The 49,919-nt window shown below is 59.7% G+C and carries 42 protein-coding genes and 2 pseudogenes; 14 read left to right on the top strand and 30 right to left on the bottom strand.

Translation table 11 applies throughout. The features are described from left to right. The 3 genes from ABD837_RS15355 to ABD837_RS15345 form a co-directional block, all read right to left on the bottom strand. Positions 1–623, bottom strand: a 623-nt coding sequence (locus ABD837_RS15355) for a hypothetical protein (RefSeq protein ID WP_345056212.1), incomplete at its 3' end; no start/stop codon positions are given. A gap of 85 nt (positions 624–708) precedes the next feature. Next, entirely contained in the window at positions 709–1,557 is an 849-nt protein-coding gene (locus ABD837_RS15350; protein ID WP_345056210.1) for a murein L,D-transpeptidase catalytic domain family protein, read from the bottom strand. Between the two features lie 172 nt (positions 1,558–1,729). Next, positions 1,730–2,416 carry a murein L,D-transpeptidase catalytic domain family protein gene (locus ABD837_RS15345; RefSeq protein ID WP_345056208.1) on the bottom strand — a complete coding sequence of 229 codons (687 nt, stop codon included), beginning with the start codon at positions 2,414–2,416 and terminating at the stop codon, positions 1,730–1,732. Positions 2,417–2,966: 550 nt separating this feature from the next. On the opposite strand from ABD837_RS15345, the pseudogene ABD837_RS25010 reads away from it, so the two are divergent. Both ABD837_RS25010 and ABD837_RS25005 read left to right on the top strand, forming a co-directional pair. Then, positions 2,967–4,091: pseudogene (locus ABD837_RS25010) on the top strand (alpha-amylase family glycosyl hydrolase); the annotation flags it as partial. Between the two features lie 6 nt (positions 4,092–4,097). Continuing rightward, positions 4,098–5,354 (top strand): T9SS type A sorting domain-containing protein, encoded by a 1,257-nt coding sequence (locus ABD837_RS25005; RefSeq protein ID WP_425554349.1) that lies wholly within the window; start codon positions 4,098–4,100, stop codon positions 5,352–5,354. Between the two features lie 143 nt (positions 5,355–5,497). On the opposite strand, the gene ABD837_RS15335 is transcribed toward ABD837_RS25005, so the two are convergent. The 6 genes from ABD837_RS15335 to ABD837_RS15310 all read right to left on the bottom strand — a co-directional run bounded on the left by ABD837_RS15335 (position 5,498) and on the right by ABD837_RS15310 (position 13,151). Then, on the bottom strand, positions 5,498–7,801 hold the full coding sequence (locus ABD837_RS15335) for a TonB-dependent receptor (RefSeq protein WP_345056204.1): 2,304 nt from the start codon (positions 7,799–7,801) through the stop codon (positions 5,498–5,500). 104 nt (positions 7,802–7,905) lie between these two features. After that, positions 7,906–8,145 carry a hypothetical protein gene (locus tag ABD837_RS15330; RefSeq protein ID WP_345056202.1) on the bottom strand — a complete coding sequence of 80 codons (240 nt, stop codon included), beginning with the start codon at positions 8,143–8,145 and terminating at the stop codon, positions 7,906–7,908. Between the two features lie 148 nt (positions 8,146–8,293). Continuing rightward, entirely contained in the window at positions 8,294–8,683 is a 390-nt protein-coding gene (locus ABD837_RS15325) for a hypothetical protein (protein ID WP_345056200.1), read from the bottom strand. A 77-nt stretch (positions 8,684–8,760) separates the two neighbouring features. Then, positions 8,761–9,453 (bottom strand): HupE/UreJ family protein, encoded by a 693-nt coding sequence (locus tag ABD837_RS15320; RefSeq protein WP_345056198.1) that lies wholly within the window; start codon positions 9,451–9,453, stop codon positions 8,761–8,763. 39 nt (positions 9,454–9,492) lie between these two features. Further along, positions 9,493–10,821, bottom strand: coding sequence for a tetratricopeptide repeat protein (locus ABD837_RS15315; RefSeq protein WP_345056196.1), 1,329 nt, complete (start codon positions 10,819–10,821; stop codon positions 9,493–9,495). 110 nt (positions 10,822–10,931) lie between these two features. Further along, on the bottom strand, positions 10,932–13,151 hold the full coding sequence (locus tag ABD837_RS15310) for a DUF4331 family protein (RefSeq protein ID WP_345056194.1): 2,220 nt from the start codon (positions 13,149–13,151) through the stop codon (positions 10,932–10,934). Positions 13,152–13,473: 322 nt separating this feature from the next. Between ABD837_RS15310 and hscA the strand changes: the two genes are divergently transcribed. Continuing rightward, positions 13,474–15,345: a Fe-S protein assembly chaperone HscA gene (gene hscA, locus ABD837_RS15305; protein WP_345056192.1), complete on the top strand. Its 1,872-nt coding sequence runs from the start codon at positions 13,474–13,476 to the stop codon at positions 15,343–15,345. 57 nt (positions 15,346–15,402) lie between these two features. On the opposite strand, the gene ABD837_RS15300 is transcribed toward hscA, so the two are convergent. The 13 genes from ABD837_RS15300 to ABD837_RS15240 form a co-directional block, all read right to left on the bottom strand. Continuing rightward, positions 15,403–15,918, bottom strand: a complete 516-nt coding sequence (locus tag ABD837_RS15300) for a hypothetical protein (RefSeq protein WP_345056190.1) — start codon at positions 15,916–15,918, stop codon at positions 15,403–15,405. Between the two features lie 98 nt (positions 15,919–16,016). Continuing rightward, positions 16,017–20,411, bottom strand: coding sequence for a CARDB domain-containing protein (locus ABD837_RS15295; RefSeq protein WP_345056188.1), 4,395 nt, complete (start codon positions 20,409–20,411; stop codon positions 16,017–16,019). 112 nt (positions 20,412–20,523) lie between these two features. After that, positions 20,524–20,838, bottom strand: a complete 315-nt coding sequence (locus tag ABD837_RS15290) for an FtsB family cell division protein (RefSeq protein ID WP_345056186.1) — start codon at positions 20,836–20,838, stop codon at positions 20,524–20,526. Between the two features lie 77 nt (positions 20,839–20,915). Further along, positions 20,916–22,187, bottom strand: coding sequence for a phosphopyruvate hydratase (gene eno, locus ABD837_RS15285; RefSeq protein WP_345056184.1), 1,272 nt, complete (start codon positions 22,185–22,187; stop codon positions 20,916–20,918). Positions 22,188–22,313: 126 nt separating this feature from the next. Continuing rightward, the gene (gene lgt, locus ABD837_RS15280; RefSeq protein ID WP_345056182.1) at positions 22,314–23,309 is read right to left on the bottom strand and encodes a prolipoprotein diacylglyceryl transferase; all 996 of its coding nucleotides are present in this window, start codon (positions 23,307–23,309) and stop codon (positions 22,314–22,316) included. A 97-nt stretch (positions 23,310–23,406) separates the two neighbouring features. Further along, entirely contained in the window at positions 23,407–23,685 is a 279-nt protein-coding gene (locus ABD837_RS15275; protein WP_345056180.1) for a hypothetical protein, read from the bottom strand. Next, positions 23,678–24,316, bottom strand: coding sequence for an RNA polymerase sigma factor (locus tag ABD837_RS15270; protein ID WP_345056178.1), 639 nt, complete (start codon positions 24,314–24,316; stop codon positions 23,678–23,680). The genes ABD837_RS15275 and ABD837_RS15270 overlap by 8 nt, the downstream gene beginning before the upstream one ends. Positions 24,317–24,511: 195 nt before the next feature. Then, the gene (locus ABD837_RS15265) at positions 24,512–25,564 is read right to left on the bottom strand and encodes a S41 family peptidase (protein ID WP_345056176.1); all 1,053 of its coding nucleotides are present in this window, start codon (positions 25,562–25,564) and stop codon (positions 24,512–24,514) included. Positions 25,565–25,596: 32 nt separating this feature from the next. Continuing rightward, positions 25,597–27,519, bottom strand: a complete 1,923-nt coding sequence (gene nadE, locus ABD837_RS15260; RefSeq protein ID WP_345056174.1) for an NAD(+) synthase — start codon at positions 27,517–27,519, stop codon at positions 25,597–25,599. Between the two features lie 73 nt (positions 27,520–27,592). Further along, the gene (locus tag ABD837_RS15255) at positions 27,593–28,831 is read right to left on the bottom strand and encodes a M1 family aminopeptidase (protein WP_345056172.1); all 1,239 of its coding nucleotides are present in this window, start codon (positions 28,829–28,831) and stop codon (positions 27,593–27,595) included. Positions 28,832–28,904: 73 nt separating this feature from the next. Beyond that, positions 28,905–29,630, bottom strand: coding sequence for a ribonuclease III (gene rnc / locus ABD837_RS15250; RefSeq protein WP_345056170.1), 726 nt, complete (start codon positions 29,628–29,630; stop codon positions 28,905–28,907). Positions 29,631–29,796: 166 nt separating this feature from the next. After that, on the bottom strand, positions 29,797–31,047 hold the full coding sequence (fabF, locus tag ABD837_RS15245; RefSeq protein WP_345056168.1) for a beta-ketoacyl-ACP synthase II: 1,251 nt from the start codon (positions 31,045–31,047) through the stop codon (positions 29,797–29,799). A gap of 163 nt (positions 31,048–31,210) precedes the next feature. After that, a complete protein-coding gene (locus ABD837_RS15240) occupies positions 31,211–31,447 on the bottom strand; it encodes an acyl carrier protein (protein WP_019948606.1) in 237 nt (78 codons plus the stop codon). A 168-nt stretch (positions 31,448–31,615) separates the two neighbouring features. Here ABD837_RS15240 and ABD837_RS15235 point away from each other — a divergent pair, with 168 nt between their 5' ends. Next, the gene (locus tag ABD837_RS15235) at positions 31,616–32,044 is read left to right on the top strand and encodes an IPExxxVDY family protein (RefSeq protein WP_345056143.1); all 429 of its coding nucleotides are present in this window, start codon (positions 31,616–31,618) and stop codon (positions 32,042–32,044) included. A gap of 252 nt (positions 32,045–32,296) precedes the next feature. Beyond that, positions 32,297–33,736, top strand: a complete 1,440-nt coding sequence (pyk, locus tag ABD837_RS15230; protein WP_345056142.1) for a pyruvate kinase — start codon at positions 32,297–32,299, stop codon at positions 33,734–33,736. Between the two features lie 80 nt (positions 33,737–33,816). On the opposite strand, the pseudogene ABD837_RS15225 reads toward pyk, so the two are convergent. The 4 genes and pseudogenes from ABD837_RS15225 to rpsT all read right to left on the bottom strand — a co-directional run. Then, a pseudogene (locus ABD837_RS15225) lies at positions 33,817–34,512 on the bottom strand (S8 family serine peptidase); the annotation flags it as partial. Between the two features lie 234 nt (positions 34,513–34,746). Beyond that, on the bottom strand, positions 34,747–35,385 hold the full coding sequence (locus ABD837_RS15220) for a hypothetical protein (RefSeq protein WP_345056140.1): 639 nt from the start codon (positions 35,383–35,385) through the stop codon (positions 34,747–34,749). A 156-nt stretch (positions 35,386–35,541) separates the two neighbouring features. Next, entirely contained in the window at positions 35,542–37,086 is a 1,545-nt protein-coding gene (locus ABD837_RS15215; RefSeq protein WP_345056138.1) for a T9SS type A sorting domain-containing protein, read from the bottom strand. A 208-nt stretch (positions 37,087–37,294) separates the two neighbouring features. Continuing rightward, the gene (rpsT, locus tag ABD837_RS15210) at positions 37,295–37,546 is read right to left on the bottom strand and encodes a 30S ribosomal protein S20 (protein ID WP_168674786.1); all 252 of its coding nucleotides are present in this window, start codon (positions 37,544–37,546) and stop codon (positions 37,295–37,297) included. A 277-nt stretch (positions 37,547–37,823) separates the two neighbouring features. Between rpsT and ABD837_RS15205 the strand changes: the two genes are divergently transcribed. Continuing rightward, complete coding sequence (locus tag ABD837_RS15205; RefSeq protein WP_345056132.1) at positions 37,824–38,804, top strand: YheT family hydrolase; 981 nt, start codon at positions 37,824–37,826, stop codon at positions 38,802–38,804. 129 nt (positions 38,805–38,933) lie between these two features. On the opposite strand, the gene rsmG is transcribed toward ABD837_RS15205, so the two are convergent. After that, positions 38,934–39,551 carry a 16S rRNA (guanine(527)-N(7))-methyltransferase RsmG gene (gene rsmG / locus ABD837_RS15200; protein WP_345056130.1) on the bottom strand — a complete coding sequence of 206 codons (618 nt, stop codon included), beginning with the start codon at positions 39,549–39,551 and terminating at the stop codon, positions 38,934–38,936. Positions 39,552–40,097: 546 nt separating this feature from the next. On the opposite strand from rsmG, the gene ABD837_RS15195 reads away from it, so the two are divergent. Both ABD837_RS15195 and ABD837_RS15190 read left to right on the top strand, forming a co-directional pair. Beyond that, positions 40,098–40,469 (top strand): DUF2975 domain-containing protein, encoded by a 372-nt coding sequence (locus ABD837_RS15195; RefSeq protein WP_345056128.1) that lies wholly within the window; start codon positions 40,098–40,100, stop codon positions 40,467–40,469. Beyond that, entirely contained in the window at positions 40,469–40,702 is a 234-nt protein-coding gene (locus ABD837_RS15190; RefSeq protein ID WP_345056126.1) for a helix-turn-helix domain-containing protein, read from the top strand. The genes ABD837_RS15195 and ABD837_RS15190 overlap by 1 nt, the downstream gene beginning before the upstream one ends. Positions 40,703–40,755: 53 nt before the next feature. Here ABD837_RS15190 and ABD837_RS15185 read toward each other — a convergent pair whose 3' ends face one another. After that, on the bottom strand, positions 40,756–41,382 hold the full coding sequence (locus ABD837_RS15185) for an RNA polymerase sigma factor (RefSeq protein ID WP_345056124.1): 627 nt from the start codon (positions 41,380–41,382) through the stop codon (positions 40,756–40,758). Then, on the bottom strand, positions 41,373–42,521 hold the full coding sequence (locus ABD837_RS15180; protein ID WP_345056122.1) for a glycosyltransferase: 1,149 nt from the start codon (positions 42,519–42,521) through the stop codon (positions 41,373–41,375). Before ABD837_RS15180 ends, ABD837_RS15185 begins: the two co-directional genes overlap by 10 nt. 206 nt (positions 42,522–42,727) lie before the next feature. On the opposite strand from ABD837_RS15180, the gene tgt reads away from it, so the two are divergent. From tgt to ABD837_RS15165, 3 genes are all read left to right on the top strand, one after another. Next, positions 42,728–43,858, top strand: a complete 1,131-nt coding sequence (gene tgt / locus ABD837_RS15175; RefSeq protein ID WP_345056120.1) for a tRNA guanosine(34) transglycosylase Tgt — start codon at positions 42,728–42,730, stop codon at positions 43,856–43,858. 94 nt (positions 43,859–43,952) lie between these two features. Continuing rightward, positions 43,953–45,032 (top strand): LptF/LptG family permease, encoded by a 1,080-nt coding sequence (locus ABD837_RS15170; protein WP_345056118.1) that lies wholly within the window; start codon positions 43,953–43,955, stop codon positions 45,030–45,032. 150 nt (positions 45,033–45,182) lie between these two features. Continuing rightward, complete coding sequence (locus ABD837_RS15165) at positions 45,183–46,130, top strand: DMT family transporter (protein WP_345056116.1); 948 nt, start codon at positions 45,183–45,185, stop codon at positions 46,128–46,130. On the opposite strand, the gene ispE is transcribed toward ABD837_RS15165, so the two are convergent. After that, positions 46,127–46,948 carry a 4-(cytidine 5'-diphospho)-2-C-methyl-D-erythritol kinase gene (gene ispE / locus ABD837_RS15160; RefSeq protein ID WP_345056113.1) on the bottom strand — a complete coding sequence of 274 codons (822 nt, stop codon included), beginning with the start codon at positions 46,946–46,948 and terminating at the stop codon, positions 46,127–46,129. The two genes, ABD837_RS15165 and ispE, sit on opposite strands and share 4 nt — an antisense overlap. 162 nt (positions 46,949–47,110) lie before the next feature. On the opposite strand from ispE, the gene ABD837_RS15155 reads away from it, so the two are divergent. From ABD837_RS15155 to ABD837_RS15145, 3 genes are all read left to right on the top strand, one after another. Continuing rightward, on the top strand, positions 47,111–47,752 hold the full coding sequence (locus ABD837_RS15155) for a sugar transferase (RefSeq protein WP_345056111.1): 642 nt from the start codon (positions 47,111–47,113) through the stop codon (positions 47,750–47,752). 8 nt (positions 47,753–47,760) lie between these two features. Next, complete coding sequence (locus ABD837_RS15150) at positions 47,761–48,447, top strand: NeuD/PglB/VioB family sugar acetyltransferase (RefSeq protein ID WP_345056109.1); 687 nt, start codon at positions 47,761–47,763, stop codon at positions 48,445–48,447. A gap of 65 nt (positions 48,448–48,512) precedes the next feature. Beyond that, positions 48,513–49,679, top strand: a complete 1,167-nt coding sequence (locus ABD837_RS15145; protein ID WP_345056107.1) for a DegT/DnrJ/EryC1/StrS family aminotransferase — start codon at positions 48,513–48,515, stop codon at positions 49,677–49,679. Positions 49,680–49,919 lie beyond the last annotated feature (240 nt).

Genomic DNA, 49,919 nt, shown 5'->3' with positions numbered 1-49,919 from the left:
GTGTTTACTCGACTCATTCCGCAAATAACGAGCATAATGCAAACTAATTCATCCGACCTACTTATCATATCCGTTGCCTTATAAAATTCCTGTAGCGTCAGCTGTACGGCAGTCGTGCTATCGGGCAGGTCCCAGGCGCGGGCGGGTACCAACACTTGGGTGCCTTGCGCCCCGGTCACCAGCGTATCGCGGCCGGGGCGAATGCGGAATAGCTGCGGCGCAGGCAGTCCCGTTTGCAGAAAGCGCGTTAGCTCGGCTGTATTGTTCGAAATATGGGCGGAGGCCGCTTTATTGCCAACGACGTCCGCATCCTCAATCGGTTCATCCGCCACATCGGCAAAAACCGTGGCCCCGCGCTTCACGCGTGGCGCAGGCTGGTTTTCAGCAACTGGCCGGGGGAAGTTGGCAGATGAAATCTTCGCCCCTGAAACCGGGTCGACTGTATGTGAAACAGCCGCCGCAGAATCAGCTGGCGCGGCCACCGGCAGAGCAGCAGCGCGGGTAGTATCGGCCAGCGGTGGGGTAGCGGCAGTAGTAGCAGCCTCCTGAGACGTGCGCTCCCGGTCGCAGCCAGTCAACAGCAGCCAGCTAAGCACAGCCAGTAAGGGGTAAATTTTCGACATATGACAAACGTAAAAAAGCGAATGACGCGCCAACCAAAGTTAGCGCGCCATTCGCGTTGTAAAATCAAGATTTATAGCCTTATTGCTACGAGATGCCGTGGGTAGCAGCAGTTGGCACCAGCGCGGCAATGGCCGCATCCTGGTTCAGGTACTTTGAATCGTAGCCGGCGTCCGACTTGTTCAGGAACAGGCAGGTGCCGCCGTTTACCACGTCGATAATTTGCGAGTACTGGTCCATTGGCAGGGCCGGGCAGCCAAGGCTGCGGCCCAGACGGCCGTTTTGCTTGATAAAGTCTTCACTCACATAGTCGGCTCCGTGCATTACGATGGAGCGGGCAGCAGCATTGCTGTTCACGCCCTCGTCCATGCCTTCGAGGCGCAACGAGTGGCCGTGCTTGCCTTCGTATTCGCTACCCGTGGCGTAGAAGCCTAGGCTGCTCATGTTGCTTTGGTCGGTGTTGGAGAAGGTGCTGGCTTCGTTCTCGCCCGAGTTGTGGCCGTGGGCTACGAGCGTGTGGAAGAGGATTTCTTTCTTGCCCAAATCGAGCACCCACAGGCGCTTCTCCGTGCTGGGCAGGTCGAAGTCAATCACCGTCAGAACCTGCTTATCCTCAGCCAGCTTACCATTCTGGCGCAGGTTGAGGTAGCCAGTCATGGCTTTCTGAAACGTCTCGAAGCGCAGGCCTTCCTGCTCAGCCCCGAGGGCGTTGTAGGTAGCGCGCATCTCCTGGTCAAACTGTGCCTGGGGCGAGAAGTCCATCTTGGGCATGCGCAACTCGTTGCGAGCCGTGCCGGCCATCGACTGCTGAATATTGCCGGCCAACGGCGTTGCTAAAAACAACGAGGCCAGAAACGGCAAAACGCGACGCGTCAGGCGCTGACGACGCAGGCTTTTGCGTTTGCGCTGAACAATGCTGTGCTGGTGCGTGTGCATAATCGAAGTAGCTGATGAAGAAAAAGAACCAGCCGCCACAGTAGCAGAAGCTGATACAATACCTTATACGAGATACATCTCCCGATGGCTATTTTTAAACGCTTTGCAGCCCCGAATGATTCCGTTTCGGCCGTGGTGGCTGTGCAGCCTAACTGGAACGTTCAGCAGTTGTTCAGCGCCACCCTCGCTGCAAAAACCGGCGACCAGCTGCGCCACCATCCAGCCAGCGCGAAGCCAGACCGGGGCCGCTCACGAGCAGCATGCTGCCCACCCGTAGCGTGGCAATAATGTCCTTAAACTGCTCGGGTGGCAGGGCCGGACACCCCCGGCTGTAGCCCAGGTGGCCGTATTTCTGCACATACTTCGGGCTGACGTAGTCGGCAGCATGCAACACCACGTAGCGGTCGAAGGCATTGGCATTCTGGCCCTTGTCGAGCCCCTCAATGCGGCGCGAGTAGCCATGGATGCCGTCGTAGGTGCCAGCCGTGCGGTAGAAGCCCAGTGAGGTACAGGCCGATTTTTCTTCGTTGGAGAAGCGGCGGGCGCGCAGGTGGCCCGAGCCTTGGCCGTGCGCTACCAGGCTACGGTGCAGCACCTTGGCATGTTGAAGGTCGATAACCCAGAGGCGTTCGGTGGTATTGGGCAGGTCCATATCGGCCACGGCCAGCAGGCCGGCACGCTCGATGCGGCCGGTGGGATGCAGCGTGAGGTAGCCTACGCAGGCTTGTTCCAGTACTTCGGGGCGCAGCTCGGCCGCGGCGGGCCCAAGGGCAGCGTGCAACTGCTGAATGGCCTGGCGCAAAGTATCGGGGATGGTTGCAAGTGCTGGCACCGGCGAGAGGCGCAGCGAATCGGGCACGGGAGCACTAACTACTGGAGCAGCCGGAGCCACTGCCGGTGCCAGAGTTACTGCACTCGATATGGGACTTATAGCGGGCAGTTGCGTCTCCCCGGCCCGCAATTGGCAGCCGCCGAGCAACAGGCCTGCAGCCACAAAGGCCGTCCATAATTCCGCTCTACTTGATAAGCGGGCCTTAGCCCGTCGTGCACTCATCCCAACCATGGCCTGCAATTACGGCAAGCCGCCGGCTCTTTGCAACCTGCCGCTCGGGGCCGGCAACCCGCAAAGCAATTTTTGGAGCAGGAAGAGGGCAACATTGCAACAATCGGCAGGCGTCCACTGAGACTGCAGCAATCAGAGGTCCAAGACTATCCAATCCAATAGCTACAAAATTACAATATTCGAAATATGCAATCAAATGCGCACATAATATTTTGTTCTTTTTTCGCTGCATTCAGCATTTTAGGTAACTTAGCAATAGCAAACAGGGGGATTACATCTTCTGAAAACGTTTGTTACGGTTGACAACCGTTTGCACACTTTCTTCACAAAACCCAATTCCCACACTATGCAACACTTTTCCGCTTATTTCCCATTCCGCAAACGATTCCGGTTTGCGCTGGCTCTGGCAATGGCTTTGCTGGGGGCCGGCAACCAGTCGGCCCACGCCCAAAAAGTCGTGATGCAAGGCTTCTGGTGGGACTACTGGAATTCGAACTACCCCAATGGCTGGGCCAACTACCTCGCTGACCTCGCGCCCCGCCTGAAAAGCATGGGCGTGGATGCCATCTGGATTCCGCCGACCATCAAAAACGGCAACCAGGGCAATGGCTACTCCCCTTTCGACAACTACGACCTGGGCGACAAGTGGCAAAAAGGTTTTCTGGGCACGCGCATGGGCAACAAGGACGAGCTGTTGCGCGCCGTGGCCGTGCTGCACGCCAATGGCATCGAGGTCATTCAGGACTTGGTGCTGAACCACAACGACGGGGCCGGCTCGGCCAGCGGCGCGGGCGGGCAGGACCCCGGCGCCTGGGACGATGGCACGACCAGCAAGTACAAAAACTTCCGCTACGTGAGCTACGCCAAGCCGGTGACCGACGAAAGCGCCACCGACTATTTCAGCCGCTCGGGCCGCTTCGCCAAGAACTGGCAGAACTTCAACCCCAACCCCGGCAACAACTCGACCTCGGGTGACTGGAACTCGCCATTTTTCGGCCCCGACATCAGCTACTACCCCGGCTCGTACGGCCAAAGCTCCAACGCCACCACCTACAACCCCGTGCAGAGTAGCGACTACATGCGCACCGGCAACCGCAACTGGTTGATTTGGTATAAGAAACAAGTCGGCTTCGATGGCGTGCGCTTGGATGCGGTGAAGCATTTCCCGGACTTTGCCAGCGAAGACTTCCTGTATAACCTGCAAAGCAACGCCGGCTGGGCCAGCGGCGGGGCCACCATGTACGCCGTAGGCGAATGGGTGGGCTCGTCGGGCCAAATGGACGGCTGGGTAGCCAACGTGAACAACCGCTCGGGCACGTTCGATTTCTCGCTGCGCAACGGCTTGTATAACATCGTGAGCCAGGGCGGCAACTTCGACATCGGCACGCTGCCCACCTACCAGCAGGGCACGCGGGTGGTGAACATCGGCGGCACCTACGTACATCGCACGGTGCCCTTCGTGAACAACCACGACACGATGCGGCCCACGCTCGACGCCAACGGCAACTACACCGGCTGGAACACCGGCTCGGAGCTGGCACCGCACATCGACCCGTTCGACCCGCGCCTGTCGGCCACCTATGCTGCTGCCTTGGCCATGGATGGCTCGCCAATGCTGTTTTTTGAGGACGTGTTCAATGTAGGCAACACCAGCAAGCGTTACAGCCACAGCCCCAAAAGCACCACCGACCTGCCCACCCGCGACGACCTCGTGAACCTGGTGTGGTGCCATCAGAACCTGCACTTCAAGGATGGCGCGTACAAGGTGCGCTGGCAGGCCGCCGACCACCTCGTAATTGAGCGCAGCACCAAAGCCATTATCGGCATCAACGACAACTTCTCGACCTGGCAAAACAGCACGGTGAGTTGCGATTTTGCGCCCGGCACCGTGCTAAAGGACTATTCCGGCGCCAACGGCACCGCCACCGTCACGGTGAGCGCCTCGCAAACGGTGGCCATCAACACGCCGCCCTGCAACGGCACAGCCGCCGGCGGCCGCCGGGGCTACTCGGTGTGGGCCCCCACCAACGCTACTACCGGCTACACCCGCCCGGCGCTGGCTACCACCCAGGAATGGGAGCTGGCCAACGACCTCGGCGATTCCGACAGCCGCAGCCTGATGCAAGGCGGCGCGCTGCCCGCCGCCAGCACAGCCTACCGCACGGCCGGCCGCATCTACGGCGCTGCCAGCAAGAGCATTACCTACAGCCTCTTTCCCACCGATGCTACCCGCAGCCTCACGGTGGCCGTGGTAAATAGCGCCGGCACGGTGGTGAGCAGCCAGACCGGCACCGGCAACCTCACGGGCACCTACACGCCCACCACTGAAGGCTGGTACACGCTGAAGGCCAAAAACGCCAGCACCGCCAACCCCAGCCAGAGCGCCTTCGTTAAGGCAACCTACACCGCCCCCACCGTGGTAACCGGCGCCATGACCGGCCGCCGCGACGCCAACGTGCTGGCCACCGCCCAGGCAGCCGCCACCGCCGAGGTGCTGGTGTACCCCAACCCCACCGCCGCCGACCGCATCGACGTGGTGATTACCGCCAACCGCGAGCAGGCCGCCACCATGCAACTTCACGACCTGATGGGCCGCCTGGTTCACCAGGAGACGGTGCGCCTCTACAACGGCTCGAACGAACTGCGCCTGGGCGTGAAGAAGGTGCTGCCAGCCGGTATCTATCAGCTGAGCGTGCCCGAGTTCCATGTGAGTCAGAAGGTGGCGGTGCAATAACCTCATCCCAGCTTCGCTTGCTGCGCAAATTCGGCGGTAGAGGAGCTAAACGAGTTTCACCAAAAAGGCCTTCAGCAAATGCTGAAGGCCTTTTTGTTTGGTTATGCATATGCTAGAACGTCGTCAGGTGGCAAAGTGAGCGGCTAGAAAGACACGCTCACATTCAGCTTGGCATAAAAGGGACTGCCGGGGGTGAAGTGTAGTTCGTTAATGCCTTCGAGCGGCTCGCGCTGCGGGGTGTTGATGAGGCGGGTTTGGGTGGCGAACTGGGCCTGGTTCCACTCCACGTTCAGCAGGTTTTCGGCGGTGGCGCCTATTTGGAAGCGTGGCGTGGTGTAGGCCAGCACCGCATCAAGCAGGAAATAGCCGCGGGCCGTGATGCTGCCGTCGTCGTTGGCCGGGCGCGCGTCGATGTGCCGATAGCGCAAACTGCCGCTTAGGCCTTTTGGCGCCTTGTAGGTGAGGCCACCGGTGCTGGTGAACGTGGGTGCGAGCGGAATGTAATTGGCCTTCTCCGGCGCGTCGAGCTGGCGGCCGTGGTTATAGTTGAAGTCAGCATCGAGAAACAGGCGACTGCCCACCTGGTAGCGCACCGACAAATCGAGGCCATAGCGCTGGGTAGGGCCGGTGCTCTCCACCACGGCTTCGTCGCCCACGTACACCAGCTCATCCTGCAAGTGCAGGCTCCAGAGGACGGCGTTTACCACCAGGCTGGGCAGGGGCTTGAACGTGCTGCCGATTTCGGAGCCAAAGGCACGGGGCAGCACGTTGGCATTCAGGCCCTGAATCACCCCCCGCGCATCGTTGGAGTGGAAGCCGAAACCCGAGCGGGCAAACAGCTGCACGGCCGGCGTGAGCTGATAATACAGATTCAGCTTCGGCGACACGCGGGCGCGCGCCACCCGGCCGGCCAGCGGGGCCAACGCACCGGTATTCTCTTCGGCCAGCTGCCCCCGAAAGTCGAAGGTGAAGAAATCGGCCCGTACTGCCGCGTTCACCGTGATGCGGTCGGTGAGGTTCAGGGTTTCGTCGAGGTAAGCATTGATGTTGCGCTCGTAGAGCCGGCCCGTGGTGATGACGCCCAGTGGGTCTTGCCGCAAAGTACGGAGCAGGCCCAGCGTGGAAAAATCGTTGCGGGTGCCCACGCCTAGCGTGCTGTGCAGCGAGCGGGCCCCCAGGTGGTCGTCGCGCTCGTAGGTGGCCGTGTAACCAAAGAGGTTGCGGTCGTCGGTCTGGTTGATTTCGTCGCCGTTTATCGAGTCGTGCAGGAAGAACGTGAAGTTTGAAAACAGGCTGAAATCGTATTTCGAGTAATAGGCCTGCTGGCGCAGCACAGCATCGTGCGGTAGCGCAGTGGTGAGTACCACGCTGGCGTTGGTGCGGCTGGTGTTGCCGCCCTCGGTGGGGTCGATGCTGCCATAGCGGGAAATAATGCCCTGCTCGATGCCGCGCTCCGGAATTTGCCCGCTGGCATCCCAGTTCGAGGTAAAATGCGAGCCCAATACCGTAAGCGCTGTTTTATCGCAGAGCTGGCCAGAGTATTTGGCCATCCCATTGAAGCGCTTGAAGTGCTGCGGCTGGTCGAAATACGAGTTGGTGAAGTTGTACTCGGCCGCCACATAGGCGCTTTCGGGCTGCTTGCTGAGCAGGTGGTCGCTTTGGCCCAGCAAATCCAGCATCACCAGCGCCCGGCGCGTATCGAACTGGCCCAGCTCTAGCTTCACCTGACTGTGCTCGAGCCGGGTTTTGGTGGTGAACTCGCCCGCGCCGGCCGTGGCAAAATCGCCAAAACGGGCCGTGTAAGGGCCTTTGTACACCTTCAGCTGCTCCACCGTTTCGGGTATCACGAAGTGGAAATCGGCGTAGCCCTGGCCGTGGGCGTGGCTCACCATGTTCACCGGCAGCCCGTCCACACTCACCGCGAAATCGGTGCCGTGGTCGCAGTCGAAGCCGCGCAGAAAAATCTGCTCGGCCTTACCGCCACCCGCGTGCTGCGCAATGAACAGGCCCGGCACCAAGCGCAGCAGGTCCTGGGCGGAATTCACGGGCCGCAGCAGTTGGTCAATGTGCGAAATGGCGGCCAGGCTCTGGTTGGGGTCGTGGGGTTGGTTCACGGTCACTTCGGCCAGGCTGAGCGTGGTGGTAGCCAGGCGCACGGCCAGGCGCTGAGTTGCGCCGGCCGCGACCGTAACGGGCAAGGCCAAGGCGCGGTAGCCCAGCGCCCCAACGCGTAGCGAATAGGTTCCGGGCGCAAGGCCACTCAGCCGGAAATTGCCTAACGCATCGGTAGCGGTGCCGCCGGGTTGCCCCTGCAAGCCCACGCTCACGCCTGTCAGCGGCTGGCCCGAAAGGGAGTCGGCCACGGTGCCGCGCACCGTGCCACCGGTTTGGGCCCACACCAATTGAGTGCATAATAGGAACCCGAGCACAAGGCTCCAGGTCAACAAAGCGGTAGGTTGTTGTTTCATCCAAGTCGGAATCAGAGCCGATTGGCCGCCACGTTTCGCCGCGGCCAACCAGCTTAGGTGAAAGAAGAGGAGATAATTCCGAATTAGAAATTGGCCTTGCTCATGCAATTGGCGCGGCATTGGGCCCGGTACTGGCCCTGCTGCCTCCCAAGGTGTCCGCGCTGCTGGCCGCGCAGAGCCACAGTGCTGGTAGCGGGCAGCGTGCGGCCCGGTATTGCTTCGAATAAAGAACTAGCAATGCGGCCGGCCTTGGGCAGCTGCACGCAGGGAACAACACTCGTAGCGCCTGCTACGGGTTGAAGGGAATTGACCCAGAAAATCATGATGGAGGGGTTGCACGCGCCCGGACATTACAGTCCTTGGTGGCGCGTTGGAGGAGAAATAAGAAGAGGCGGCGCACTGGCCTTATGGCCGTGGCTTTCCATAGCCCTGCGTGTATTCGAACCGAACATCACCTGGGCAAAACTCTACTTATCCTATCCGGGGCGGCAACTCAACCTGACCGCGGTAACCCAGCAACACGGCTACCACCCGCGCAGCTGAGCGGGCTGGCCGTGCGGTGTAACCCAGCCGCGTAAACGCCACCCGCCATTCGGCCAGGCAGTGCGTATCCAGGCCTTTGAAGGAGGTGAGCAATTGCTGCAGGGGCAGGCGCTCGCCGTTTTTCTTCACGGTATACTGCACGCCGTTGCAGTCGTCGAAACAGCCCAGGCGCATGGTGTGCTGCAATTGGCAATCTTGGCTGTGCACGTAGGCATAGGGCCGGTCAATCACCCGCGCCGGGCGCTCCACAAGGCCTGCTCCCACTACCAGCAGGTAGTTGAGCAGCAGCAGCAGCGTGAGGTAGGGGCGCAAAAGCATGAAAACAGGCTGAACCAAGGTTCGCGTTATCTACGGTGAAAACCCTGGCAGGGGTGCAACGATTTCAGGTTAATTATTCAGGTAAAAAACACGCGCTCTACGGTCCAGTAAGCCGCTACCAGCCCGATGACCACCGACACTGGAATAACAACGCGCTGCTTGTACCAGCTTTTCTCGGCGGCCCAGCGGCCCACCAGCCCCCAGCACAGCAATATCACCGTTACCTGGCCCAGCTCAACCCCCACGTTAAAGGAGATGAGGGAACCGAAATAGTCCTTCTGCGGCAATCCCAGCCCCGTGAGGGCGCTGGCGAAACCCATGCCGTGCACCAACCCAAAGCCAAACACCACAAGCAGCCGCCACGGGTTCAGCTTATCGGCGATGATGTTCTCGATGGCCACAAACAGGATGGACAGCGCGATAATCGGCTCAATAATGGCCGAAGGCGGCGAAATAAGCCCGTACATGGCCAGCCCCAGCGTAATAGAATGCGCCACGGTGAAAGCTGTGGCCTGCATCAGCACCGGCTTCAGGCGTGGCTCCAGAATGTAGAGGCTGATGATGAACAGAATGTGGTCGAACCCCAGCGGAATGATGTGCGTGAAGCCCAGCTGCAGGTAAGTCCAGAAAATTTCGGTGCGCGAGAGCTTGCTCAGGTCCGTGTTGAGAACGTGCGCGGCGGCCGGCAATGCCAGCAGCACCAACAGGGGCAGCACCGCTGCGACGCGGCGCGGCAGGCGAAGGCTTGGTGCAGAGCAGGCCTTTTCCATCCTCGTCTGAGTACTCACTGCTATATGCTTACTACTGGATTAGCGGGCCGCCAATAGCTTCTTGCCTTCAGCTTCTACTTCGGGGTTGAGGTAAGGCGCGGTTTTCAGCGAATTCTCAATCAGGGCCTGGCCCTCAGCAGTCTTACCCAGTTTGCTGAGAATGAGACCAGCGCGGCATAGCAGCACGGGGTTCTTCGAACCGGTGCGGCGGGCTACCTGCATGTACTTCTGGGCCTCGGCATACTGGCCACGCCGGTAGAGCACCCAGGCCATGGTCTCGTTCACGTCGATGTTGTCGGGGCGGCGGGCATGTTCGATTTTGGCGTGCTCCAGCGCTTTATCCAGTTCGTTAGTTTTCAGGTAGGCGTAAGCCAGTTCGCGGTCGGCATAGTGGCCGATCTGCTCGTTGGAGTCGGCTTCCTTGGCCGCCTCGGACAACATGTCAATGGACTCTTCGGCCATTTTCTTCGCTTCGTCGGGTTGGCCGTTCAGGCGGTATAAGTCCGTCATCTCATCGGCAAAGGCATAGTCCTTCACCGTAATGCGGGCTTCCTGATAGAGCTTGATGGCGCGGGTGTAGTCCTTGCGGGCGGCGGCCATGCGGCCCAGCCCGGCCAAAGCGTAAGCATAGCCGGGACGCACGTACAGAGCCATTTGATAGTACAGGCGGGCCTTAGAAGTATCGCCGTTCACCTCGTAGAGATGGCCCAGGGCTACACGGGTCCATTCGGTTTGCTCCAACCCGGTATAGCCGGCTTTCACAGCCATGTCCATCGCCTGAATGGCGCCGGGCATGTCGCCATAAATCTCGCGCAGGTAGCTCACTCGGGCATAGGCCGACAGGTCGGGGCGCAGGGCATTCATCTTGTCGGCCATTTTCACGGCCTCGTCGTAGTGGCCCATTTCCACATTGGCATCCGTCAGCAGGCCATACACGAACCCGCTGTTGGGGTTCAGCTTCACGGCCTGCTCGGCCAAGCCTAGGCCTTGGGCAAAATGGTGCTGCGTGAGGCAAAGCGACGATTTACAGCACAGGGCCTCAAAGTTCTCAGGCTCGGCCTTGAGCACCTGCTCCAGCAGGTCCATGGCCGCACCGTCGTAGTACGGGTGGTTGCCGGTTACGCGGCCTTCCTGCATGTAGGCTTGGGCCAGCAAGAGGCGGCTTTTTTGGTCGTCGGGGTTGGTGCGCAGCTTGGCCAGCAAGCCCTCAATAGCGGCCTTGGTGTTCAGCCACTCCTTGCCGGCGGCCAGGCTGCCCTGGCGCTCGATGAACTCGGGGGTGCGCACCGCTGGTTTTTTAAAGAAGAAGATGGCAGCCGCCAGCCCGCCAAAAACCACAAGTAAGATGGGGTATAGATACTTTTTCAAAACAGAGAAGAAAGACGAGTGGGTAAGAACGTCAAAAATAAAAAGAGAGCCGCCGCCAGCCCTGTTCAGGACTTAACGACGGCTCTCGTTCAATCAGCAATCAGCAAAAACTACTGGCGCTCGATGCGCACCGACTGCACAACGGTTTTGCCGTTGTAGAGGGTCGCAATGTACTGGCCGGGGGCCACATCGCGGCCCGGCTGCCAGCTCAACTCCGTGGTGCCCTGGCCGAAGGATTTGTCCTTGGCAATGGTAGCAACCTTGCGGCCGGTTACGTCGCTGATAACAAGCGTCATGATGCCTTTGGCAGGCAGTTCGAAGCGCAGCGTGGTCCGGTCGAGGAAGGGGTTCGGGTAAGCCTGGCCAACGGTCTGGTTAGGCGACAGGCCGAGGGCCGTGCGCTGCGACAGGGCCGTGCGCTGGGCGTTGGTACCGCTCCAGGGCGTCTGCGAGTATGGGAAACCGACTTTGAACGTGGTATCGTTGGCCGTAATGCCGGCGTTGAAACCCACTACATTGACAAGCTGAGGCGTAACCGGGCTGGTCGACGAAGTAGTGAAGTCATCGTATGGCAGGCCAATAGCGGCCAGTACAATACCACCAACGGCTTGCAGTTCAATGCGGGTCACGTCATCCTCCAGACGGCGACCGTTCGGGAAGCCATCCATGTTCGGGATGAACTGCACGGTCGTGTTGTTGTACTGCGTGAAAGCCGGATTGCCCGTTGGGTTGATGGCGATAAGTGCAGCAGCCAGCAGACCTTCTGAGCTGAAGTTAGCGTCGTTACGGGGCGTAGGCGGCACAGCCATGTTCAGGCGCAGCATATCACCACCGGGGTTGGCAGCGGCATTGCCCACCAACAGGAAGTTGTTGATGAACGGCTTGCCGGCAGCCAGCGGGTTACCACCTTTGCCAACGAGCAGTTGGTAAGGACGAGCGTTGGGTACACCAGTATGGAAAATAGGCTTAATATCTACCGAGCGAGGCTTGCCAGCTACTAATAGGTATTCACCGTAGCCACCTTGGGCAATCGGAGCCAGCGCCGTGCCAGCTACTGCAGTACTACCAGCTAAACCACTCAGGCCGCCCCCGCCGTTGCGGAAGTCAAAACCAGCAGCGGGCAGGCCAGTCTGGCCCGCCAGCGACTTGGATTGGATACGCAGGGGGGCCAAGCCGGCAATGGCCTCGCCGAAGTATGTCTGGTTGGCCGGCTTCGGCGCAGCCGTAGCGGCTGGCGCGTTATCAGCCATGTACAGACCTAGCTCGGGGTTCGACAGGTAATCATCCGTAATAAGGGCTTCGGCGTAAGGCGAGCCGGCATTCCAGGCATCCTTGGCTCCGATGGGGTTGATTACTTCGTTCAGCAGGGGCATGCCAAGGCGCGATACCTGCACATAGTTGCCGCTGAAGGTAGAAGCCCCACCAGTGGTGGAAAGCGTCCGCACCGCCTGGCGGCTAGCCGAGGCCCATACGCCAATGATGTAGTTCGAGTCCAGAATGTTGGTAGTGGCCGTAAGCGCTGGAGCAGTAGCTTTCTGGAGCTGCGACACTGGAATCTGCATGACAATGGCGTGGGTGTTCTTGCGAGCCAAACCGTCGCGGGCCTGACCGGGAGCACGAATGCCACCCAAGTCGAAAATACCACCCAGGTCAGCGAAGAACGGGTCATCGGTAGGTCCGCAGAAAATTTTGATGCCGTCCGACGTCGTCTGAATGGCTTTTGCCATGTACGATGTATAGTCGGCTTCGCCCAAACCGGCCGGCACGTTGGTACCCACGCCGGGCACCGTTACCTTGGCAGAGATAGAGCGCGGCCCGATGTTCGGAGCAGGCACAATGCCTGTCGTACCAATTTGCGAGAAGGCCCCTCCCCCTACGCTTCTCTCGCAGATGTAGGTGGTCTTCAGGTTCTGCTTGCCCAAACGGATGTTGAAGAACGTACTAGGGTCTTCATTTGTCCGAGAGAAAGTGAAGCGGTACGTGATATCATCGGTGGGGTTATTAGGCGTACCGTTCTTGACATGGATTTCGTAGCGAATGTTCTCACCGAACGTGTTGTAGTTAGGGCCGCCCTGGGGCAACTCCAACGGAATGTAGTTGGCGATGATGGTCACGCTCGAAGCGGAACCGTTCACTGCACCAGCACCGTCCGGAGTACGGAAAGCGTACAGGTCGGTGTTATCGGCCAGCGGGTCATCGGCAATAAGAGGGGCTTCGCGGTGGCTCGAGGCCTCTAGTTTGTTGTGCTGGCCACTCAGGGCCACCACTCCTCCTGCCGAAACTGCGAGCAGAGCAGCCTGGAAAAGGGGACGAGTAAGTAGGTTCTTCATAAAATGGAAAGTGGGGGTTATGGTGGTGTGGGAATTGAAAAAAAATTAAGCTGAATCCGAAAGACAGGCGTGCCTTCCTAGCGCCACTAAGTATTTCTAACTGAATCCGTTTTTGTTACTATTGCCTTACGTACGGCGCTTTAATCTTGGTTTGAAATTTTTCAAGAAAAGACATAGAAACATTTCGGCTATCTAGCTCGTGATAGCAGCAAAGCCCACGCACGCCACAGCCGGGCCATTTTGCCGCTACTTTTGCAGAGCGTTTCGGCATATTATTTTTTCTCATTTTTCGGGCTCTTCGCGAGGACGGCCCCGTGACTCTATGGCTACTGTAGCTATCAACCTTGCCACTGGCAGCCTCCAGCAGGAAGAAATCATTGTGGGCATCGACCTGGGCACCACCAACAGCCTGGTGGCCTACGTGCACCCCGAAACCCGCCAGCCGGCCGCCATCAACGACTTGGGCCGCGGGACTATCGTGCCCTCGGTTGTGCATTTTCCGGCCGGGGGGGCCGCGCCCGTGGTTGGCAACGAAGCCCGCGAGTACCTGCTCAGCGACCCGGGCCGCACTATTTATTCGGTGAAGCGCCTGTTGGGCAAAAGCTACCGCGACCTGGGCGCGCACGCCAGCCAATTGGGCTATAAGGTGATTGACGATAACGCCGAGGGCCTGGTGAAAATCCGCGTCGAGGACCGGTTCTACTCCCCCATCGAGTTATCGGCCGACATCCTGCGCGAGCTACGTGCCCGTGCCGAGCACGCCCTAAAAACGCCCGTGAATCGCGCCGTGATTACGGTGCCGGCTTATTTCAACGACTCGCAGCGGCAGGCCACCCGCGACGCCGGCCGCCTGGCTGGCCTGGAGGTGCTGCGCATTGTGAATGAACCCACCGCCGCGGCCCTGGCCTACGGCATCGGCCTGAGCCCCGACGAAGAGAAAACCGTGGCCGTGTATGACCTCGGCGGCGGCACGTTCGACATCAGCATTCTGCGCATTCAGCAGGGCATTTTTGAGGTACTAAGCACGAACGGCGACACCTATTTGGGCGGCGACGACCTCGACCGCGCCGTAGTGGACTACTGGACGGCCACTTTTAGACTGCAAGCGTCCTTCCATACCAACCCGCACCTGCAGCAGCAGCTGCGCCTAGCCGCTGAAATGGCCAAGAAATACCTTAGCCAGCACGACGATTTCACCACCCACCTCACCGACGAAGCCGGGCAGAACACGACCGTGACGCTGACGCGGGCGCAGTTCGATGCCCTCATTGGGCCACTGGTGGCGCGCACCATCGCGGCTTGCCGCCAGGCCGTGGTCGATGCTAAAATCACAAGCGCACTCGATGCCGTGCTGCTAGTGGGCGGCTCGACGCGCGTGCCGTTGGTGTACGACGAGGTCTCAAAATTCTTCGGGCAGCCAGCCAACAACTCGCTGAACCCCGATGAGGTGGTGGCGCTAGGCGCGGCTATTCAGGCGGATATTCTGGCCGGCAACCGGCGCGATGTGCTGCTGCTCGACGTGACGCCGCTCACGCTGGGCATCGAAACACTAGGGGGGTTGATGGACTCTATTATCCCGCGCAATTCAAAAATTCCAACCAAGGCCGGCCGACAGTATACCACCAGTGTCGACGGCCAGGTGAACCTGAAAGTAGCTGTATACCAGGGTGAGCGCGACCTTGTGAGCCAGAACCGCAAGCTGGGCGAGTTCACCCTCACCGGCATTCCGGCCATGCCAGCAGGCCTGCCCAAGGTCGATGTAAATTTCCTGCTGAACGCCGATGGCATACTGAAGGTGGAAGCCATTGAGCTGCGCTCGAACACCCGACAGCAGGTCGAAATCAAGCCCCAGTACGGCCTCACCGACGACCAAGTGGAGCAGATGCTGATGGACTCGCTCCTGAATGCCAAAGAAGACGTGGCGGCGCGCCTGCTCATAGAGGCGCGTACGGCCGCCGAGCAGCTGCTCTACCAAGTCGATAGCTTCACGCGCAAAAACCGCCAGCACCTCACCGCCGAAGAGCTTACCGCTACCGAAGCGCAGGTGGCTACCGTGCGCACCGCCCTGGCCGGGACCGACCGCGACCCCATCCTGAAAGCTATGGACGAACTCGACGAGCTGACCCGCCCCTACGCCGAGCGTGTGATGAATATTTCTATTCAGCAAGCTATGGCCGGCAAGAAAATTGGCTAAGCGGGTATTCGGCTTGCTAGGCTCCCACTTCGGAATAGCAGGCTGAATACTTCCATCCTATCGGCGTGGGCCCGGATTCGTAATGGGTTTAGCAGCTGGCCGGTGCGCCACACGGCCCAGGCCAAACCCCAATACTCCGCGCGCGGTCGTATCGCGGAAGGTGACTTCGAACAGTGCCGAAGGCTGGGGCAGTGCCGAATCGGCGGCAAAAGAGTAGCTGTAGAACAGCTGGGAGGTTCCGCCGTCGCCCAACCGCACTCCCAGCTTATATAGCTCGAGAGGGGCGGCATGGCGACCGGCTTTCCACATCGGGCGCGCAGCATTTTCGAAGGCGATGGGGCTAATTGCCCGACGCACTTCCGGCGCTAGGCGGCTGTAGGCCGCGGCATAATCGGCCTGCAACACCGCCCGCAAAAACTGCCCGGCTACCTGGGCCTGGCTATACTTCAGCACGGGCAACTGCTGCTGGGCGGCCGCGCCATGAGCCAACAGGCCGGCGCCAAACAATGCGGCCAGCCCCCATAAAGCCCGAGCTAATATTTGACGCGGCAAGAAAGATGTGCAAGTAGCCATGGCTAAAAGTAAGCGGGGGCGGCGAGGTTGGCGCTATACCAACCTCGCCGCCCCCGCAGGCTTTTGCTACAGCAACCAGCCGAAACTGCCCGTCGCGCTTAGTTAATGAGCACCCGGCGCGTGATGCTCAGGCCAGCGCCGGTGAGGCGCAGCGTGTACACGCCAGTGGCCAAGCCTTGCGTCGCTACCTCGGCGCGGCGGGCACGGCCCGGCCCCAGTTGCAGAGGTTGCGACTGTACGCGCTGGCCCAAAGCGTTGTAGAGCGTGAGGGTAGCCGCACCGGTAGGGCGGTCTCCCTCCAGAGCCAATACCAGCGTCTGGCCACTGGCCACGGGGTTGGGCGCCACGGCCACCGTGTAGCCACCGGTTTGGTCGCGGGTAGCGGTGGCTTGGGTTACCGTCAGGCGCAGGGCCGCAACGTTGTTGGTTTCGTTGGTTTCGGCTACAGCGTTGGCTGGGTCGGCTACGAATATCACGTAGTAGCTGCCGGGCGTGGTCGTAGCTGGCACCGCAGCGGTGAGCGGGCGGCTGGCCGTGAGGTTCAGGCCCAGGCCCCCGCCGGGGCTGGTGCCCAGCAGCACGTCGTTGGCACTTAGTACTTGGTCGGTCGAGAGATAAAAGCCCACTGCCGAAGCGTTGGCCGGGCCGCCGCCCTGGTTGGCCACCGTGGCGGTCAGGTTTACGGTTTTGCCGGCGGCCACGGTCGAGGGTGAGGCGCCAATCTGAGTCAGCAGCAGGTCGGCCTGGGGGGCGCTCACGCAGCTTACGGTAGCCGCAAAACCGGCCGCATTTACGTAACCGTCGCTGCCAAACACCACCGTGAGTGCCCCGGCGGCGTTCGTAGCCGTCAGGGGAAGAGGCAACTGGTTATTCAGCGAGCCTGAGTAGGTACCCAGCAGCGGCGCATTGGCGCTGGTGCCATCGTAAATGCTCACGAAGTCGTAGCCGTACTCGGTATCAAATGAGGTGAAGGTGAGCTGGACCAGTGCGCCGGAAGTAGCTGGCAGCAGCGTGAGGGAACCGCTGGAGTTATCGGCGTAGTTGCTCAGGCCGCCGTTGTCGTAAACCGACGTAGAGCACGATGTAACGGTGGCAACCCCGCTGATTGGCACCACGTTGCCGCTGAATGGCGGGTTCACGACGAGGGACAGGCTGGCAACGTTGTTGGTCTCGTTGGTTTCGGCCACGCCATTGGCCGGGTCGGCCACGAACAGCACGTAGTAGCTTCCAGCAGCCGTGCCGGTGGGCACTACCAGCGTGGCGCCCCGGTTGGTCGTTTGCCCCGAACCCAGGGAAGGGCCCGTTACGGTTGCCAGCTGTACGTCGTTTGCATCAAACGTTTGGTCGGTCGAGAGATAGAAGCCCAGCGTACTGCTGGGCGCCGTGCTCGTACCGCTGTTCACGATGTTGCACGCGCCTTGAATGCCAAAACCCGGCGTGGCATTGGTCGCAGACAGCTGGGGCTGCTGGGGTATCAGGTCGACACCCGGGGCCAGCAGCAGCAGCGAGGCGCTGCTTACGTTGTTGGCTTCGTTGGTTTCGGCCACCACGTTGGTTGGGTCGGCCACGAACAGCACGTAGTAGCTGCCGGCAACCGTCCCCACCGGAATCGTGATGTTGTTGTAGCGCGTCTGGTAGCCGCCGCTGGCCAGCGCCGTGCCCGGCGAGTTCAGCAGCAGCACATCGGCAGCATCGAACACCGTGTTGGTGGACAAGTAATAGCCCACGTTGCTGCTGGGAGCCGTAGTATTCCCCTGGTTCTGGATGTAGCAGGTCGTGCTTAGCACGTTGCCGGCAGCGCTGACGCTGGTGGAGAGGTAGGGCTGCGAAGTAATGAGGTCAATGCTCGGGGCCACCACTTGCAATGAGTAGCTGCTCACGTTGTTGGCCTCGTTCGACTCGGCTACCACGTTGGTTGGGTCGGCTACAAACAGCACGTAGTAGTTGCCTGTTGCAGTGCCGGCCGGCACCGTTAGGGTATTATAGCGCGTCTGGTAGCCGCCACCGATTAGTGTCGTGCCCGGCGAGTTCAACAGCAGCACATCTGCCGCATCAAACACCGTGTTGGTAGACAGGTAATAGCCTACGTTGCTGCTGGAAGCGGTGCTGTTGCCCTGGTTCTGGATGTAGCAGCTGGCGTTGGTAGTGCCATTCGGCGTGGTTACGCTCGGCGAGAGGTAGGCCTGCGAGGTGAACAGGTCGACTACGGGAGCCACTACTTGTAGCGAGTAGCTACTTACGTTGTTGGTTTCGTTCGACTCGGCTACTACGTTAGTTGGGTCGGCCACAAACAGCACGTAGTAGCTGCCAATTGCCGTATTAGCCGGAAGAGTAAGGTTATTGTAGCGCGACGTATAGCCCCCGGCAATAAGCGTCGAACCCGGCGAGTTCAGCAGCAGCACGTCGCTGGCATCAAACACCGTATTGGTGGAGAGGTAGTAGCCTATGTTGCTGCTGGGAGCCGTACTGTTGCCCTGGTTCTGGATGTAGGAGCTGGCACTGATAACCCCATTCGGCGCGCTGACGCTGGGCGACAGGTAGGGCTGTGAAGTGAACAGGTCGATGCTCGGAGCCACCACCTGCAGCGCGACGGCTGACACGTTGTTGCTTTCGTTGGTTTCGGCCAGCTGGCTCAGGTAGTCAGCCACAAACAGCACATAGTAGCTGCCAATAGGCGTGCCGGTTGGCACCGTAATCGTCGCATAGCGCGAGCTGTAGCTGCCGCCATACACCGTACCGGTGTTATTAGCCAGCAATACGTCGTTGGCATCGAGCGTCTGGTTGGTTGAGAGGTAATAGCCCAGCGTGGCGGGCGAAGCCAGCGCATTGCCCTGGTTGTAGAGGTAGCTGCTAGCCTGCGTGCTGCCCCCGGCTGTAACCGAAGTAGCCGAGAGGTACACACTGTTGTTGGTCAGGTCGACGGTGGCCGCCACTATGCTTAGCGCCAGGCTTCGCACGTTGTTGGTCTCGTTCACTTCGGCTACGGCATTGGCGGGGTCGGCCACAAACAGCACGTAGTAGTTGCCGGGTGCCGTGCCCACCGGAATAGTGGGGTTGGCATAGCGCGTGCTGGTTTGGTAGGCCGGCAGCGAGTAACCCGTAGACGTGCTCAGTAGCACATCGTTGGCGTCAAACGTAGTATTTGTTGAAAGGTAGAAGCCGGCGGTGCTGCTGGACGCCGCCACGTTGCCCTGGTTGAACACTGTGCAGTTTACCTGCACGCTGTTGCCGGCCACGGTGCTCGACGGGTACAGCTGCTCCTGCTGAATGACCAGGTCGATGCCGGGCGGGTTCACCGTGAAGCTCAGCGCGCTCACGTTGTTGGTTTCGTTGGTTTCGGCCACCTGGTTCTGGTAGTCGGCCACAAACAAGATGTAGTAGGTGCCCGGGGCCAGGTTGTTGGGCACGGCGGCCGTGCCGTAGCGCTGTGAGGGGTAGTTGGTGTACAGCTGGGCGCCGTACTGCGAAGTCAGCAGCTGGTCGGCCGCGTCGAGCGTGGCATCGTTGGAGAGGTAAAAGCCCACGCTGCTACTTGTCGTAGTCGAGTTGCCTTGGTTGTTGATGTAGCAACTCATGTACAACGGCGTGCCCGGGGCCGGGTTGGTCGGCGAGATGTTGGGCTGCTGAATCGTGAGGTCGAAGCTGGGCGGCGTTACCGTAAAGCTCACCGCCGTTACGTTGTTGGACTCATTGCTTTCGGCTACCTGGTTTTGGTAGTCGGCCGCAAAGAGCACGTAATAGCTGCCTGCCGTCGTGCCAACCGGCACCGTGAGAGTCGTGTAGTGGCCCGACGACTGGCCCACGCCAATGGCGTAGCCGTAGGTGCTGTTCAGAAATACATCACCGGCATCAAGCACCGCATTGGTCGAGAGGTAATAGCCCATGCTGCTGCTATTGGCGCTGGCGCCCGACAGGTTATACACCGAGCTGCTTGCGTAGGTACTGCCGCCGGCCACCACGCTGGTGGGCGAAAGCTGGGCCCCTTGCACCGCCAGGTCGGGTTGGGCCTGCGGCGGTATCGTGGTTACGCAGCCAATGGTCGCCGCAAAACCGGCGTACTGTCCCACGCCGTCCGACGTCAGGCGCACCGTAAGGGCGCCCGAAGCCGTAGTGCCGTAGAGCGTGCCCGGCTGGTTATACGAGTCGTAGGAGCCAAGCAACGGGGCCGCCGTGCTCGTGCCATCGTATACGTAGAGGTGGTCGTAGTACGACTCGACTACCACCGTATTGAACTGCAGCCGCACCTTGCTACCCGCCGTGCCCGGCAGAATGGTCGTGGTGCCATTGGCGTAAGTTGAGTAAGTGCCATTGGGCCCACCATCGTCGTAGAGCGTGCCCGCGCAGGTCGTAATAGTGGTAGCACCCGCCTGGGGCAGCTGGTAGGTTTGGGCATGCAGCGCCGCAGGCACAGCCAGGCCCACCAGCAACAGCAGCCAGATGGATGCCAGTTGCCGGGAAGCCCGCAGCTGACCCATAAAGTAATTTTGCTTCATACAATCAGGAAAAGAATTCGGAAAATGAATATAGAAAAGATTAAAAAGCCATAACCAGCCGGTCCCCACGACTCCGCCAATCGACGGAGCGCAGCAGCATCCGGATTATTGATTATTCGGCAGTAGCGGGCACCAGCACAAACACGTCCTCGCCAGGACGCTTCATGAGGTATTTCTCGCGGGCAAATTTTTCGAGCAGGGCCGGCGAGCTCATCAGCTCGGCGCGGTCCTTCTTCACCACCTCAATGTTGTCGAGGTAATATTGCTTCTCGTTGCGCAGGTCCTGCCACTTGCGGTAAATGTCGATTTGCTTGCCCACGTCGTTGGCATCGAACACCAGCATCCACACCAGGAAGCCCACACCGGTCAAAAAATAAAAGCTGCGCACTACCCGCAGCACCGGCATTACAAAAGGAGGTAGATTCATCGGGTTAAAGGTAATGCGAAACGGCCAATTCCGCGCGAGCAGAATTGGCCGTTTCCGTAGTTAACTACGTGAGGGGCTTACATTTTCTTGCCGGGGAAGTACGCTACTTCGCCCAGCTCCTCCTCAATGCGCAGGAGTTGGTTGTACTTGGCCATCCGGTCCGAGCGCGAAGCCGAGCCGGTCTTAATCTGGCCGGTGTTCAGGGCCACGGCCAAATCGGCGATGGTGCTGTCTTCGGTTTCGCCCGAACGGTGGCTCATCACCGACTTGTAACCGTTGCGGCGGCCCAGGTTCACAGCGTTGATGGTTTCGGTGAGGGTACCAATCTGGTTCACCTTGATGAGGATGGCGTTGGCGATGTTCTCATCGATGCCGCGCTGCAAGCGGTCCACGTTGGTCACGAACAGGTCGTCGCCCACCAGCTGGGTTTGCTTGCCCACGCGGTCGGTCAGGTTTTTCCAGCCGGTCCAGTCGTCCTCGTCCATGCCATCTTCGAGGCTGATGATGGGATATTTCTTCATCCAGTCGGCCCAGTAGTCCACCATCTGCGACGAAGTCAGCTTGTCGCCAGTGCTCTTCTTGAAGTGGTACACGCCGTCCTCGTAGAATTCCGACACAGCTGCGTCCATGGCAATGAACACGTCTTCGCCGGGGCGGTAGCCGGCCGTTTCAATGGCCTGCAACACAATCTTGATAGCGTCCTCGTTCGACTTGATGTTCGGAGCAAAGCCGCCCTCGTCGCCCACGTTGGTGCTGAAGCCCTGCTTTTTGAGCACGTTCTTCAGGTGGTGGAAAATCTCGGTACCCCAGCGCAGCGCCTCCGAAAACGACGAAGCACCCGTGGGCATAATCATGAACTCCTGGAAGTCAATCGAGTTGTCGGCGTGCGAGCCGCCGTTCAGGATGTTCATCATCGGCACGGGCAGCGTGCTGGCTCCTACCCCGCCAATGTAGCGGTACAGCGGCATGCCGGCATCCTGCGCAGCAGCGCGGGCGGCGGCCAGGCTCACCCCCAGAATGGCGTTGGCGCCCAGGTTAGCCTTGTTGGGCGTGCCGTCGAGCTCAATCATGATTTTGTCGAGCAGGGCCTGCTCGTACACCGAAAAACCTACCAGCTCTTCGGCAATTTTGCTGTTCACGTTCTCCACGGCCTGCAGCACACCCTTGCCCATGTACATGCTTTTGTCGTCGTCGCGCAACTCCACAGCTTCGTGCTTGCCGGTGCTGGCGCCCGAGGGCACCGCGGCGCGGCCCACCACGCCCGAGTCGAGCGTAACGTCTACTTCGACGGTCGGATTACCGCGCGAATCAAAAATCTGGCGAGCGTGAATTTGCGAAATGAAGCTCATAGCGTTTCGGTTTTAATCAGTTGAATGAGCCACAAACCTACGCGAATCGGACGGGATTCGGGGCCTTTTGGTGGCAATTTCAAGAGGGTTTCTAAGGCAAACGTGTGCGCGACTCCAAGGCAGCAGCTACCGCACAGCGGGCACTGCAGGCTGCGGGTCGCCGGCTTTGCCCAAGTCGCGCGGAGCGTAGCCGTAGGGGTTTTCGGGGTCTTTGCCAGCGCGCCACAGCACCCAGATGCCAATAAAAATCAGCGGAATGCTTAACAGCTGGCCCTGGTTGAACATGTGCCCATTCTCAAAAGCTACTTGGTTTTCCTTCAGGTACTCACCCAGGAAGCGCTGCGTAAAAAGCAGCACCACAAACAGCCCAAACAGCTGCCCGCGCGGCGTGCGCTCCTTGGTGCGGTTCCACATCGAGTAGAGCAGCGCCAGTAAAAACACGCAGAACAGCGCCTCATAAATCTGGGTAGGGTGGCGCGGCACTGCCATCTGGGCATCAGCCGGCGCGGCCGTGTCAGCGGGGACCACTTGGTAAGCGTAGGTATTATCGGGTTGCGCTACTTTAGCCACTGCTACCGCGCCGGCTGGCAGCGGTTGCGTAAGGGGCAGCAGGTGGTCGGTATCGCGGGGGAAGGTGAAGCCCCACGGGGCGCTGGTCGGCTTGCCCACAATTTCCGAGTTCATCAGGTTGCCGGTGCGGATGCAGGCTCCGCCCAACGCCACCACAATCACAATACGGTCGAGCACCCATAGGTAATCGAACTTGTTGTTGCGGGCAAAAAGCCAGCAGGCAAACAGAATACCGATGGTCGCGCCGTGGCTGGCCAGGCCGCCCTGCCATATTTTGAATACCACCAGAGGGTCGGCTTTCAGCGCCTCAAAATCATAAAACAGCATGTGCCCTAAACGCGCGCCCACAATGGTGCCGATGAGCATGTAAATCGTAATTACATCGACCCATTGTGGCGACACCCGCTCGGAACGGTAGATGTGCGTGAGGACAAACGTGCCCACCACAAAGGGCAACATGAAAAACAGCCCGTACCAGCGCAGCGTGACCGGCCCAAGGTGGGCAATGATGGGATTAACGTTCCAAAAAATGGCGTCGAGAGAAGGAAGCATGCGGGCGAAAATGAAATAGAAGGCCAAAGGTACTCAGCCCCCGGTTTGGCACCGGACGGCAAAAAAGGTATTTAACGCGTTGGAAGCGGCAGCTAAATCAGCGGGGCGCGGGCGAGCTGCTCGCCGCTGGAGAGCTTCCCGAAGCCAGCGCGGTGTCATCGCCACTCAGGGCTAGCACCAAGGCGCCAAGGAGCAAGGCGTAGGCGGGCCGGCGCACCCAGCCCGGTAGCCAAGGCTGGCTGGACTCAGCAGCAAGCCGGGCCTGCACGCGGTTGTAGAAAAACGGGCGGGGTTGCGCCTGGGGCTGGGTGCGCAGCTGGCGCATCAGGTCCTCCCATTCCTGGTCGGTATCGGGGCGAGCGGTAGAATCAGACATGGCGTAAAGACGGTTGAACGTGCTTGCGAAGCGTTTGCCGGGCGCGGAACAACAGGGACTCGACGGCGGGCACGGTGGTGCTAAGTACTGCCGCAATCTGCTCGTAGCTCAATTCCTGCTCGTGGCGCAGCGTGAAGGCGACTTGCTGCTGGTCGGGTAGCCGGGCGATATGGCTTATTAGTAGCTGAAGCTGCTGCTGGTCCTCCAGCAGCGCCTGCGGGTGGGAGTGGTCCAGGGGCTCGTGTAGTACCTCATTACTGAATCCCAACAGGGTGGTGAAATAGGCGAACCGCTTTTTGGCCCGGGCGCGCCGCAGGTTTCTCAGGGCCCGCGACGTGGCTAAGCGGTACAGCCAAGTGCTCAACGCCGACTCGCTCCGAAACCGACCAATGGTTTGGTAAACCTCTACAAACACTTCCTGGGCCACATCCTCCGCTTCTTCCGGATTGCGTAGCAGCGAAAACACTGTGCGGTAAATGCGGCCCTGGTAACGCTCTACCAAGGTGCGAAAGGCCGCCTCGCTCCCGTCTTGCAGCTGCGCCACGAGGTCAGCATCCGCATCTACTATCGGAGGATTGACTTCGCTGGCACGAATCTCACGAGCTAAAAACACCGGCAGCGGATATGCCACACTAACTGGTACTGAATGTTCGACCATGTCTGTCCCTCAGCATTTGCTTTTGCGGGCTTTCAGGAGGTTAGGGACCATTGCCGGCCAAAACTTGCGCGGCCTTATTTATTTTTCTTCCAAGCCATTGTCCATTAGGCAGCTACTTCCTAATAAAAACCTGTCTAATGCCACAAAGAGACTCTGCGGCAAGCTTACTCAGCCCTTCTCTACCCAGTAATGCCGCACGAAGTGCACCCAATCGAACTGCCAGCTTGGTACGGTTACGTTTGGTTTGATGCCCTCTGCATCGAAAGGTCGGTCGGGCAGGCGCAGGGAGCGGGAGGTAGGCACCGACACGGCGAACAAGCCCGACGGTAAGGGCTCCATGTAAATATCGGCGTAGTCGAGCACGCCGGCCGTCGGCTGGCCGAACAAGGTCACCTTTTTGCTTTGGCGGGCCGCCAACAAAAACTCCTCGGTGGCACTACCGCAACGGTGGTCAATCAGGATGCTCACCCGCTGCGGGTTGCCCTGAACGGGATGCTTGCCCAGGGTACGCGTGCGGCCGGCTTGCGCCAGTACAAAGCCATTGGGGGTGGCTTCCATGCGGGCAATAACTTCGCGCATCTGCTTATGAACATTGGCGGGTACACCGGGTTTGGCCAGCATCTCGCGGTACTTGGCCAAGTTGCGGGGCGAGCTGCGGATTTCGATGCCATCCAGCACCATTGGCTGCGTGTAGAGCAGTTCCAGCAACAGCAGAAACACTCTGGTGCTGCCGCCGCCATTGCCGCGCACATCCACGAGCAACTCGGGCGTGCGCGCCAGCAAGGCCTTATTGGCAATGAGCAGGCTATCCACCGACTTTTGGCGCGAACTATCGGCACTGGGAATGGTAAGCAGCACTGCCTGCGCATCTAGCACTTCCAGACTCGGACGCCCACGCCGGACCTGCCGTAAACCAGCCTGGCGACGGTAGGCATCGGTGTAGCCCAGGCCTACGTGGCGGTCGCCAAAGTAATGCACGTAGCGCCGCAACAGCTTTTCACACCCGACCGCATCGGTAATTGGCTGACTGGCTTGTTGAAGCGAGTCGGCAAACTGCTGGTAGTTTGCCGCGCCACGCCGGGCCTGCATATCACCAAACCCCGAGTAGTTCTGCTCATACGCCTGCCGCGCAAAGCGCAAGTCGGCTCCGCAGTCACAGTTTTGAGCGCGGGCAGCCAGGGCCCAAACCAGGATTAGCAAGCTTAACAAGAGCTGTTTCATACGGGACAGGGTTATAAAGTGAAAGCCCCCCCTTATAGCGCCGCCAGCTCCTCCGAAAAACCGCCACTGAGAATCGGAAACCGCAGCCAGGACCGCGGGTCCACGTTGTAGTCGTCGAGGTGGAACGAAGGTGCGTACCGCTCACGCTTCCACTGGTTGCGGCTCCAGAGGCTATAGAAGCGGCGCACGAAGGTCTTAAGCTGCTCGCGGTCGAAACCGGTTTCTTCGCCTTCCAGCGTATCAAGCACCTTGCCTGGGCTAAGGCGGTTGTAGAAAGCTAGCCGCTCGATGCGGTTGAGCAGCGTATAGGGCATGAGGTCGCGCTCGTCGGTCTGCTTTTCTTCCAGCGGGCGCAGCTCGGCGGTGGGCTGCAGGGCATTTACGTGGCGCAGGGCCGAGTAGCCCAGCTCGGTTTCGGCCCAGCGCAGCCACTTTTTTACGAAGTCCTTGTCCACGCCGGCAATGGGCGAAATGCTGCCGGCCGTGTCGCCGTCCATGGTGCAGTAGCCCACGCTGGCTTCCGAGCGGTTGGAGGTGGTGATGAGCAGGCAGTTCTGCACGTTGGCCAGCAGCCAGATGGCGGGGGCCCGCACCCGGGCCTGAATGTTCTGCAGGGCGAGGTCGTCGGTTTGCCAGGTCAACTCCCGCCCCAGCGCGCCCTGAATTTTGCCCACGTAGCCCGTTACTTCCTCATCAATTTCCCAGTTGAAAAACCGCGCGCCAATGCTGTCGGCCAATTCCTTAGCCGAGTTGAAGGTGTCATCAGAAGAGTTGACGGTGCCCTGGTAAGCACAAGTCAGCAGCTGCCGTACCAGCTCCTGATTAGCGCCTAGGGCCTGCGGCTGCGTGCTTGAGTTTTCGTCCTGCACTACTTGTTTGGCCGCACCGCCAGCGCCCGTTTGGGTCACGTCTTTTTTCGCTTCTTCAAAGCAGCCACTGCGCCGCTTAAACTCGTCCAAACCCAGTTCCTCCACCCCCAGACGCACCATTTCGGCCACGCCCACCGCACAGAAGCAGGAATCGGCCCCGCCGCTCAAACTCAGCACAAAGCCCCGGCTGCGTGCCTTGCGCAGGTAGTCGAACAGGCCCAGGCTCATGGCCTGGTTCAGCTCCTTGTATTCATCGGGCACGGGCAGGGGCACAATTTCGGCCGCCGGCTCTGGCTTGGTCGCAAAATCAACGTCTACCCACTCCAAATCTACTTCCTTGAAGCTCAGCAGCTGGTTGCGCTTCAGCAAGTGGCCGTTGCGGGCCACCAGAATTTCACCGTCGAAGATGACGCGGCCGGCTTCGTTGCCCAGCAGGTTGGCGTAGAGGTAAGTGCAGTCGAACGTGCGCGACGCCTTCATTACCAGTTGGTAGCGCACGTCGGTTTTGCTCATGGCAAAGTGGCTGGCAGAGGGGTTCACAATCAAATCAACCTTGCCCATCAGCCGGCAGGCGGGGCGCACGTTGTCGGCCCGCCAGGCGTCCTCGCAAATCTCAAAGCCGAAGCGTACGCCCTCGTGCTCAAACGTGAGGTCGCCCAGCGGCCACGTCTCCCCTTCCCAACTCACGGCACTGGTTTCACCCGCCACCCACGGCGCAAAAAAGCGGGTTTCGTAGTGGATGCCGTCGTTGGCCAGAAACTGCTTGGCTGCGAAGCCCAGAATCTGACCGTCGCGCAGCACGGCGGCCGTGTTGTATGTGCGGCCCGGCAGGCGTACCGGCAACCCCACCACCACGCAGATTCCCTGCGTCCATTGCCGCACCTGCTGCAGGTACATCAGCGCCGCCTCCGGCATCCAGTCGCTCAGAAACAGGTCTTCGCAGCCGTAGCCGGTCAGGCACAACTCAGGCAGGCACAGCAGCTCCACGCCCGCTGCTTTGGCCTGCTCAATGGCCGTTTGAATATTCCGCAGGTTGTTGGCCCAGTCGATGGGAATCTGGTTGAGGGCAGCTCCGGCAATGCGCATAAGAAGACGGGAAAGAAAGGAAACAAGATGGTTGAATAACTTAAAATGGCCGTCGCAAGTTGTGCCAATTCAATCAACGGCTCAACTCTGCCAGCAGCCAGTCGCGAGTAGCCTGGCCGTTATTTTGAGCTACAATGGCCAGTAGCGTGTCGGTATCCCTCACGTGGCGGGCAGCCACAGCGCCCAGCAGGCGCACAAATTGCGTGGTGCCCAGCCGCTCGTGCAAGGCCGCCAGCACTACGGTACCCTTGTTGTACACGACGCGTCGGTACATGGGCCGGGGATATTTCCGGTAATCGAAGCCGCGAATCGGCGGCGCGTTTCCAACAGTGGCGGCGCGCTTGGCTAGCTCGGCCTGGTAGCCGGCTTCATCACCGGCTTCGCGTAGGTACAGCAGGCTCGAATACGTAGCGAATGCCTCGTTCAGCCAGTCGTTGTAGGTGTGCACGTTACCATAGCCCCACCATTTATGGCTGATTTCATGAGCCAGAATCAGCAGCGCCTCCCGGTCGGCGGCCACGTCAAAATCGGTGTAGGTTATCATCGTGGCATTTTCGAGCATTCCAAACGCGTCGGAATTGGTGCCGGGCAACAATATGGTGAAGCGCGTAATGGGGTCCAGTTGCCCGATGCTTCGGTTGTAGTAGGCAATGATGCCCTCGGCCTTGCGGAGCAGCATGGTATCGGTGCGCGTCAGTGCCGGTCCCACAGTCACTACGCGAATACGGGGTGCCCCGGCCGAGGCCAGTTGCTGAAACTCCCGGGCCACCAGCGCCGTGATTTCGATGGCCCCGGCGCGGCCCCGGAAAGTCCAGCGTCCCGCCCGTTGCTCCGCCTCCGCCGAGGCACTTTCTACTTGGTAGCCGGCCGGCGCTTGCACTTCCAGCACATAATTCACCACCTCATAATCCCGGTAAGGCCGGAAGGGCAGCCAACCGGAATGTCCGCTAAAAACCAGAGCCCGGTCATTAAACAAGCGCCCTTCCAGCGTACCCGAATACGTGACGCTCACCATGCGCGCCCGGCCGCTAAAGTGCGCCACCACCTGCTGTAGCGTGTCGTCGAAATAAGGATAGTAAACCCGCGTTGCGCGCGGCGTACTGCCGGAGCTGAGCAGATTCTCAATCCGCAACTGCCGTCCCAGGTTCAGCACCAAAGTGGTGGCCGTGTCGTCTGCTGCCAAGGCAATGGTGTAGCGGCAGGTGAAGGAGTGCGTGGCCGGCACCACCCGCATTTGCACGCTGACATTGGGCACGGCTGCCACCGGGCCAGCTAGCCACAGCAGGCTCACCAGCAGCATCAAATATTTCATGCGAAAGGACGCCCGGCCCGCGGGTGAAGCGAAGGCGCAGGGTTTAGTGGAAAGGAAAAGTTAACGCAACCGATTATGCAACGCCCAGCTCCGTCAGGGCCCGCTCGGCGGCCAGCTGTTCCGCCTGCTTCTTGCTCAGGCCCATGCCGGTGGCTACTACTTCCTCATCCAGCAGCACCGAGGCCGTGAACTCCATCATGCCGCCCGGCCGGGCCTCACCCGTGATGTCGTAGCGCAACACTTTGCCCTGACGCTGCGCCCACTCCACCAGCTTGCTCTTAAAATTGGCCGTGGTGGTTGTGAGCGTGTGCACATCTACAAAGCCCTTCACGAGGCGCGTGAGGATGAACTTGCGGGCCGCCTTGTAGCCCAAGTCCAGGTACACCGCGCCCACCAATGCCTCCAAGGCGTTGCCATTCACCGAGCGTGAGCGCGCAGCGCGGCCCTGCGCGGCATCCAGCTGCACCAGCTTATCGAGGCCCAGTTTCAGGGCAATGCCGTTCAAGCTTTCGCGGTTCACGATGCGCGAGCGCACCTCTGTCAGGAAGCCTTCCTGCTCGTAAGGGTATTTTTTGAACAGGTACTCGGCCACCACCGTGCCCAGCACGGCATCGCCCAAGAACTCCAGCCGCTCGTTGGTCTGGTGCTTGCCCACACCCGGCAACTGCCGCACTGCCGACGAGTGCGTGAATGCTAAGTGGTAGAGCCGCGAGTTCTTGGGCGTCTGGCCCGTCACGGTTGCCACCGCCTGCCGAAACGACTTATCGGAAGCAAAAAGCCGGGAAACGAAGCTGAACAAAGGGAGACGGGTAAGATGGTGGAATGATTACAACAGAACGTCATGCAGAGCGTAGCGAAGCATCTCGCTTGCAATAGTAAACCCAATCGACTGGATTACTACCCCGAGCGAGATGCTTCGCTGCGCTCTGCATGACGTTCCCTGGTTATCTACCGTAGCAATCGGGCTACAGCTTGCGGAAAATTACCGACGTGTTGTGGCCACCGAACCCGAACGTATTGCTCATGGCTATGCGCACGTCGCGCTCCTGCGCCACGTTGGGCGTAAAATTCAGCGCCTGGTTGATTTCCGGGTCGGGCGTATTCAGGTTGATGGTAGGCGGCACCAAGTTGTGCTGCATCGCCAGCAGGCAGGCCACGGCCTCAATGCCGCCGGCACCGCCCAGCAGGTGGCCGGTCATGCTTTTGGTCGAAGAAATGTTCATCTTCTCGGCATGAGCGCCAAACACCTTTTCAATGGCCTTAATTTCGGCCCCGTCGCCCAGCGGCGTGCTCGTGCCGTGGGTGTTGATGTAGTCCACCTCCTCAGGCTGAATGCCGGCATCGCGCAACGCATTTTTCATCACCAACACCACCCCTTCGCCACTCGGGTCGGGCGCAGTGATGTGGTAAGCATCCGACGACATGCCGCCACCAATCAGCTCGGCGTACATCTTGGCGCCACGCGCTTTGGCGTGCTCATACTCTTCGAGCACCAGCGCGCCAGCACCCTCGCCCAGCACGAAGCCGTCGCGGTCCTGGTCGTAGGGGCGCGAAGCCGAAGCAGGGTCGTCGTTGCGCTCGCTCATCGCCTTGAGGGCGTTGAAGCCGCCCACGCCCGACTCGGTGATGGCCGCTTCGGAACCACCGGTAATTACGGCATCGGCAAGTCCCAGACGAATGTTGTTGAAGGCCGCAATAATGGCGTCGTTCGAGGAAGCACAGGCCGACGTCGTCACGAAATTCGGCCCACGGAAACCGTTTTTAATGCTGATGTTGCCCGACGACGAGTCGGCAATCATGCGCGGAATGAAGAACGGCGAGTAACGCGGCGTGCCGTCGCCTTTCTCAAAGGCGAAGCATTCTTCCTGCAGCGATTTCAGGCCGCCGATGCCGGAGCCCCAAATCACGCCCACCCGGTCCTTGTCCACACCGCTTTCGAGTAGGCCGGAGTCGGCAATGGCTTCGTCAGAGGCAATAACCGCAAACTGGGTGAACAAGTCCATTTTACGGTGCTCCTTGCGGTCGAAGTAGGTATCGGGATTGTAATCCTTTACCTCGCAGGCAAAACGGGTTTTGAACTTGGCAGGGTCGAAGCGCGTGATGGTGGCGGCACCGCTTGTGCCGGTGCGCAGGCCTTCCCAGTATGCCGGGGCCGTATTGCCCAGCGGCGTGATGGCCCCAAGGCCGGTAACGACAACGCGTCGGATGGACGACATAAGCAGGCGCCAGGGGCGCGAATGGTGGGCGGGAATTAAACAGCAAAACCGGCCGGCGGCTAGCCGGCCGGTATGCGCAGAATGGGAAACTTATTCCGGACGAAGCGGGGAAACGGACGAGTAAAACCGGCTCGAATAGCGCGCTGGCCCAAGAAAACAGAGACTACTTAGCGTGCTCTTCGAGGTAGCTGATGGCTTGGCCCACGGTACCGATGTTCTCGGCCTGGTCGTCGGGGATGCTCACGTTGAACTCCTTTTCGAACTCCATGATGAGCTCAACGGTATCCAGCGAGTCAGCACCCAGGTCGTTGGTGAAGCTTGCCTCGGGGGTAACCTCGGAGGCTTCAACGCCCAGTTTATCAATAATAATGGCCTTTACTTTTTCTGCGATTTCAGACATTTCCGTGGGGGTTTAAGGAAAACTACGGCGCAAAGTAACGAGAGATTTTTCAACTAACCCACGGCCGTGCTTTCGAATTGCGGGTACAACATTATGGCGGCTGCTCGTTGTGAGCCGTAGCTTTGCCCCCTGCCTGCCTGCGGATACCTCCGTTTTTGCGGCCGCCCCATGAAGACCTTTACCCTGGATGTTGACTACGAGTGCGACTTCGCCCTGTTCGGGCTGGTGAGTAGCACCCGCGACTACACCCTGGCCTGGACGCTGAACCAGGCTCTGCGGCTGCGCTTCGTGAAGCAGCCCGAGTTGCTGCTCAACCTGCTGAGCCGCGGCCGGCTGGTATTCACGCATTACCTCTACACCACCGAGACCCTCACCTGCCGCCTGCTGCGCAACCGCTCCATCGCGCCCTCTACCCTCAAAAAGCCGTTCCTAGCCCCCGACATCAAGGAGTATGACTACCTCTTGGCCGTCACCAATGGAGCCGGTACCCTGGCCGATGACGAGTTGCTGCAGCGCCTAACGGCCCTCGACGCCGTGCAGTACGCCTGCCAGTTCGACCCGAATACGCTTAAGTACAAGGAGAACCTGCTGCTCTAATGTTTTTTACCCCGCTGCCTTATTTATGGAGGGGTGGAAAAACGATTGCAATCATAAAGCAGCGGAAGTAGCTTCAAAAACCATAGGCTTTTCGGTTTAATTGAACGACTTTTGCCTTTGCGGGCCTTCGAGCCGACCGTAACTGGCGGCCCGAAAACGTCGCAGCTATTTCGCCTGGCGCCTGGCGTCAGCATCCCCTCCTGGCTCGGGCGGGGAGTTTTTTTGTACTGACATTTCCGTATTCCGCTTCGCATGGAAAACCTCCCCACGTTCAACAAAACCAAGATTGTGGCCACCGTCGGCCCCGCCTCCAACACCTACGAGCGCCTCGGCATTCTCATGCGCGAAGGCGTTGATGTGTTTCGCCTCAACTTCTCGCACGGCTCCTACGAAGACCACCTATCAGTGATTCACACGGTGCGCCGCCTGAACAAGGACATGAAAACGTCGGTAGGCCTGCTGCAGGACTTGCAGGGTCCCAAAATCCGTTTGGGCGATGTAGAGGGCGGCGGTGTCGAAATCAAGGCCGGCGACAAAATCAAGCTGGTGTGCGGCGAAAAGGAAACCAGCACGGCCACGCGTCTGAGCACGATTTACATGGGCCTGGCCCGCGACGTGAAGGCTGGCGACATGATTCTGATTGACGACGGCAAAATCGAGCTCAAAGTTCTGGGCACCGACCGCGACAAGGAAGTAGACGTGGAAGTGGTGTACGGCGGCCTCGTGAAGCCCCGCAAAGGCATTAACCTGCCCGACTCCGAAGTTTCGGCCCCAAGCATGACCGAGAAGGACATCGAGGACCTGAAGTTCGGCCTGGAACACGACGTAGACTGGGTGGCCCTGAGCTTTGCCCGCAAAGCCGATGACATTCGCTTCATCAAAAACCTGATTGCAGAGGTCGGGAAGAACACCCGCGTCATCGCCAAAATCGAGACGCCCGACGGCCTGCGCAACATCGACGAAATCATCGCCCTGACTGATGCCGTAATGGTGGCCCGCGGCGACCTCGGCGTGGAGGTGAAGATGGAAGAAGTGCCGATGGCCCAGAAGATGATTATTGCCAAGTGCAACGCGGCCGGCAAGCCCGTCATCGTAGCCACTCAAATGATGGAGTCGATGATTACGGCCCCGCGCCCCACCCGTGCCGAAACCAGCGACGTGGCCAACGCCGTGCTCGACGGCGCCGATGCCGTGATGCTGTCGGCCGAAACCGCCGTGGGTGCCTACCCCGCCGAGGTGATTCGCTCGATGGTGGGCACCATTCTAAGCGTGGAAAGCCACAGCCCGCAGCTGTTCCATAAGTGGTGGCCCGTCGACCCCAACGGTGCCAACTTCATGGCCGACAGCGTGCTTTCGGCCTCGTGCCACCTGGCCAAAAACACTGGCGCGAAAGCCCTCACGGGCATGACGCACCGCGGCTACACCGCCTTCCAGCTGGCCAAGTACCGTCCCAAAGCCAACATCTTTATCTTCACCAACAACCGCCCGCTGCTCACCGTGCTGAGTCTGGTGTGGGGCGTGCGCGCCTTTTACTACGACCGGCTTATCAGCACCGACAGCACCGTGGCCGACATCCGCTACGTGCTCACCACCACCGGTCACCTCGAAGCCGGCGACGTGTACATCACGACCGGTTCCATGCCTATTCAGGAACAAGGCAAAGCCAACATGGTAAAGGTGAGCATTGCATAAGCGTAAAACACCGCCACGAAAAAGGCCCGCCTGAATCACCAGGCGGGCCTTTTTCGTTTCAATGCTTCCCGTGTAACTACTTAGAATGGCGTCACACCCAGTGCCGTTGCCACGTTTACCCGGCCCCAGCCGAAGCTGCCATTGCGGGCATTGCGGTTGGAACTGGCGGCCACGAGGCGGCTCATAATTTGGGCGCGGGTTTCGGTGGGGTATCTGGCCCAGATGAGGGCCGTCATGCCAGCCATGCTGCTGGTGGCAACCGACGAGCCCTCGACGGTGCTGGGGTCGTCACCGCTCATGGCCAGCGTAAGGGGGCGCCGGTCGTTGCCAGCCTGCTGCATTACCACGGTAAACTCTACATCGCCTCCCACATGGCATTCGTCGCAACGAGTGCTCAGGTCGCTTTTCATGCCGGTTACGGCAACTGCTTCGGGCAGCGAGGCCGGGTAGATGATACCTACCCAACCAGCCGTCCAGTCGAAGGAAGTGCCAGCAGCACAGAAAATCAGTTTGCCCCGGCCGTACGCATAGGCAATGGCATCGCCGATTTGCGACGAACTCGTGAGGCGCCCCATGCTCATGCTGATGATGCGTACATCGGCCCGGTTGCCGGCCAGCACGTACGCATCGGCAATGCCCTTCACCTCGCGGCTGGCATCTATGAACACATCCTCGGCAGCATGCACGGTAATCAGGTTCGCGTTGTAGGCCATGCCAACCGCCGCGCCATCGGTGCCACGTGGGCCGGCAGCCGCACCGGCCATGCTGGTGCCGTGGCCGCAGCCATCGTTCGGGGTTTAGGCGGCACCGTAGGGAATGCCAAAGATGGTTTTGCGCGGCAAGGTTACGAGGCGCTCGATGGTGCGGCCGGTACTCAGGCCCTGATTGAACGCGCTGCCCAGGTTTTCCTGAGCGTCGGAGCAACCCGTGTCAATAATCAGGATTTTAATGCCCTGGCCCGTGCTCTGGCTCCAGCCGCTTCGTACGCCGTGGTACTGGTCGGCTTGGTTTCAGCTCGATTTGCTGCCATTGGAGAGGACCGCGTAGTCGGTACCGGCCACCAGTCCAGCGGTAGCGGTATTGTTGCCGCAGCCGCTGCTGCTTAGCGACGATGCCGTACGGTTGGCTACCGCAGCCGTGTGGTTGGGCTCATAGCCCATGGGCTCGGCGTAGCGCACCAGCCCACTCGCCCGCAGCGCCTTGATGGTGGTTAGCTGGTGCACCGTTACATCGAGTACGGGCAGCGCACTTTCCTGAAAGGCAACCAACTTATCAACGGTCAGCGTGGGGTCGGCTTTCTGCTCTTCGGCCGTAATCAGGGCCAGCACTTGGGCGCGGGCAGCCTGCCAGTCAGGGTTGGTGGCCACGTCGTTGGGCAGTGCTCCCGAGAAACCAGCCGGGCGGTAGCCCACGCTCAGCACATAGTCGGACTGGGTTAGGGCACTCCACACCACGTGGGCCGGGGCCTCGTTCCAGTTGTAGCGGCCAGTGGCGCGCAGGCGCTCCATAATCTGGCTGTCGAGCTCCTGAGTGGTCAGGGCCGTTGGGGGTTCGACGCTGGGTTCGGGCAGTTGCAGGTCGTCGTGGTGCCGTTGGCAGCTACCGAGAAGCAGCGCCAGCAGCGCGGCCGAAAGCGTAAGTTTGTCCATGCGTTGTGGGAATTGGGTGAGGTGAAAGAAATAAAAGAACGATGCTGAGCAGCAACCGGGTACAAGCCCCTCGCTGCTGCCATGCACCTAAATATATCAATTATTTCCACCCAAAGAACAACTACATGCCGAATATTTTTCAGCCCCCCCGTAGGGCTATTGATGAAGCAGTTTCCAGGTAGCACTCACACCATTGGCTCCACTTAAACGCAGCAGATACAGGCCAGCCGGCTGGCCACTCAACGGTATAGTTGCGGTCGTTTGCCCGTCGGTTATTGGGCTACTCCACACCATACGCCCGAGTGCATCGGTCAACCGGAGCGTGTTACCTGGGCGGGCGGGTTGGACCAGCATGAGGGTAGCTGCTTCGGTGGCGGGGTTAGGCACGAGCATGGCCACGGCCGCCGCTTGGGCGGCGCGGGTAGGTAGTAGCGTGACAAAGTCTTGAGGGGTACCGCACGTGGTGGTCACGCCATTCACCGTTTTGCGGTAGTATTGCATACCGTAATTCCTTTCGAATGATGGGCCAACACCGGGGTTAAAAAAGAACCCCCAAGCGAAATAATCAACGCCAGGGCTGTACGTATTGCTGGCTCCGCTTTGTTGGTAAACCGGCATATAGCGCACTGTTAGGCCTGTAGCGCAACCATTAGTGCTAGTAACAATTGGTAACCCCGCCAATAGATACGGCGATGACACAATGGGTCCACTTTCCGGCACCGGCCCATAAACGTATTCGCCAGTAAGCAGCCGCAGCGCGCCGACGGGCAAACTATTCCCCGTTGACTGCCACGCATTACCCCTACGCGCCAAAGCCCAGCGCTTTACTGCAATGGGCTGATAAGTTACCGACGCAGCACCTCCACAAACGCCCGGGTAGCCATACCACTCATCCCGCTTCTGTTCGCGAAAGGTAATAATCAGGCTATCATTCGTCAGTTGCCGGCCAATTATCCGCCGCAACGTCTTGTTGTCGTAGCACTGCACCGTCGCAATCACATCGACAACGCTATAGCCGAACTCATCGCCCACCTGCATATCAAAAAGGCGTAGTGGGCTGTAAACTGACTGTTCGAAATTGGTAGGCAATGCTGCCTGCTCCAATTGGCCACCTGCCGCTCCGCCAAGCCATTGTGGTCCCTCTAGCAACCCGTAACGACGGCTTAAGCGAACGGTTTGGGCGCTGGGTCCTGCGATATTGATAACGGCAACGGAATCCTGCACGCCTGGGCTTACGGTCTGCCAACTCCGACTTACCAGCGTAGCCGTACGGGCTGGCTGCGAACTGGCCGTCCAACTGCTACCCACAGCCGCCCGCGGAAACAACGTGAGGCTAACGGCTGCCTGCACATCGGTTTGGCCTAATGCTTCCAGGGTATAACCAGGTTGGCCCGGTTGCCAGCGCAACGAGGCACCAAACAGGTTGTTTTTGCTTCTGGCCATTCCACTCCGGCCGCTGCTCGCCACCTGCTCGCGCAACCGCCGGTTAAAGGCATACACCGAATCCCCATTAGCAGCGACATAGGCCGAATCGACCCGCAGTGTAAAGTATTCGCGGCTATTTGTAGCCGGAACAGCTGCGTAGCTATATATCAGCCCCAAGCGAAATGGTCGCCACGCCTGCTGCGCGCTGGCCCCGAAGCTGGTGAACAAGAAAAGCGCGGCCAGCAACGGCCGCGCCCAGGAGTAGGCGTATTTCATCAGCGGATAGATTGACGTGGAATGACTGTTGTAAGGTAGTCATCCCGAGTAAATCATCCTTGAAACCATTCCCAATGCCAGTGCCAGCGCGCACCCGACTCGGGTACACGCAAGAAGCCCCACTCGTTACCGAGCGGGGCTTCTGTGATGAGCGGAAGACCAGACCTTGGGGCGGCGCAGTCTGGCCTTCCTAAACTCGTAGTCGCACTTAGAGCGCGTTAACGAGCTTTGTCAGCTTGCTCTTGTTATTAGCAGCTTTGTTCTTGTGGATGATGTTCTTCTTGGCCAGACGGTCCAGCATCGAAGTCACCTTCTTCAGCAGCTCCTGAGCGGCCGTTTTGTCGGTGGTCGTGCGCAGCTTTTTGATGGCGGTGCGGGTCGATTTGTGCTGGTAACGGTTCAACACGCGCTTTGCTTCGTTGCTGCGGATGCGTTTGAGGGCCGACTTATGGTTTGCCATGAGCAGGAAATATATAGGAGCGTTATGCTTGAGTTCTGTGTTTGGGAGGGCAAAGGTACAAACTGGGATTGCATTATCAAACCCCTGAGGAAAAATAGTGAATTCAAGTCCTTTCTATCGACCAACTGCCGGTATGGGCCGCCTGTAAATGGGCCCGCATTCATGCATCATTCACTTTCAGTCACTTAAATTAGTATGCATGCCGATTATGTACGAACTTTACTCCCTATCCTTTCCCACTCAGCGCGCTGCCAACTGCTAACCATTATTACGCGCCATGCCCCTCGTTGCCGATTCTCGCTACCAGCCGCCGTTTTACCTGTTTAACGGCCATTTGCAGACCATTGTGCCCAGCCTCTGGCGCACCGTGCCCGACGTTGCTTACCAGCGCGAGCGCCTGGAACTGCCCGATGGTGACTTCCTGAACCTCGACTGGAGCCGCCTGCCCGAACACCGCCCTACCGACGGCCTCGCCATCGTATCGCACGGCCTCGAAGGCGACGCCTCCCGGCCTTACGTGCGAGGAATGGTGCGCGCCCTGAACGGCGCTGGCCTCGACGCGCTGGCCTGGAACTACCGCAGCTGCGGTGGCGAAATGAACCGGCTGCTCCGTTCCTATCACCTCGGCGACACGGAGGATTTGGACCGCGTACTACGCCACGCGCTGTCTACTGGCCGGTACCGCCGCGCCTACCTGCTGGGCTTCTCGGCCGGTGGCAACGTGACGCTGAAATACCTGGGCGAGGACGCAGCCCGCGTGCCGGCGGAGGTGCAGCGCGCGGCGGTATTCTCGGTGCCGACAGATTTGAAGGCCAGCTCGGTGCAAATTGGCCGGCCGCAAAACCAGGTGTACATGCGCCGTTTTTTGAAGTCGCTGCGGCTGAAGGTGCGTGCCAAAGCGGAACTCCTGCCGGGTCAAATCAACCTGGACGGCATCGAAAACCTGCGCGATTTCCAGCAGTTCGACAGCCGGTACACTGCGCCCATGCACGGCTTCGATTCGGCCGACGCTTACTACCAATATGCTAGCTCCGGGCGCTACCTCAGCGGAATCCGGGTGCCTACGCTGCTGGTAAATGCGCAGAACGACCCGTTCCTCCCGGCCTCGTGCTACCCACGGGAAGTCGCGGCCAGCTCACCCTACGTTTTCCTGGAAACGCCGCCTGATGGCGGCCACGTGGGCTTTGCCGAGAGTAGCGGCGAGTATTACTCCGAGCGGCGAGCAGTGGAGTTTATTACAGCAGAGGTACCGGCGTAGCAGTGAGCTGAACGATGTAGAGACGCATAGTTGCGTCTCGCCGTTGAACAGCATTGCGAGAACGGTGCGGTTCCGGCTGTGCAGTGTAGAGACGCAACTATGCGTCTCTACACTGCATTAGCGAATTTCCTACTTGGCCGGCACAAAGACCACCTTCTTCGTTTCAAAAAATTCCTCCGGGTAAAAGTCACTCAAGTCCGTCACCGTCGCCTTAAGGCCCGACTCGGCAATTTCCTCCGTTAGGTCTCCCCCTTTCAAATAGTAGAGGCCGGCACCGGGCGCGCCCTGGGGCTTAAAGCGGTGGGCAATCCAGGGGTGGAAAGTAGCCAGACGAGCCACGGCGCGGCTGACCACAAAGTCGTACTTGGCGCGCACCTGCTCGGCGCGGGTTTGCTCGGCGGTTACGTTGTGCAAGCCCAGTGCGGCGGCCATGAACTGCACGGCGCGAATTTTCTTACCGATGCTGTCCACGAGGTGGAAATGAACCTCGGGAAACATGATGGCCAGCGGCAGGCCGGGCAGGCCACCGCCGGTGCCTACGTCGAGCACGGCGCTGCCTTTCGGGAACTGGATGACCTTGGCAATGCCCAGCGAGTGCAGCACGTGGCGCTCAGTGAAATTCTCCATGTCGGGGCGCGACACTAAGTTGATGGCTTCGTTGGTGGCCCGAAACTCAATTTCGAACTGCTGGAAAAGCTGGAGTTGCTGGGGCGTGAGTTCAGGGAAGTGGTGCTGCAGTAGGTTCATAGGTGCAAAGGTGCAAAGAGCAACTGTTTTGACACGCTATGCTGGTACGATGCTACTAGCCGCTTGACTTCTGATATGCACCTATAAACCTCAACCACTTTTTTTTGCAATTGATAAACAATACAAATTACCTCTTACTCAATAATTATTTATTGATATTCGATAAAAATTTCGTTGATTTGTAACCACAATCATAGCTCTTTACCCATGCGTATTCTTCCTCTGGCTTCGCTTCTGCGTTTTACCCGGCCTCTGGCCTACCTTTTACTACTTGCCAGCGGCTTCGAGGTAATACTCTTGCTAGCCCGTACAGTGGCAGCCTTCGACAGTGCCCCAGTGGAACTTACGCTTTATACGACTGACCCCAACATTTTCCCGACTCTACACGCAATACATGCAGGACTTGTCGGCGACAGCCGGCCTTCACGCACAGTTCAACTTTACGAGCCAGCCGTTAAGAGCCCTTTCGAAATAGCATCCAACCCGCAGGCGCTGGTGTTGCGCTACCATGAACCCAGCGCAGAGAGGCGGGTAGCACTGCTGTATTTGGGAGCCTCCAACGAATATCAGTCGCTTGCTTGGGGCGCATTTTTAGCAGTGGGGAGCTGGCTGTTGTGGCAGTTGCTGCTCGATGTGACCCCGGCCACGCCGTTTACCTTTACCAATGCCCGGCGCCTGCGCGGGCTGGGCTTACTGGTACTGGGGCTCGACTTCGCGCAGGAGCTGGCGTACTTGGCGGTGCGGGCGCTGGTGCCACCATTCCGGGTACCGGGCTTGACCGAACCGCTTAGTCACTACGTGCGCCTTAATACCGAGACCACGCTACCAGGCTGGGAAGTCGGCTTGATGCTACTCGTAATTGCGGCCGTATACCAGCGCGGCGTTGAACTGAGCCGCGAGGCTGAACTCGTTATCTGATGCCCATAATCGTAAACCTCGATGTAATGCTGGCCCGCCGCAAAATGACTCTCAGCGCACTGGCTGAAACGGTGAACATCACACTCGCCAATCTTTCTATCCTGAAAAGCGGGCGGGCCAAAGCGGTGCGTTTCAGTACCCTGGCGGCCATTTGTCAGGCGCTGGACTGCCAGCCAGCCGACATCCTCGAACACCGGCATGACCCGCGCGACCTGCGCTCAGTTGAAGATTAGGAGCCACGCGGTCTGCCATAAAAAAAGCCCCGACTCACATCGGGACTTTTCACTTAAATAATCTGCTTGGTGTGCTTCACCATGTCATAGAGCAGCTCGCGGGCGCGGTGCAGCTGGGCTTTCACGGTGCCGAGCGGGGCTTTGAGCTCGGTGGCGATTTCTTCGTAGCTGAGCTCGTCAAAATAGCGCAGGCTCACGAGGCGCTGGTATTTATCGGGCAGGCGCGACACCACGTGGCGCATGATTTCAATTTTCTGGTTGCGCACGGCGTGCTCGGCCGGGTTCAGGTCGTTGTCGCGGAAATCGATGGTGATTTCGTCGCCGTTATCAACCTTAATGGCCGAGTCAATCGACATGGTTTTAATTTTATTCTTGCGAATAAAATCGATGCAGTTGTTGGTGGCAATGCGGAACAACCAGGTACTGAACGCGTACTCGGGGTTGAACTTGTGCAGGTTGCGGAAAGCCTTGGCGAATGCTTCGATGGTGAGGTCTTCGGCATCGTCCTGGTTGCGCACCATCTTCAGCACCACGTGATAAACGGGCTTTTTGTAGATGTGCATTAGTTCGGCGTAGGCCTTCTCATCGCCGTGGTCCACGGCGGCTCGAATCAGCTTGAAGTCGTGTTTGGCTTTAGCTGAAAACTGTTTTTGAATATCTTGGTTGTTGTTTACTTCCATCGAAGGGTGCGGTTAAGGAAGAGTGAAGCTCCCAGAGCCAGGTACTGAATAAAATAAACCACGTCGAGTATCGGCAGGAGCCCGACGTTTACGGGCTGGTCAAGACGCCTACTCAAGCGCGCATACACGGCACTTACAAACAAAGTTCGCAGAACCCATACCACCGCCAAAGGTACCCAATTGTTTTGCGAAAAAACTAGCACAACCGTAGCCAAATAGAACAACGTATTGGCGAGCACGAAGGTGCCGATACGCATTCGGTCGGCGAACCGATAGGCCCGGCCAGCCGACAGGTGCCGTCGTTTCTGCCGCCACCAGGCCTGCCAGGTTTCGGCGGGTTCGCTCAGGGTATGAGCGCCGGGGTCAGCCACCACAGCTACGCGCTGGCCGGCGCGCACGGCATCCTGCACCAGCAGGTCGTCGTCGCCGGAAAGCTGGCGAATGTGTGAGGCAAACCCCTTGGTGGCCGTGAAACAGGCCCTGGTATAGGCTAGGTTGCGGCCCACGCCCATGTAGGGCCAGCCGCGCCAGGCAAAGCTGAGGTACTGCGCGGCCGTAAGCAGCGTTTCGTAGCGAATGAGCTGGTTGAGGAAGCCGGGCGCTTCGGTATAAGCCGAAAAGCCCAGCACGACGGCGGCCTCGCTATTCTGTGAGAAGCCGCGTTGCATGAGGCGCAGCCACTGGTTGGTGGCTGGAATGCAGTCGGCGTCGGTGAATAACAGGCGCGGGTAGCGGGCTGCTTTGATGCCGAGTGTGAGGGCATATTTCTTGGGCGCGAAGCCATCGGGGGTGCGGCCAATGGTGACAAGGCGCACGGTGCTGGGGTAATACTGGGCCAGCTGCTGGGCGTAGAGGTAGGTATCGTCCTCGCTGCGGTCGTCGATGAGGACGACTTCGAAAGCGGCGGGATAGTCCTGCTTGAGCAGCAGAGGCAGCAGGCGGCGCAGGTTGTCGAGTTCGTTGCGGGCGCAGACCACAATGGAAACGGGCTCCGTGTCGGGCCGGGGGGCATCGGCGGGTGCTTCGGCAGCGCGGCGGGCGAAGGGCCAGAAGAAATACGCCGCGTAGCACAGCTGCACCAGCACGCACGCCAGCAAAAGCCAGAAAAACGGAGACGTGGGTACGAGTGGAAGCAACAAAGCGGCGGGTACGAATGAGCGCGCAAAAGTACGGGGCGCGAAACGGGCGGGTTACCTTTGCGCTTTGTCATGCACGTCTGTCATCCTGAGCACCGCGAAGGACCTCCTCACGCTTGCGCCAGTTGGTTTACTGCGCACCGTGCAGCGGTAAGAAGGTTCTTCGCGGTGCTCAGGATGAGAGATGACTAGTGACCGTTTAATAGCAAATGACCTTCGACCTACTCGCCCAAGACCCCGCCACCAAGGCCCGCGCCGGCCGCCTCGAAACGGCCCACGGCACCATCGAGACGCCCATTTTTATGCCGGTAGGCACCGCTGGCACGGTGAAGGCCGTGAGCCAGGCCACGCTGAAGGATGACGTGCAGGCCCAGATTATTCTCGGCAACACCTACCACCTCTACCTGCGTCCGGGCTTGGATGTGCTGAAGGCGGCCGGCGGCCTGCACAAGTTTAACGGCTGGGACCGGCCCATTCTCACCGACTCGGGCGGCTACCAGGTGTATTCACTGAGCAACACCCGGAAGATTAAGGAAGAGGGCGTGAAGTTCCGCTCGCACATTGATGGCAGCCAGCATCTGTTCTCGCCCGAGGGCGTGATGGACATTCAGCGCGTGATTGGGGCCGACATTATTATGGCGTTTGACGAATGCACGCCCTGGCCCTGCGAGTACGAGTACGCCGCCCGCTCGCTGGATATGACGCACCGTTGGCTAAAGCGCTGCATCCAGCGTTTCGACAGCACCGAGGGCCTGTATGGCTACGAGCAGAACCTGTTTCCAATTGTGCAAGGCAGCACGTATAAAGATTTGCGCATTCGCTCGGCCGAGTTCATTGCCGAGCAGGGCCGGGCGGGCAACGCCATTGGCGGGCTGAGCGTGGGCGAGCCCGCCGAGCTGATGTATGAGATGACTGAATTGGTGTGCGACATCCTGCCCAAGGACAAGCCGCGCTACCTAATGGGCGTGGGCACACCGGCCAACATCCTCGAAAACATTGCGCTGGGCGTGGATATGTTCGACTGCGTGATGCCGACCCGCAACGCCCGCAACGGCATGCTGTTCACCACGCAGGGCATCATGAACGTGACAAACCTGAAGTTTGCCACCGATTTCACGCCCATCGACCCGGTATTGGAGGGCGCGGCCAGCAACTTCTACTCCCGTGCCTACGTGCGCCACCTCTTTCAGTGCCAGGAAATGCTGGGGCCGCAAATTGCCTCGGCCCACAACCTCACGTTTTACCTATGGCTGGTGAAGGAGGCCCGCAAGGAAATCATCGCCGGCACGTTTGGCCCCTGGAAGGAGCGCATGGTGAAGCAGCTGATGACCCGATTGTAATTAGTTGTTAGTTGGTTGTTGTCAGTTTTCAGCATGTTCTGAAATATTGTTGACGACCTAATACCTGACAACGAATAACTGACAACTAGCAAGAATGAATATCCTCGACAAATACATCATTAAGAAATTCCTTGCCGCGTTCTTCTTCTCGGTGATGATTCTGGTGACGGTGATTTGCGTGATTGATTTCACGGAGAAAAACGACGATTTTATTCAGCATAATCTGTCGATGTCGAAAATTATTTTCGGCTATTACATCTTCCTGTTTCCCTATTTCGCCAACCTGCTTTCGCCAATTACCATTTTTATTGCCGTGGTATTTGTGACGGCGCAGCTGGCCGCGCGCACCGAAATTGTGGCGATTCTGGCTAGTGGAGTAAGCTTTAAGCGGCTGATGCTCCCCTATGCGATTGGTGGCGCGGTGGTGGGCTTGCTGATATTTGGGTTGATTGGCTGGGTGCTGCCGCTGGGCAATAAATCGCGGGTGCAATTTGAGAAGGCGTACATCAAGCTGCCGTACCGGTTTCAGGGACGCAACGTGCACATCAAAATTGGGCCGCGCAGCTATGTGTACATGGAGAGCTACGATAACATCAATAACATCGGCTTCCATTTTGCGCTCGAAACCGTGGACAGCACCATCCTCAAGCGCCGCCTTACGGCCGATGCCATCAACTGGGATTCGACCAAGCACGTGTGGCACTTGTCGACGCAGCTGGTACGCACGTTTCGCGGGCCGCAGGACGAAACGCTGAAGACGGTACCCGCCCGCGACACCACCCTGAACCTACTGCCCGCCGACTTCGCCAGCACCTTCAAGCTGGCCGAAACCATGACCCTACCGGAGCTCAACCGCTACATCCGCACCAAAATTGAACGCGGCGCCGACGACACGCAGATTTACCTAAGCGAGAAGTACGAGCGGTATTCCTACCCCTTCGCCATTATTATCCTGACGCTGATTGGGGTGATTCTGAGCGCCCGCAAGTCGCGGGCCGGCGTGGGCGGGCAAATTGCGCTGGGCTTCGTGCTGGCCTTCGTCTTCATTATTTTCGTGATGCTGAGCCGTAACCTTGCGCAGGTGGGCAGCCTTTCGCCCATTGTGGCGGCCTGGGTGCCAAGCTCGGTGTTCTCGATAATTGGGCTGGTGTTGTATCGGTTCGTGCCGAAATAAACGCGACGCCCGCAACGTAGCCCGTAGCCGTTGCTGCGCAGCTCTCCCATCACGCGGCGAATGCCGTTTGCCTACGTCTCCTATCATATCCTTTGCCCTAATTTGCCGCGTAGTGGTGAGTTACGCAGCAAAGGCTGCGTGCCACTGCTTATGCTCCGCGACTACTTCAAGCTTCATTTCATTGTGCTCCTGTGGGGCTTCACGGCCATAATAGGCAAGCTGCTAACGGTGCCGCCGGTGGAGCTGGTGTTCTGGCGCACGCTGCTGGCCAGCACGGGCCTGGCGGCTTTGCTAGCTGCGCGCGGGCTTGAGTGGCGCATTGCGCCGGGGCAGGTGCTGCGGCTGCTGGCGGTGGGTGCACTGGTGGCAGCTCACTGGATTACCTTTTTCCTGGCCGCGCGGCTTTCCTCAATCAGTGTGTGTCTGGCCGGGCTGGCCACGCTCGCACTCTGGACCTCGCTGCTGGAACCGCTGCTGCTGTGGCGACGGATACGTGGCTATGAAGTAGGCCTGGGCTTGATTACCATGGTCGGCCTGTACCTGGTGAGCCAGGCCGAGCTTGACCAGCTGCTGGGCCTGGGCGTGGCTGTGCTGTCGGCGGGTTTGTCGGCCCTGTTCAGCGTGCTGAACTCGAAGCTGATTAAGACCCACCCGCCGCTGCGGCTCACGTTTTACGAGATGGCGGGCGCGTGCCTGAGCATTGCGCTGTTCTTCCCGGTATACAGCCACTATTTCACCGAAGGGCACGGCCTGCAGCTGGCCTGGCACGGCTACGACTGGCTCTGGCTGGGCCTATTGGCCGGCGTATGCACCGTGTACGCTTTCTCGACTTCGGTAGAACTGATGAAGCGCATCTCCCCTTTCGCCGTCAACCTGACCGTTAACCTGGAGCCGGTATATGGCATTTCGATGGCGGCGGGCATTTACTGGCTACACACCAAAGGCCTGTTGCACGCGCCACAGTTCAACGCCGAACGCATGAGCACAGGCTTCTACATCGGCACCCTGCTCATCTTGCTCAGCGTGCTCATTCACCCTTTGGTAGCGCGACTGATGAAAGACAAGCAGCCGAATTTGGAGCCGGCCATGCCGGTTTAGAGGCTGCCCTGCCATACTGTATGGTCGGCTGGCCACGTCGTGGCCGCTGGTTCGCCGGCTTCCCACAGCCCATACACCGCCGAACCAGACCCCGATAGGCTCGCATAAGTAGCCCCCGCAGCATAAAGCTGCTGCTTAATTTCGTCCAGCACCGGGTGCCCGGGCGTAAGGGCCGTTTCGAAGTCGTTGCTGACCGTGTGGCGCCAAGTGTTCATAGGTTGCGCCAAAGCCCCGCGCAGCGGGTGCTGCGGCGGGTGCGGGCTGATGCGTGCATATGCCTCGGCAGTGCTGATGTGCAGATTCGGATACACCACCACACAGCCAGTGCCTTTCAAATTCAAGTTGATTTCCTCGAATACGTCGCCTCTTTCTACAGCTAGCACGGGCTTGTTCTGGATGAAAAACGCGCAGTCGGAGCCGAGGCGACGGGCGTAGCTTTCCAGCGCTTCCACCGAAAGGCTAAGGCTAAACAACTCATTGGCGGCTTTGAGGGCAAACGCCGCATCGGCCGAGCCGCCACCCAAGCCGGCCCCAATGGGCACTATTTTATGCAGGTAGAGCTGCACCGACGGCAACTGCGGAAAATCGGCCTGCAGCAGTTCGTAGGCCCGCACGCAAAGGTTAGTTGCTGGGTCGCCGGGAATGGGACGGCCGGTGAGGGTGAGGCTGGTCGCTTGGCCGGGAGCAGTGGGGAGCATCTCGAATGCATCGGTCCACGGGAGCGGCACAAACACCGATTCGAGGCTGTGAAAGCCGTCGGGGCGGCGCTGCGTAACGTAGAGGCCCAGGTTGAGCTTGGCATTGGGAAAGACGAGCATGGACGCTTCGCTTAATGAGGAACGAGGAATGAGGAAACAAAAGAACGTCATGCTGAGCGCAGTCGAAGCATCTCTCCCGCGCAAGTAATTATTCGCCGTTGCACGCGAGATGCTTCGGCTGCGCTCAGCATGACGACCTTTGCTGACTCTTTAAAAGCCGCTGTGTCTGCTCCTACTACCTTTTACGCCCGCTACGGCAAGCGCCTGCTCGACTTGGCTCTGGCCGGGCCGCTGCTGCTGCTTACGCTGCCGCTGCTAGCAGGCGCAGCGGGGCTGGCGGCGCTGCAAAACGGCGGCCATTGGCTGTTTCGGCAGGTGCGGCCGGGTTGGCACGGGCAATTGTTTATGCTCTACAAGCTGCAAACCATGACCGACGTCCGCGATGCCGCCGGCCAGCTCCTCCCCGATGCGCAGCGCCTGCCGCCACTGGGCCGCTGGCTGCGGGCTACCTCGCTCGATGAGTTGCCGCAGCTCTGGAATATCGTGCGCGGCGACCTTAGCCTGGTAGGCCCACGCCCGCTGCTACCCGAATACCTGACTCTGTACTCGCCCGAGCAGGCCCGCCGCCACGACGCACGCCCCGGCCTCACCGGTTGGGCGCAGGTAAATGGCCGCAACGCCATCAGCTGGGAAGAAAAATTTGCCTTTGATGTGTGGTACGTCGACCATTTATCGTTCCGGTTAGACCTCCTCATCTTGTGGCGCACCGCCGGCCGGGTGCTGGGCGCACGCGGCATCAATTCACCGGGGCAGTCCACTACAACTGCTTTTCGGGGTAGTCCGCCGCCCCCGCTTTCTTCGTAAGCCTTCGCATGACGCAGCTTTTCTTTTCTGACTACGACATCGAGCCGGCCGACACGCGGCCTCCCCTCGTCATTTTCGGCGCGGGCGGTTTGGGGCGCGAGGTGCTACTGCTCATTCAGCAGCTAAACGAAGCTGCGCAAGTCAGTTGGCAGGTGCGCGGCTTTTACGATGACCAAACGCCGGCCTCGCCCACCGTGGCCGGCCTCCCCTACCTCGGCAGTGGCGCCGACCTCAACGCCACTGCCGAGGCGCTGGCGGTGGCCGTGGCGGTGGGCAGCTCGACCGGCCGGGCCGCCGTGGTGGCCCGGCTCACGTCGGCGCGGCTCAGCTTCCCGAGCTTGGTGCACCCGGGCGTGGCGCTGCACCCGCGCCAGCGCATTGCGCTGGGCGCCGGCTGCATCATCCAGCAAAGCTGCGTGCTCACGTGCGACATTACGCTGGGCCGCTTCGTGCTGCTCAACCTGGGCTGCACCGTGGGCCACGATGCCGAACTAGCCGATTTCTGCTCGCTGATGCCCCACGCCAACGTGAGCGGCGCGGCACGGCTGGGCACCGGGGTGTACCTTGGCACCAATGCCACCGTGATTCAGGGTGTGCGCGTGGGTGATAACACCATTGTGGGTGCCGGGGCCGTGGCCGTGCGCGACCTGCCGGCTGATGTTACGGCGGTGGGTATGCCGGCCAGGGCAATTTGATACTGAAGAAGAATATTGAACGTCGTGCAGAGACAAGCACGACGCTCGACTACAAGAACTAACTAATGCGCAGCCAGGATTACGACCGTTTATACCTTTCCCCACCTCACCTTGGGCGCCACGAGCTCAACTATGTGCACAAGGCCATTGAGGATAACTGGGTGGCCCCGGCCGGCCCCAACATCACGGGCTTCGAGGCCGACATCTGCGCGGCGGTGGGCGTGCCGCACTGCGTGGCGCTGAACTCGGGCACCGCGGCCATCCATCTGGGGCTGATTTTGCTGGGCGTAGGGCCGGGCGACGAGGTCCTGTGCCCGTCGTTCACGTTCGTGGCCACGGCCAACCCCATTGTGTACCTGGGCGCCACGCCGGTATTTGTGGATAGTGAGCCCGAAACCTGGAACCTCTGCCCCGAGCGCCTGCGCGAGGCCATTGTGGACCGCTTTGCCCAAGGCAAAAAGCCCAAAGCCCTCGTGCTGGTTCACCTCTATGGCATGCCAGCTAAGCTGCCCGAAATTCTGGCGCTGGCCAAGGAGTTCGATATTCCGGTGCTGGAAGATGCCGCCGAAGCCCTTGGCTCGGAGTGGCAGCAGCAGCCGCTGGGCGGCTTCGGCCAAGTGGGCGTGTTTTCCTTCAACGGCAACAAAATTCTGACTACCAGCGGCGGCGGTGCCCTTGTGACGTACGACAAAGCGCTGGCCGATAAAGCCCGCTTCCTGGCCACCCAGGCCAAGGACGATGCCCCGTACTACCAGCATTCGGAAGTGGGGTATAACTACCGCCTCAGCAACATTCTGGCCGGTATCGGGCGCGGGCAGATGGGGCTGCTGGGTGAGCGCGTGAAGCGCCGTCGCCAGATTTTCGACTGGTACCGCGAGCACCTTGCGCCGCTGCCCAGCATCACGGTGGCGCTGGCCCCAGAGCCCGCCGGCAGCCGCTCGAACCGCTGGCTCACCACCATCCTGCTGAACCCCGCCGACCCGGACGCACCAGATGGTCCCATCAGCACGCCCGAAGCCCTGCGCCTGCACCTCGAAACCCGCAACATCGAGAGCCGCCCGCTCTGGAAGCCCCTGCACCTGCAGCCTCTGTTTGCTGATGCGCCCATGTACGGCGGTGCCGTCTGTGCCGACCTGTTTGCCCGGGGCCTGTGCCTGCCCAGCGGCACCGCCATGACCGACGGCGACCTGCGCCGCGTGAAAGAAGCTCTGACGGAGGCGCTGGGGGAGTAGGTTAGGTTTGTCCTGCTGACGCTGAAGCGGCTGCTGATTTTATTGAGTTCACGAAACTCATCTACCTGGCGCGTTTCGTAAACTGTGAATCGTAGACGAGTTTCTTGAACTCATCGGGTCCTGCAGCGGCCTATTGCCACCTGATATCGGGCAGCTGCGAGCAGTTCACGAAATAGAGCGATTGATTACCGCACGCTACCCTCATTGAGCCCCGCCGTGCGCATATTCGCTTGCAGGTGA

The organism is Hymenobacter glaciei (assembly GCF_039539585.1).
Classification (GTDB): Bacteria; Bacteroidota; Bacteroidia; order Cytophagales; family Hymenobacteraceae; genus Hymenobacter; species Hymenobacter glaciei.
Note: the sequence above shows the minus strand (reverse complement) of the source record. Positions and strands in the feature narration are given on the sequence as shown.

Excerpts from the sequence above, each read along its gene's own strand:
- ABD837_RS15350 (WP_345056210.1), bottom strand. The coding sequence starts at position 1,557 with ATGCACACGCACCAGCACAGCATTGTTCAGCGCAAACGCAAAAGCCTG.
- ABD837_RS25005 (WP_425554349.1), top strand. The coding sequence starts at position 4,098 with ATGCGGCCCACGCTCGACGCCAACGGCAACTACACCGGCTGGAACACC.
- ABD837_RS15330 (WP_345056202.1), bottom strand. The coding sequence starts at position 8,145 with ATGATTTTCTGGGTCAATTCCCTTCAACCCGTAGCAGGCGCTACGAGT.
- ABD837_RS15325 (WP_345056200.1), bottom strand. The coding sequence starts at position 8,683 with ATGCTTTTGCGCCCCTACCTCACGCTGCTGCTGCTGCTCAACTACCTG.
- ABD837_RS15320 (WP_345056198.1), bottom strand. The coding sequence starts at position 9,453 with ATGGAAAAGGCCTGCTCTGCACCAAGCCTTCGCCTGCCGCGCCGCGTC.
- ABD837_RS15310 (WP_345056194.1), bottom strand. The coding sequence starts at position 13,151 with ATGAAGAACCTACTTACTCGTCCCCTTTTCCAGGCTGCTCTGCTCGCA.
- hscA (WP_345056192.1), top strand. The coding sequence starts at position 13,474 with ATGGCTACTGTAGCTATCAACCTTGCCACTGGCAGCCTCCAGCAGGAA.
- ABD837_RS15300 (WP_345056190.1), bottom strand. The coding sequence starts at position 15,918 with ATGGCTACTTGCACATCTTTCTTGCCGCGTCAAATATTAGCTCGGGCT.
- ABD837_RS15295 (WP_345056188.1), bottom strand. The coding sequence starts at position 20,411 with ATGAAGCAAAATTACTTTATGGGTCAGCTGCGGGCTTCCCGGCAACTG.
- ABD837_RS15290 (WP_345056186.1), bottom strand. The coding sequence starts at position 20,838 with ATGAATCTACCTCCTTTTGTAATGCCGGTGCTGCGGGTAGTGCGCAGC.
- eno (WP_345056184.1), bottom strand. The coding sequence starts at position 22,187 with ATGAGCTTCATTTCGCAAATTCACGCTCGCCAGATTTTTGATTCGCGC.
- lgt (WP_345056182.1), bottom strand. The coding sequence starts at position 23,309 with ATGCTTCCTTCTCTCGACGCCATTTTTTGGAACGTTAATCCCATCATT.
- ABD837_RS15275 (WP_345056180.1), bottom strand. The coding sequence starts at position 23,685 with ATGTCTGATTCTACCGCTCGCCCCGATACCGACCAGGAATGGGAGGAC.
- ABD837_RS15265 (WP_345056176.1), bottom strand. The coding sequence starts at position 25,564 with ATGAAACAGCTCTTGTTAAGCTTGCTAATCCTGGTTTGGGCCCTGGCT.
- nadE (WP_345056174.1), bottom strand. The coding sequence starts at position 27,519 with ATGCGCATTGCCGGAGCTGCCCTCAACCAGATTCCCATCGACTGGGCC.
- ABD837_RS15255 (WP_345056172.1), bottom strand. The coding sequence starts at position 28,831 with ATGAAATATTTGATGCTGCTGGTGAGCCTGCTGTGGCTAGCTGGCCCG.
- fabF (WP_345056168.1), bottom strand. The coding sequence starts at position 31,047 with ATGTCGTCCATCCGACGCGTTGTCGTTACCGGCCTTGGGGCCATCACG.
- ABD837_RS15240 (WP_019948606.1), bottom strand. The coding sequence starts at position 31,447 with ATGTCTGAAATCGCAGAAAAAGTAAAGGCCATTATTATTGATAAACTG.
- ABD837_RS15235 (WP_345056143.1), top strand. The coding sequence starts at position 31,616 with ATGAAGACCTTTACCCTGGATGTTGACTACGAGTGCGACTTCGCCCTG.
- pyk (WP_345056142.1), top strand. The coding sequence starts at position 32,297 with ATGGAAAACCTCCCCACGTTCAACAAAACCAAGATTGTGGCCACCGTC.
- ABD837_RS15220 (WP_345056140.1), bottom strand. The coding sequence starts at position 35,385 with ATGGACAAACTTACGCTTTCGGCCGCGCTGCTGGCGCTGCTTCTCGGT.
- ABD837_RS15215 (WP_345056138.1), bottom strand. The coding sequence starts at position 37,086 with ATGAAATACGCCTACTCCTGGGCGCGGCCGTTGCTGGCCGCGCTTTTC.
- rpsT (WP_168674786.1), bottom strand. The coding sequence starts at position 37,546 with ATGGCAAACCATAAGTCGGCCCTCAAACGCATCCGCAGCAACGAAGCA.
- ABD837_RS15205 (WP_345056132.1), top strand. The coding sequence starts at position 37,824 with ATGCCCCTCGTTGCCGATTCTCGCTACCAGCCGCCGTTTTACCTGTTT.
- rsmG (WP_345056130.1), bottom strand. The coding sequence starts at position 39,551 with ATGAACCTACTGCAGCACCACTTCCCTGAACTCACGCCCCAGCAACTC.
- ABD837_RS15190 (WP_345056126.1), top strand. The coding sequence starts at position 40,469 with ATGCCCATAATCGTAAACCTCGATGTAATGCTGGCCCGCCGCAAAATG.
- ABD837_RS15185 (WP_345056124.1), bottom strand. The coding sequence starts at position 41,382 with ATGGAAGTAAACAACAACCAAGATATTCAAAAACAGTTTTCAGCTAAA.
- tgt (WP_345056120.1), top strand. The coding sequence starts at position 42,728 with ATGACCTTCGACCTACTCGCCCAAGACCCCGCCACCAAGGCCCGCGCC.
- ABD837_RS15170 (WP_345056118.1), top strand. The coding sequence starts at position 43,953 with ATGAATATCCTCGACAAATACATCATTAAGAAATTCCTTGCCGCGTTC.
- ABD837_RS15165 (WP_345056116.1), top strand. The coding sequence starts at position 45,183 with ATGCTCCGCGACTACTTCAAGCTTCATTTCATTGTGCTCCTGTGGGGC.
- ispE (WP_345056113.1), bottom strand. The coding sequence starts at position 46,948 with ATGCTCGTCTTTCCCAATGCCAAGCTCAACCTGGGCCTCTACGTTACG.
- ABD837_RS15150 (WP_345056109.1), top strand. The coding sequence starts at position 47,761 with ATGACGCAGCTTTTCTTTTCTGACTACGACATCGAGCCGGCCGACACG.
- ABD837_RS15145 (WP_345056107.1), top strand. The coding sequence starts at position 48,513 with ATGCGCAGCCAGGATTACGACCGTTTATACCTTTCCCCACCTCACCTT.